The organism is Micromonospora sp. NPDC049662 (genome assembly GCF_040675055.1).
Lineage (GTDB): Bacteria > Actinomycetota > Actinomycetes > Mycobacteriales > Micromonosporaceae > Micromonospora.
The window spans coordinates 1-54,831 of the sequence record NZ_JBFAOC010000017.1 but is presented as its reverse complement, the minus strand read 5'-3'; the positions used below and the strand labels follow the sequence as shown (position 1 = coordinate 54,831).

Annotated in this window: 63 protein-coding genes (1 of these 63 only partly in view); 45 read left to right on the top strand and 18 right to left on the bottom strand. The window is 72.3% G+C overall.

Going from position 1 to position 54,831, the window contains the following annotated elements:
- From AB0J36_RS15710 to AB0J36_RS15695, 4 genes are all read right to left on the bottom strand, one after another.
- Nucleotides 1-673, bottom strand: partial view of a hypothetical protein gene (locus tag AB0J36_RS15710; RefSeq protein WP_363660797.1) — the 5' portion only. Its footprint begins 227 nt before the window's first position; the window shows 673 of its 900 coding nt (coding positions 1-673); it begins with the start codon at nucleotides 671-673; its stop codon lies off the left edge, out of view.
- Between the two features lie 167 nt (nucleotides 674-840).
- A complete protein-coding gene (locus tag AB0J36_RS15705; RefSeq protein WP_357393572.1) occupies nucleotides 841-2,901 on the bottom strand; it encodes a 3-hydroxyacyl-CoA dehydrogenase NAD-binding domain-containing protein in 2,061 nt (686 codons plus the stop codon).
- Nucleotides 2,898-4,094, bottom strand: a complete 1,197-nt coding sequence (locus AB0J36_RS15700) for a thiolase family protein (protein ID WP_357122774.1) — start codon at nucleotides 4,092-4,094, stop codon at nucleotides 2,898-2,900. Before AB0J36_RS15700 ends, AB0J36_RS15705 begins: the two co-directional genes overlap by 4 nt.
- A 246-nt stretch (nucleotides 4,095-4,340) precedes the next feature.
- Nucleotides 4,341-5,666 carry a ribonuclease D gene (locus AB0J36_RS15695; RefSeq protein WP_357122776.1) on the bottom strand — a complete coding sequence of 442 codons (1,326 nt, stop codon included), beginning with the start codon at nucleotides 5,664-5,666 and terminating at the stop codon, nucleotides 4,341-4,343.
- A gap of 211 nt (nucleotides 5,667-5,877) precedes the next feature.
- Here AB0J36_RS15695 and AB0J36_RS15690 point away from each other — a divergent pair, with 211 nt between their 5' ends.
- Both AB0J36_RS15690 and AB0J36_RS15685 read left to right on the top strand, forming a co-directional pair.
- Nucleotides 5,878-7,080: a S1C family serine protease gene (locus tag AB0J36_RS15690; protein ID WP_363660796.1), complete on the top strand. Its 1,203-nt coding sequence runs from the start codon at nucleotides 5,878-5,880 to the stop codon at nucleotides 7,078-7,080.
- Between the two features lie 145 nt (nucleotides 7,081-7,225).
- Nucleotides 7,226-8,071 (top strand): hypothetical protein, encoded by an 846-nt coding sequence (locus tag AB0J36_RS15685; protein WP_363660795.1) that lies wholly within the window; start codon nucleotides 7,226-7,228, stop codon nucleotides 8,069-8,071.
- 31 nt (nucleotides 8,072-8,102) lie between these two features.
- Here AB0J36_RS15685 and AB0J36_RS15680 read toward each other — a convergent pair whose 3' ends face one another.
- Nucleotides 8,103-8,675, bottom strand: a complete 573-nt coding sequence (locus AB0J36_RS15680) for a DUF3000 domain-containing protein (RefSeq protein WP_357122786.1) — start codon at nucleotides 8,673-8,675, stop codon at nucleotides 8,103-8,105.
- 136 nt (nucleotides 8,676-8,811) lie between these two features.
- Between AB0J36_RS15680 and hemE the strand changes: the two genes are divergently transcribed.
- From hemE to hemQ, 3 genes are read left to right on the top strand one after another with little or no spacing between them, the layout of a single operon-like run.
- Nucleotides 8,812-9,909 carry a uroporphyrinogen decarboxylase gene (hemE, locus tag AB0J36_RS15675; RefSeq protein ID WP_357122789.1) on the top strand — a complete coding sequence of 366 codons (1,098 nt, stop codon included), beginning with the start codon at nucleotides 8,812-8,814 and terminating at the stop codon, nucleotides 9,907-9,909.
- Nucleotides 9,910-9,916: 7 nt separating this feature from the next.
- Nucleotides 9,917-11,326, top strand: a complete 1,410-nt coding sequence (hemG, locus tag AB0J36_RS15670; RefSeq protein WP_357122792.1) for a protoporphyrinogen oxidase — start codon at nucleotides 9,917-9,919, stop codon at nucleotides 11,324-11,326.
- The gene (gene hemQ, locus AB0J36_RS15665; RefSeq protein WP_357393570.1) at nucleotides 11,323-12,024 is read left to right on the top strand and encodes a hydrogen peroxide-dependent heme synthase; all 702 of its coding nucleotides are present in this window, start codon (nucleotides 11,323-11,325) and stop codon (nucleotides 12,022-12,024) included. Before hemG ends, hemQ begins: the two co-directional genes overlap by 4 nt.
- 344 nt (nucleotides 12,025-12,368) lie before the next feature.
- On the opposite strand, the gene AB0J36_RS15660 is transcribed toward hemQ, so the two are convergent.
- From AB0J36_RS15660 to AB0J36_RS15640, 5 genes are all read right to left on the bottom strand, one after another.
- Complete coding sequence (locus tag AB0J36_RS15660) at nucleotides 12,369-12,875, bottom strand: GNAT family N-acetyltransferase (protein WP_363660794.1); 507 nt, start codon at nucleotides 12,873-12,875, stop codon at nucleotides 12,369-12,371.
- Between the two features lie 91 nt (nucleotides 12,876-12,966).
- Nucleotides 12,967-14,097: a lytic polysaccharide monooxygenase gene (locus AB0J36_RS15655; RefSeq protein ID WP_357122801.1), complete on the bottom strand. Its 1,131-nt coding sequence runs from the start codon at nucleotides 14,095-14,097 to the stop codon at nucleotides 12,967-12,969.
- Between the two features lie 118 nt (nucleotides 14,098-14,215).
- Nucleotides 14,216-14,683: a GNAT family N-acetyltransferase gene (locus tag AB0J36_RS15650; protein WP_357122804.1), complete on the bottom strand. Its 468-nt coding sequence runs from the start codon at nucleotides 14,681-14,683 to the stop codon at nucleotides 14,216-14,218.
- Nucleotides 14,684-14,707: 24 nt separating this feature from the next.
- Complete coding sequence (locus AB0J36_RS15645) at nucleotides 14,708-15,637, bottom strand: DMT family transporter (RefSeq protein WP_363660793.1); 930 nt, start codon at nucleotides 15,635-15,637, stop codon at nucleotides 14,708-14,710.
- A gap of 224 nt (nucleotides 15,638-15,861) precedes the next feature.
- Nucleotides 15,862-16,122: a Prokaryotic metallothionein gene (locus AB0J36_RS15640; protein WP_355051720.1), complete on the bottom strand. Its 261-nt coding sequence runs from the start codon at nucleotides 16,120-16,122 to the stop codon at nucleotides 15,862-15,864.
- Between the two features lie 156 nt (nucleotides 16,123-16,278).
- On the opposite strand from AB0J36_RS15640, the gene AB0J36_RS15635 reads away from it, so the two are divergent.
- The 3 genes from AB0J36_RS15635 to AB0J36_RS15625 all read left to right on the top strand — a co-directional run bounded on the left by AB0J36_RS15635 (nucleotide 16,279) and on the right by AB0J36_RS15625 (nucleotide 18,077).
- On the top strand, nucleotides 16,279-16,554 hold the full coding sequence (locus tag AB0J36_RS15635; protein WP_357122810.1) for an isoamylase early set domain-containing protein: 276 nt from the start codon (nucleotides 16,279-16,281) through the stop codon (nucleotides 16,552-16,554).
- 109 nt (nucleotides 16,555-16,663) lie between these two features.
- Nucleotides 16,664-17,410: a lytic polysaccharide monooxygenase gene (locus AB0J36_RS15630; protein ID WP_363660792.1), complete on the top strand. Its 747-nt coding sequence runs from the start codon at nucleotides 16,664-16,666 to the stop codon at nucleotides 17,408-17,410.
- A gap of 61 nt (nucleotides 17,411-17,471) precedes the next feature.
- Nucleotides 17,472-18,077, top strand: coding sequence for a DUF305 domain-containing protein (locus AB0J36_RS15625; RefSeq protein ID WP_363660791.1), 606 nt, complete (start codon nucleotides 17,472-17,474; stop codon nucleotides 18,075-18,077).
- On the opposite strand, the gene msrB is transcribed toward AB0J36_RS15625, so the two are convergent.
- Nucleotides 18,043-18,447 carry a peptide-methionine (R)-S-oxide reductase MsrB gene (gene msrB / locus AB0J36_RS15620; protein ID WP_355051724.1) on the bottom strand — a complete coding sequence of 135 codons (405 nt, stop codon included), beginning with the start codon at nucleotides 18,445-18,447 and terminating at the stop codon, nucleotides 18,043-18,045. The two genes, AB0J36_RS15625 and msrB, sit on opposite strands and share 35 nt — an antisense overlap.
- A gap of 47 nt (nucleotides 18,448-18,494) precedes the next feature.
- Here msrB and ligD point away from each other — a divergent pair, with 47 nt between their 5' ends.
- The 26 genes from ligD to AB0J36_RS15490 all read left to right on the top strand — a co-directional run bounded on the left by ligD (nucleotide 18,495) and on the right by AB0J36_RS15490 (nucleotide 39,047).
- Complete coding sequence (ligD, locus tag AB0J36_RS15615) at nucleotides 18,495-19,517, top strand: non-homologous end-joining DNA ligase (protein WP_363660790.1); 1,023 nt, start codon at nucleotides 18,495-18,497, stop codon at nucleotides 19,515-19,517.
- 64 nt (nucleotides 19,518-19,581) lie between these two features.
- A complete protein-coding gene (locus AB0J36_RS15610; RefSeq protein WP_363660789.1) occupies nucleotides 19,582-20,517 on the top strand; it encodes a tyrosine-type recombinase/integrase in 936 nt (311 codons plus the stop codon).
- A 684-nt stretch (nucleotides 20,518-21,201) separates the two neighbouring features.
- Complete coding sequence (locus AB0J36_RS15605; RefSeq protein ID WP_363660788.1) at nucleotides 21,202-21,531, top strand: hypothetical protein; 330 nt, start codon at nucleotides 21,202-21,204, stop codon at nucleotides 21,529-21,531.
- Nucleotides 21,528-21,893 carry a hypothetical protein gene (locus AB0J36_RS15600; protein WP_363660787.1) on the top strand — a complete coding sequence of 122 codons (366 nt, stop codon included), beginning with the start codon at nucleotides 21,528-21,530 and terminating at the stop codon, nucleotides 21,891-21,893. The genes AB0J36_RS15605 and AB0J36_RS15600 overlap by 4 nt, the downstream gene beginning before the upstream one ends.
- Nucleotides 21,890-22,117 carry a hypothetical protein gene (locus AB0J36_RS15595; protein ID WP_363660786.1) on the top strand — a complete coding sequence of 76 codons (228 nt, stop codon included), beginning with the start codon at nucleotides 21,890-21,892 and terminating at the stop codon, nucleotides 22,115-22,117. The genes AB0J36_RS15600 and AB0J36_RS15595 overlap by 4 nt, the downstream gene beginning before the upstream one ends.
- 113 nt (nucleotides 22,118-22,230) lie before the next feature.
- Entirely contained in the window at nucleotides 22,231-23,451 is a 1,221-nt protein-coding gene (locus AB0J36_RS15590; protein WP_363660785.1) for an AAA family ATPase, read from the top strand.
- On the top strand, nucleotides 23,448-23,618 hold the full coding sequence (locus tag AB0J36_RS15585; protein WP_363660784.1) for a hypothetical protein: 171 nt from the start codon (nucleotides 23,448-23,450) through the stop codon (nucleotides 23,616-23,618). The genes AB0J36_RS15590 and AB0J36_RS15585 overlap by 4 nt, the downstream gene beginning before the upstream one ends.
- The gene (locus tag AB0J36_RS15580; RefSeq protein ID WP_363660783.1) at nucleotides 23,615-24,025 is read left to right on the top strand and encodes a hypothetical protein; all 411 of its coding nucleotides are present in this window, start codon (nucleotides 23,615-23,617) and stop codon (nucleotides 24,023-24,025) included. The genes AB0J36_RS15585 and AB0J36_RS15580 overlap by 4 nt, the downstream gene beginning before the upstream one ends.
- Nucleotides 24,026-24,113: 88 nt before the next feature.
- Entirely contained in the window at nucleotides 24,114-24,272 is a 159-nt protein-coding gene (locus AB0J36_RS15575; protein ID WP_363660782.1) for a hypothetical protein, read from the top strand.
- A gap of 418 nt (nucleotides 24,273-24,690) precedes the next feature.
- Nucleotides 24,691-26,268, top strand: a complete 1,578-nt coding sequence (locus tag AB0J36_RS15570) for a terminase (protein WP_363660781.1) — start codon at nucleotides 24,691-24,693, stop codon at nucleotides 26,266-26,268.
- A gap of 35 nt (nucleotides 26,269-26,303) precedes the next feature.
- Nucleotides 26,304-29,390: an HK97 family phage prohead protease gene (locus tag AB0J36_RS15565; protein ID WP_363660780.1), complete on the top strand. Its 3,087-nt coding sequence runs from the start codon at nucleotides 26,304-26,306 to the stop codon at nucleotides 29,388-29,390.
- 38 nt (nucleotides 29,391-29,428) lie between these two features.
- Nucleotides 29,429-29,854 (top strand): hypothetical protein, encoded by a 426-nt coding sequence (locus tag AB0J36_RS15560; RefSeq protein ID WP_363660779.1) that lies wholly within the window; start codon nucleotides 29,429-29,431, stop codon nucleotides 29,852-29,854.
- A 12-nt stretch (nucleotides 29,855-29,866) separates the two neighbouring features.
- A complete protein-coding gene (locus AB0J36_RS15555; protein ID WP_363660778.1) occupies nucleotides 29,867-30,445 on the top strand; it encodes a hypothetical protein in 579 nt (192 codons plus the stop codon).
- Nucleotides 30,446-30,448: 3 nt separating this feature from the next.
- On the top strand, nucleotides 30,449-30,856 hold the full coding sequence (locus tag AB0J36_RS15550; RefSeq protein ID WP_363660777.1) for a hypothetical protein: 408 nt from the start codon (nucleotides 30,449-30,451) through the stop codon (nucleotides 30,854-30,856).
- A gap of 2 nt (nucleotides 30,857-30,858) precedes the next feature.
- Nucleotides 30,859-31,263: a hypothetical protein gene (locus tag AB0J36_RS15545; protein WP_363660776.1), complete on the top strand. Its 405-nt coding sequence runs from the start codon at nucleotides 30,859-30,861 to the stop codon at nucleotides 31,261-31,263.
- Nucleotides 31,264-31,274: 11 nt separating this feature from the next.
- Nucleotides 31,275-31,607, top strand: coding sequence for a hypothetical protein (locus AB0J36_RS15540; protein ID WP_363660775.1), 333 nt, complete (start codon nucleotides 31,275-31,277; stop codon nucleotides 31,605-31,607).
- A 153-nt stretch (nucleotides 31,608-31,760) separates the two neighbouring features.
- Nucleotides 31,761-32,171: an HK97 gp10 family phage protein gene (locus tag AB0J36_RS15535; protein ID WP_363660774.1), complete on the top strand. Its 411-nt coding sequence runs from the start codon at nucleotides 31,761-31,763 to the stop codon at nucleotides 32,169-32,171.
- On the top strand, nucleotides 32,171-33,160 hold the full coding sequence (locus AB0J36_RS15530) for a hypothetical protein (RefSeq protein WP_363660773.1): 990 nt from the start codon (nucleotides 32,171-32,173) through the stop codon (nucleotides 33,158-33,160). The genes AB0J36_RS15535 and AB0J36_RS15530 overlap by 1 nt, the downstream gene beginning before the upstream one ends.
- Nucleotides 33,157-35,286 carry a hypothetical protein gene (locus tag AB0J36_RS15525; RefSeq protein WP_363660772.1) on the top strand — a complete coding sequence of 710 codons (2,130 nt, stop codon included), beginning with the start codon at nucleotides 33,157-33,159 and terminating at the stop codon, nucleotides 35,284-35,286. Before AB0J36_RS15530 ends, AB0J36_RS15525 begins: the two co-directional genes overlap by 4 nt.
- A gap of 9 nt (nucleotides 35,287-35,295) precedes the next feature.
- The gene (locus AB0J36_RS15520; RefSeq protein WP_363660771.1) at nucleotides 35,296-35,760 is read left to right on the top strand and encodes a hypothetical protein; all 465 of its coding nucleotides are present in this window, start codon (nucleotides 35,296-35,298) and stop codon (nucleotides 35,758-35,760) included.
- Between the two features lie 9 nt (nucleotides 35,761-35,769).
- Complete coding sequence (locus AB0J36_RS15515; RefSeq protein ID WP_363660770.1) at nucleotides 35,770-36,534, top strand: hypothetical protein; 765 nt, start codon at nucleotides 35,770-35,772, stop codon at nucleotides 36,532-36,534.
- The gene (locus AB0J36_RS15510) at nucleotides 36,531-36,809 is read left to right on the top strand and encodes a hypothetical protein (protein WP_363660769.1); all 279 of its coding nucleotides are present in this window, start codon (nucleotides 36,531-36,533) and stop codon (nucleotides 36,807-36,809) included. Before AB0J36_RS15515 ends, AB0J36_RS15510 begins: the two co-directional genes overlap by 4 nt.
- Complete coding sequence (locus AB0J36_RS15505) at nucleotides 36,806-37,045, top strand: hypothetical protein (RefSeq protein ID WP_363660768.1); 240 nt, start codon at nucleotides 36,806-36,808, stop codon at nucleotides 37,043-37,045. The genes AB0J36_RS15510 and AB0J36_RS15505 overlap by 4 nt, the downstream gene beginning before the upstream one ends.
- 8 nt (nucleotides 37,046-37,053) lie before the next feature.
- Nucleotides 37,054-37,305: a hypothetical protein gene (locus AB0J36_RS15500; protein ID WP_363660767.1), complete on the top strand. Its 252-nt coding sequence runs from the start codon at nucleotides 37,054-37,056 to the stop codon at nucleotides 37,303-37,305.
- Nucleotides 37,306-37,531: 226 nt separating this feature from the next.
- Nucleotides 37,532-38,539, top strand: coding sequence for a helix-turn-helix transcriptional regulator (locus tag AB0J36_RS15495; protein WP_363660766.1), 1,008 nt, complete (start codon nucleotides 37,532-37,534; stop codon nucleotides 38,537-38,539).
- Between the two features lie 208 nt (nucleotides 38,540-38,747).
- Nucleotides 38,748-39,047: a flavin reductase gene (locus AB0J36_RS15490; protein WP_363660765.1), complete on the top strand. Its 300-nt coding sequence runs from the start codon at nucleotides 38,748-38,750 to the stop codon at nucleotides 39,045-39,047.
- Between the two features lie 156 nt (nucleotides 39,048-39,203).
- Here AB0J36_RS15490 and AB0J36_RS15485 read toward each other — a convergent pair whose 3' ends face one another.
- The 7 genes from AB0J36_RS15485 to AB0J36_RS15455 all read right to left on the bottom strand — a co-directional run bounded on the left by AB0J36_RS15485 (nucleotide 39,204) and on the right by AB0J36_RS15455 (nucleotide 42,342).
- A complete protein-coding gene (locus tag AB0J36_RS15485) occupies nucleotides 39,204-39,626 on the bottom strand; it encodes a hypothetical protein (RefSeq protein ID WP_363660764.1) in 423 nt (140 codons plus the stop codon).
- A gap of 2 nt (nucleotides 39,627-39,628) precedes the next feature.
- Nucleotides 39,629-40,411, bottom strand: a complete 783-nt coding sequence (locus tag AB0J36_RS15480; RefSeq protein ID WP_363660763.1) for a DUF2637 domain-containing protein — start codon at nucleotides 40,409-40,411, stop codon at nucleotides 39,629-39,631.
- Nucleotides 40,411-40,611, bottom strand: coding sequence for a hypothetical protein (locus AB0J36_RS15475; protein WP_363660762.1), 201 nt, complete (start codon nucleotides 40,609-40,611; stop codon nucleotides 40,411-40,413). Before AB0J36_RS15475 ends, AB0J36_RS15480 begins: the two co-directional genes overlap by 1 nt.
- A gap of 92 nt (nucleotides 40,612-40,703) precedes the next feature.
- Entirely contained in the window at nucleotides 40,704-41,309 is a 606-nt protein-coding gene (locus AB0J36_RS15470) for a hypothetical protein (protein ID WP_363660761.1), read from the bottom strand.
- The gene (locus tag AB0J36_RS15465) at nucleotides 41,306-41,569 is read right to left on the bottom strand and encodes a hypothetical protein (protein ID WP_363660760.1); all 264 of its coding nucleotides are present in this window, start codon (nucleotides 41,567-41,569) and stop codon (nucleotides 41,306-41,308) included. Before AB0J36_RS15465 ends, AB0J36_RS15470 begins: the two co-directional genes overlap by 4 nt.
- 73 nt (nucleotides 41,570-41,642) lie before the next feature.
- Entirely contained in the window at nucleotides 41,643-41,852 is a 210-nt protein-coding gene (locus AB0J36_RS15460; protein ID WP_363660759.1) for a hypothetical protein, read from the bottom strand.
- Nucleotides 41,853-42,045: 193 nt separating this feature from the next.
- Nucleotides 42,046-42,342, bottom strand: a complete 297-nt coding sequence (locus tag AB0J36_RS15455; RefSeq protein ID WP_363660758.1) for a hypothetical protein — start codon at nucleotides 42,340-42,342, stop codon at nucleotides 42,046-42,048.
- An 88-nt stretch (nucleotides 42,343-42,430) separates the two neighbouring features.
- Between AB0J36_RS15455 and AB0J36_RS15450 the strand changes: the two genes are divergently transcribed.
- The 11 genes from AB0J36_RS15450 to AB0J36_RS15400 all read left to right on the top strand — a co-directional run bounded on the left by AB0J36_RS15450 (nucleotide 42,431) and on the right by AB0J36_RS15400 (nucleotide 54,684).
- On the top strand, nucleotides 42,431-42,619 hold the full coding sequence (locus AB0J36_RS15450; RefSeq protein ID WP_357393560.1) for a hypothetical protein: 189 nt from the start codon (nucleotides 42,431-42,433) through the stop codon (nucleotides 42,617-42,619).
- Between the two features lie 68 nt (nucleotides 42,620-42,687).
- Nucleotides 42,688-43,938 (top strand): DUF222 domain-containing protein, encoded by a 1,251-nt coding sequence (locus AB0J36_RS15445; RefSeq protein ID WP_363660757.1) that lies wholly within the window; start codon nucleotides 42,688-42,690, stop codon nucleotides 43,936-43,938.
- Between the two features lie 82 nt (nucleotides 43,939-44,020).
- Nucleotides 44,021-45,247 (top strand): hypothetical protein, encoded by a 1,227-nt coding sequence (locus AB0J36_RS15440; protein WP_357171272.1) that lies wholly within the window; start codon nucleotides 44,021-44,023, stop codon nucleotides 45,245-45,247.
- A 59-nt stretch (nucleotides 45,248-45,306) separates the two neighbouring features.
- Nucleotides 45,307-46,044, top strand: coding sequence for a VOC family protein (locus tag AB0J36_RS15435; RefSeq protein ID WP_357122828.1), 738 nt, complete (start codon nucleotides 45,307-45,309; stop codon nucleotides 46,042-46,044).
- Between the two features lie 93 nt (nucleotides 46,045-46,137).
- Nucleotides 46,138-46,596, top strand: coding sequence for a DUF2975 domain-containing protein (locus tag AB0J36_RS15430; RefSeq protein WP_355051731.1), 459 nt, complete (start codon nucleotides 46,138-46,140; stop codon nucleotides 46,594-46,596).
- Nucleotides 46,596-46,811, top strand: coding sequence for a helix-turn-helix transcriptional regulator (locus tag AB0J36_RS15425; protein ID WP_355051732.1), 216 nt, complete (start codon nucleotides 46,596-46,598; stop codon nucleotides 46,809-46,811). The genes AB0J36_RS15430 and AB0J36_RS15425 overlap by 1 nt, the downstream gene beginning before the upstream one ends.
- On the top strand, nucleotides 46,808-46,963 hold the full coding sequence (locus AB0J36_RS15420; protein WP_357122834.1) for a hypothetical protein: 156 nt from the start codon (nucleotides 46,808-46,810) through the stop codon (nucleotides 46,961-46,963). Before AB0J36_RS15425 ends, AB0J36_RS15420 begins: the two co-directional genes overlap by 4 nt.
- A 108-nt stretch (nucleotides 46,964-47,071) precedes the next feature.
- A complete protein-coding gene (locus tag AB0J36_RS15415; protein WP_363660756.1) occupies nucleotides 47,072-50,257 on the top strand; it encodes an ABC transporter permease in 3,186 nt (1,061 codons plus the stop codon).
- On the top strand, nucleotides 50,254-52,950 hold the full coding sequence (locus tag AB0J36_RS15410; RefSeq protein ID WP_363660755.1) for an FtsX-like permease family protein: 2,697 nt from the start codon (nucleotides 50,254-50,256) through the stop codon (nucleotides 52,948-52,950). Before AB0J36_RS15415 ends, AB0J36_RS15410 begins: the two co-directional genes overlap by 4 nt.
- Before the next feature lies 1 nt (nucleotide 52,951).
- Nucleotides 52,952-53,947 carry an ABC transporter ATP-binding protein gene (locus tag AB0J36_RS15405; RefSeq protein WP_357171279.1) on the top strand — a complete coding sequence of 332 codons (996 nt, stop codon included), beginning with the start codon at nucleotides 52,952-52,954 and terminating at the stop codon, nucleotides 53,945-53,947.
- Nucleotides 53,948-53,958: 11 nt separating this feature from the next.
- Nucleotides 53,959-54,684 (top strand): ABC transporter ATP-binding protein, encoded by a 726-nt coding sequence (locus AB0J36_RS15400; protein WP_357171581.1) that lies wholly within the window; start codon nucleotides 53,959-53,961, stop codon nucleotides 54,682-54,684.
- Nucleotides 54,685-54,831 lie beyond the last annotated feature (147 nt).

Here is a 54,831-nt window from a genome sequence, read left to right as displayed (position 1 = left end):
TCACCGCCTCGTCCAGCTCCTTCTTCGGGTCGGCCATCACGCCGGACACCGCGGCGATCAGGACGAGGTCCTGCTTGGTCGGATCGCCGTAGAACGCGCCGACCGTGCTGGTCTCGTTCTGCACCTCGGTCTTCATCTGGGTGACCATCTGGTCGGCGACCGTCTGCAACTGCGGGTCGGTGTTCTTGGCCCGGCCGGCGAGGGCGGCCGGCGCGACGACCCGGGTCTTGGTGGCGTCGACGACGTCGCCCACCTCGTCCTTGACCGCGAACCAGGTGATCGCCGCGCCGCCGAGGCAGAGCACGAGCACGACGGCCAGCACGATCAGGAGGATCTTGCCGACGTTCGACTTCTTCGGCGGCGGGCCGGCCAGGTGCGGGCCCCCGTAGGGCTGCCCCGGCTGCGGGGGCGGGAAGCCCTGCTGCTGCGGCCAGCCACCGGGCTGCTGCGGGGGCGGGAAGCCCTGCTGCTGCGGCCAACCGGGCTGCGGCGGGCCGGGCTGCTGCGGCGCTGCCGGCTGGCCCGGCTGGTACGGCGCTGCCGGCTGGCCCGGTTGGTACGGCGCTGCCGGCTGGCCCGGTTGGTACGGCGCTGCCGGCTGGCCCGGCTGCTGCGGCGGGAGGGGGGAGTCGTGCGGCGGCGGCCCGAAGGGGTTGGCCGGTGGCTGGGACATCAGTCAGCTCCAGGATGGGGTGCGAAACGCGTGATCGTAACCCGGTCAGGGCACCCGTGCGGTACCGACCGGGTCCCGCGGGCCACCACGACCGCCCGCAAACGGTCGCGGTGACCGGCCCGGTCCACGAGGGACGGTCCGGCCACCGCGACGGAGGAGCTGATCGGTCAGGCGGGCAGGCTCGCCGCCCCGCGCGGCAGGAACCGCCGGCCGGTGACCCGCTCGGAGGTGCCGGTGCGGTCCAGGTACGGCGTGACACCGCCCAGGTGGAACGGCCAGCCGGCGCCCAGGATCATGCACAGGTCGATGTCCTGTGCCTCGGCGACCACACCCTCGTCCAGCATGAGCCGGATCTCCTGTGCGAGCGCGTCGAGCGCGTTCTGCCGTACCTGCTCGGCGGTCAGCGGCTCATCGCCCACCACCAGCAGCTTCGCGACCTCAGCGTTGATCTGGTCGTCGACGACGAGCGGCTGACCCGAGTCGGCGATCCGCTTCAGGTTCTCGCTGACGTCGTACCGGTCCGGGTACGCGGCGTGCAGGGTGCCGCCCACGTGGTACGCCACGGCCGGCCCGACGAGCTGGAGCAGGGCGAGCGGTCGCATCGGCAGGCCCAGCGGGTCCAGGGCGCTGTCCGCGACGTCCAGCGGGGTGCCGGCGTCCACGGCGGCGAAGACGGTACCCAGGAAGCGGGTGAGCAGCCGGTTCACCACGAACGCCGGGGCGTCCTTGACGAGCACGCTCGACTTCTTGAGCTGCTTGCCGACCGCGAACGCGGTGGCCAGGGTGGCGTCGTCGGTGCGCTCGCCCCGGACGATCTCCAGCAGCGGCAGCACCGCCACCGGGTTGAAGAAGTGGAAGCCGACCACCCGCTCCGGGTGCTCCAACTCCGCCGCCATCTCGGTGATCGACAGCGAGCTGGTGTTGGTGGCGAGCACCGCCTCCGGGGAGACGATCTTCTCCAGCTCGGCCCACACCTGCTTCTTGACGCCCAGGTCCTCGAAGACCGCCTCGATGACGAAGTCAGCATCGCTGAAGGCGCTCTTGTCGACCGTGCCGCTGACCAGGCCGTACAGCTTGGCGGCCGTGCCCTTGTCCATCCGGCCCTTGGTGACGGCCTTCTCGATCTGGGTGTGCACGTAGCCGACGCCCTTGTCCACCCGGGCCTGGTCGAGGTCGGTCATGACGACCGGCACCTGGAGGCGGCGGGCGAACAGCAGCGCCAACTGGCTGGCCATCAGGCCGGCCCCGACGATGCCGACCTTGGTGATCGTGCGAGCAAGGCCCTTGTCCGGTGCGCCGGCCGGGCGCTTGGCCCGCCGCTGCACCAGGTCGAAGGCGTACAGGCCGCTGCGCAGCTCCTCGGAGAAGACCAGGTCCGCGAGGGCCTCGTCCTCGGCGGCGGTGCCGGCGGCGAAGTCGCCGTCCTTCGCGATCTCCAGCAGGTCCAACGCCTTGTACGCGGCCGGTACCGCGCCGTGCAGCCGCTGGTTCAGCGTCTCCCGGGCGAAGTAGAGCACGCCCGCCCACATGTCCTTGTCGACCTCGGGCCGGGTCACCGTGACCTGGCCGCGCACCACACCGGCGGCCCACTCGAGCGAGCGCTCCAGGAAGTCGGCCGGTTCCAGCAGCACGTCCGCGATGCCCAGCTCGGCGGCCTGCTTCGGCTTGAGCATCTTGTTCTGCATGAGCGGGTTCTGGATGATCACCTGCGTGGCGGCGGGGATGCCGATCAGGTTCGGCAGCAGTTGCGTGCCGCCCCAGCCGGGCACCAGACCGAGGGAGACCTCGGGCAGGGCCAGCGCGGCAGCGCCGCCGGAGAGCGTCCGGTAGTGGCAGTGCAGCGCCAACTCCAGGCCGCCACCCATGGCCGCGCCGTTGACGAACGCGAACGTGGGCACGCTGCTGTCCTTGAGCCGGGCGAAGACCCGGTGACCGAGCCGACCGATCTCCAGCGCCTGCGCGCGGTCGGCGAGCTGCGGCAGGCCGACGATGTCCGCGCCCACGCAGAAGATGTACGGCTTGCCGGTGACCGCGATGAACGCCGGGTCGGCGGCGAGCGCGGCGCTGATCGCCTCGTCCAGGCTGGCCAGCCCACCAGGGCCGAACGTGTTCGGCTTGGTGTGGTCGAAGCCGTTGTCCAGCGTGATCAGGGCGGCCGGACGGTCCAGCCCCGGCACGCTCACCTGGCGCAGCAGCGCCCTGGTGACGACCTCGTTCGGTGCCTTCACTTGTCGCCACCTTCCCAGTTCGGGTTCTCCCAGATGACCGTGCCGCCCATGCCGATGCCGATGCACATCGCGGTCACGCCGTAGCGGACCTCGGGGTGCTCGGCGAACTGGCGGGCCAGCTGCGTCATCAGCCGTACGCCGGACGAGGCGAGCGGGTGGCCGATGGCGATCGCGCCGCCCCACGGGTTGACCCGCGGGTCGTCGTCGGCGATGCCGAAGTGGTCGAGGAAGGCGAGCACCTGTACGGCGAACGCCTCGTTCAGCTCGAACAGGCCGATGTCGTCGATGGTGAGCCCGGCCAGGCGCAGGGCCTTCTCGGTCGACGGGATCGGGCCGACGCCCATCACCTCCGGCTCCACCCCGACGAAGCCGAATGACACCAGCCGCATGGCGACCGGCAGGCCCAGCTCGCGGGCGGTCGCCTCGTCGGCGAGCAGGCTCGCGGTGGCGCCGTCGTTCAGGCCGGCCGCGTTGCCGGCGGTGACCTTGCCGTGCGGGCGGAACGGGGTCTTCAGGGTGGCGAGCTTCTCCATCGAGGTGTCCCGGGGAGCCTCGTCCACTCCGGCCAGACCCCAGCCGCCCTCGGCGTCGCGGATGGACATCGACACCAGGTCGTCCTGGAGCTTGCCGTTGGCGTACGCCTTCGCCGTCTTCTGCTGCGAGGCGAGCGCGAACGCGTCGGTGCGCTCCTTGGTGATGTGCGGCACCAGGTCGTGCAGGTTCTCCGCGGTGGCGCCCATGACCAGCGCCGACGGGTCCACCAGCTTCTCGGCGATGATGCGCGGGTTGGGATCGACGCCCTCACCCATCGGGTGGCGGCCCATGTGCTCGACGCCGCCGGCGATGGCGACGTCGTACGCGCCCATGGCGATGCCGCTGGCCACGGTGGTCACGGCGGTCATCGCGCCGGCGCACATCCGGTCAATGGCGAAGCCGGGAACGGTCTTGGGCAGGCCGGCCAGCAGCGCGGCCGTACGGCCGATGGTGAGGCCCTGGTCGCCGATCTGGGTGGTGGCAGCGATGGCGACCTCCTCGACCCGCTCCGGCGGGAGCTGCGGGTTGCGGCGCAGCAGTTCCCGGATGCAGCGGATCACCAGGTCGTCGGCGCGGGTGTTGGCGTACATGCCACCCGCCTTGCCGAATGGGGTACGGACGCCGTCGACGAAGACGACATCCCGAACTTCACGGGGCACTTGAGCCTCCTAATCGACCACAATTCGGCCTCCGCACCGCTGGGCGGCGCTCCGGACCGAACGAGCGTCGGCCGGGCGGGGCACGTCACCCGGAATGCTACTCGCCAGTAACCAACCCCGTCCCCACGCCCCACTGTGGCCCACCCCACACCCCCCGTCCCACCTCGCTGCTCATGAAGTTGTTGTCACGACACGCCGATGGCGATGGCGATAACTTCATGATCAACGGCGGGGGGAGGGGGTGGGTTAGGGGATGGGGTTGGGGGCCAGGGCCTCGGTCAGGTGTGCGTTGAGCAGGCCAATCTGCCACTCGCGGGCGTTGAAGCCGCGGAGCGCCTCTGCCACCGTGGCCTCGGTGATCTCCTCCGGAGGAGTCCAGGCCAGCCGACGTACCGAATCCGGGGTGATCAGATTTTCCGGGGGCAGGTTGTGCTCGCCCGCGAGACGGACCACCACCTCCCGGCAGCGGGCCAGGCGACCGGCCGCCACCGGGTCCCGCTCGGCCCAGCGGTGCGGTGGGGGTGGCCCCTCCACCGTCGGGGTGACCGGCAGGGCGTCGTCCGGCAGCTCCCGGGCGTCGTCGAGCGCGGCCAGCCAGGTACGGGCCAGCCGGCGGACCGATCGGCCGCCGAAACCGGGCAGTGTCAGCAGCGTCTTCTCGTCCTTCGGGTCCAGCTCGGCCGCCGCGACGATGGCCGAGTCGGGCAGCACCCGACCGGGCGCGGCGTCCCGTCGGGCGGCGATCTGGTCCCGGGCGTACCACAGGGAGCGGACCCGGGCCTGAGCCCGCGCCCCTCGCACGCGGTGGATGCCGGACGTGCGCCGCCAGGGCTCGGCACGCACCCGGGGCGGGCGTGCGCCGGTACGGACCAGGGCGGCGAACTCCTCGGCGGCCCAGGCCGACTTGCCCTGCCGTGCCAGTTCGGCGTCGAGCGCGTCGCGCAGATCGGTGAGCATCTCCACGTCGAGCGCGGCGTAGGTCAGCCACGACTCGGGCAGCGGGCGATTTGACCAGTCGGCCGCCGAGTGGTGCTTCTCCAGGGTGTAGCCGAGTAGCTGCTCGGTCAGCGCGGCCAGGCCGACCCGCTCGAACCCGGCCAGCCGTGCGGCCAGTTCCGTGTCGAACAGCCGGCGTGGGCGCAGCCCCACCTCGGCCAGACACGGCAGATCCTGGCTGGCCGCGTGGAGCACCCACTCGGCGTCGCCGATCGCCGCGTCCAGCGTGCTGAGGTCGGGCAGCGGCAGCGGGTCGATCAGCGCCGTGCCGGCGCCCGCGCGGCGTAGCTGCACGAGGTACGCGCGTTGGCTGTAGCGGTAGCCCGAGGCGCGTTCGGCATCGAGGGCAACCGGGCCGGTGCCCGCCGCGAAACGGGCCACGACCTCGGCGAGTTCGGCCGGGGTGGCCACCGGTTCGGGGGTGCCGTCACGCGGTGCGGTCAGCGGAACGGGCCCACCGTCGGTCGGGTCGGGCCCCTCGCCCGCCGGCTGCGGCTGGGCCGACGGCGGGTGCTGGGGTGCGTGTCCCGGAGGTTCTGCGGTGGGCCGACGGCGCAGGGGTGGTTCGTCGGTCACCTGCCAACCCTAGTGCGCGCACCGATCCCGCGTGCGCAGCCGGTCCGGCGTGTGTCGACCAGGTGTCCGCAAGGCGTCCTTTCGGATGCCGGACATCGGGGGAGACAAAGCCCGTTCGCGCAGGTACGGTCCATCGAGCCGTCGGCCCCGATCGGGTGGACATCCGGGATGACGGCCGCACGGGGAGATCACGGGGAAGGGCAAGACGATCATGACGGCTGGTTTCGGTGCGGGCGACGGGCGACCGATGGGCGCCGACCCGGACGGCATGAGCGGTTCAGCCGCCGAACGGCCCGGTCCGCTGCCCCCGCGCATCGAACCGCATCCACCGCTCGGCGCCACCTGGTCCGGCACGCCGGGCGGCACCGAGCAACCCATGGCCGTCCCGACGCCCCGCACCGGTTGGTCGGCGCCGCCCAACAGCGGGCAGTGGGGTCAGGGTCCGGTTCCGGCCGGCCCGCCCGCCGCGCCGCCGGGACAGGCGCCCTACCCGGCGGGGCCCGCGCCGTACGCCCCGGTCGCTCCCGCGTCGTACGGCGGTGGTTACCCGCCCGCCGGAGACCTGGCCAGCGCGCCGCCGTACCCCGCCGGCCAGCCCGGTTGGCCGGGTGTCACCCCGCCGCCGGTGCGACCCACCCGACGCCGCTGGCCGGTCGTGCTGGCCACGGTGCTCGTCGTCGCGTTGGCCGCCGTGGTCGGTGTGCAGGCGTACCAGCTCGACCGCCTCGGTGACCGGCTCGCCGCCACCGACGGCCGGCTGGCGCAGGCCCAGGACGGCGACGGCGCCCGCCTCGACGGCCTTGAGAAGCGCGCCGACGCCCTGGAGAAGCAGGCCGGCGCCGCGTTCAACCCGGAGGCGGTGGCCAGCGCCGTACTGCCCAGCGTGTTCCGGGTACGCGCCGGCCAGTTCACCGGCAGCGCGTTCGCGGTGGGCAAGCCGGCGGCCGGCGGCGGCACCAACCTGTTCACCAACTTCCACGTGGTCGAGTCGGTGTGGGAGGGCGGCGGACGCGAGGTCTTCCTGGAGCGCACGGACCAGCGCTTCCCGGCGACCATCGTCAAGGTCGACAAGACCAACGATGTGGCGCACCTGCGTACCACCGGCAAGTTCACCGGCCTGGTCACCGCGCCCACCGCCGTGAAGTCCGGCCAGCAGATCGTCGTCGTCGGCGCTCCGCTCGGCCTGGAAGACAGTGTCACCACCGGTGTGGTGAGCGCGTTGCGCGCCGCCCAGGGTGGCTCCGGCCCGGCCATCCAGTTCGACGCGCCGATCAACCCCGGCAACTCCGGCGGCCCGGTGATCAACGGCAGCAAGCAGGTGGTCGGCATCGCCACCGCCAAGGCTCGCGACGCCGAGGGCATCGGGCTGGCCGTACCGATCAAGGTCGCCTGCGACGGTTTCAAGATCTGCTGACCCGCGGCCTCGGCCGCTCGCGCCACCCCACGGCCCTCCGGGCCGTCCCCAACCCCGTCCGGGTCCTCGGCCCCGGACGATCCCGACGCTGCATCCGGTCCGTCGCGCCCACCGGCGGAGGACCCGCTCACCTGGAGGAAGAAACATGTCCCAGCCACCGACCGGCCCGGAGGGCACCCCGCCCGCCGCGCCGACGCCGCCGGCCGCCACCCCGCCGGCCGGTGCGCCCGACGCCGACGCGACGGTGCCGCACGCGGCGGTGCCCCAGCCGACCGGCACCGAACCGACCGCGCAGTACCCGACCGGTCAGCCCGCCCCGCAGCAGTACGCCCCGGGCCAGGCGATGCCGCCGCAGCAGTACGCGCCGGGCCAGGCCGCCCCGCAGTACGGCGCCGGCCAGACGACCGCCTACCCGGCCAGCGCCCCGCCGTACGCCGGGCAGCCCATGTCGGCCCCGCCGGTCTCCGGCCCGGCGTACGGGCAGCCCATGTCGGGCCCGCCGGTCTCCGGTCCCGCGTACGGGCAGCCCATGTCGGGCCCGCCCGGTACGGCGCCGTACGGCGCTGCGCCGGCCCCGCGGCGCAGCCGCGCCGTGCTGGTGCTGGCTCTGGTGGCCACGCTGCTCTTCCTCGTAAGCGGGGTGATGACCGGGCTGTTCGTGACCAAGAACAACGAGCTGAACCGGACCGAGAAGCGCCTCAACGTCCAGGTCAGCCAGCGCGACGGCACCATCGCGGCCAACACCACCGAGATCGGTCGGCTCAAGACCGAACTGCAGGTCATGCAGGACAAGCTCGACAACACCGAGCAGGATCTGACCGGTACCCGGAACGACCGTGACGAGCAGACCCGGCAGAAGAAGGTCATCGCCAGTTGCCTGGACAAGCTGACCACGGCGCTGGGCGCGGCGGCCGCCGGCAACAAGAGCAAGTACGACGCGGCGATGAAGGGCCTCGACAAGGTCTGCGACGAGGCGGAGAACTACCTCTGATCCGCCGCGCCGCCCGCCGCCACCCCCGCCCTCAGGCGGTGGCGGCCGGGCGGCGGTCGGCGAGCGCGGTGACCCCGGGCGGGGGCAGACCGGCCGTAGAGGCGAGCAGGGTGCACCACCCGAGCAGGTGGGGGGCCAGGTTGTCGTCGACGGGTGTCCAGGAGGCGCGGATCTCGATGTCGCCGGCCGTCGGTGGGCCGGCCAGGTCACCGAACCGGGTCGACATGGTCTGGGTGACCGTTCCGCCGATCGCGCGGTGACGGGCGTCCTGCGTGTCGAGGGCGTCGGTCAGCCACGTCCAGCCGACCCCGGGTAGCAGCGGGTCGGCGGCGAGGTCGACCTCCAACTCGGCCGTCACATAGGTGACCAACCGCAGGGTGCCCTGCCACGCCTCGTGCCCGGCGGGATCGTGCAGCAGGATCAGCCGCCCGGTGGCCACCTCGTCGCCGTCGCGCAGCACCGTCGCGGAGAGCGCGAACGTGTACGGCGCGAGTCGTTGGGGCGCGCCGACCTCCTCCAGGGTGATCTCCGGCCGGGGCGCCGGCGACCGGAGCCCGGCGACCGCGCGGGCGAAGGTCTCCGGGAGCGCGATCGGGGGGGCCATGTCGGCAGCCTATGCCGCCGTGTGGTCGCCCGCTTCGACGGCGCGCCGACACTCGCGAGAGGCGTCCGGGTGTGGAACGTGCCCTTCCTCTCACCCCCACCCGGTCCGAGGTGGGCGGCGTGGCACGATTGCGGCGATGACCACGGATACCACGGGCACTGCCGCCCGAGACGGACACCCGCGCCCCGGCGGCCCGGCCGACTCGCCCTTCGTCCGGGCGTGCCGGCGTCGGCCCGGCCCGCACACCCCGGTCTGGTTCATGCGCCAGGCGGGACGCTCCCTTCCGGAGTACCGGGAGATCCGGGCCAACGTGCCGATGCTGGAGTCGTGCCGCCGCCCGGAGCTGGTCACCGAGATCACCCTCCAGCCGGTGCGCCGGCACGGGGTGGACGCGGCCATCCTGTTCAGCGACATCGTGGTGCCCGTCGCCGCGGCCGGGATCGACCTGGACATCGTGCCGGGCACCGGCCCGGTGGTCGCCGAGCCGATCCGTACCGCCGGCGACGTCGAGCGGATCCGCCCGATCAGCCGCGACGACGTCCCGTACGTGGACGAGGCCGTCCGGCAGCTCGTGGTCGAGCTGGGCGACACCCCGCTGATCGGCTTCGCCGGGGCACCGTTCACGCTGGCCAGCTACCTCGTCGAGGGTGGCCCGTCGCGGACCCACGCCAAGACCAAGGCCCTGATGTACGGCGACCCCGAGCTGTGGCACGCGCTCTGCGCCCGGCTGGCCGAGGTGACCCTGGCCTTCCTGCGGGTGCAGATCGAGGCCGGGGTGTCCGCCGTACAGCTCTTCGACTCGTGGGCCGGCGCGCTCTCCGAGGCCGACTACCGCCGTTACGTGCTGCCGCACTCGACGGAGGTGCTCAGCGGGTTGGCGGACGCCGGTGTGCCGCGCATCCACTTCGGGGTGGGCACCGCCGAGCTGCTGGGCGCGATGGGTGAGGCCGGCGCGGACGTGGTCGGCGTCGACTGGCGTACGCCACTGGATGTGGCCACCGGCCGGATCGGGCCGGACCGGGCGGTGCAGGGCAACCTGGACCCGGCCGTGCTGCTCGCGCCGTGGCCGGTGGTCGAGGCCGAGGTACGCCGCATCGTCGAGCAGGGCCGGGCCGCCCCCGGGCACGTGTTCAACCTCGGCCACGGTGTGCTGCCGGAGGTCGACCCGGACGTGTTGACCCGGGTGGTCGCGCTGGTGCACGAGGTGTCCAGCCGCCGGGCCGACCAGGGCTGAGAAGGCGATGCGGCAGCCCTGGCGGGTGGCGGTGGTCGGCGGCGGGATCGCCGGGTTGGCCGCCGCGGTCCGCTTGCGCGACCGCGCGCCGGAGGGCGCCGAGATCACCGTGTACGAGCAGTCCGGCGCGCTCGGTGGCAAGCTGCGCACCGGCACGCTGGCCGGTGGACCGGTGGAGTTCGGCGCCGAGTCGTTCCTGATGCGCGACCCCACCGGGGCCGAGAGCGCGGCGGTGGCGCTGGCCCGCCGGCTCGGGCTTGCCGAGAAGATCGTGCACCCCACCGTCGGGCAGGCCGCGTTGGTGGTCGACGGGGGGCTGCGCCCCATCCCGGGCGGGACGCTGGTGGGCGTACCCGGGGATCTGGATCGGGTGGCGGCGGTCGCCCGGCCGGCGGCGGACGCCGACCTCGACGGCGGTCGGCCGCTGGTCGGGCCCGACGCGGACGTCTCGGTGGGCGCGCTGGTCCGCTCCCGCTTCGGTGACGAGGTGGTCGACCGGCTGGTCGACCCGATGCTCGGCGGCGTGTACGCGGGCCGCGCCGACGACCTGTCCCTGGTCACCACGATGCCGGCGCTGGCCCGCGCGGCGCGGGTGGAGCACACCCTGGTCGGCGCGGTCCGGGCCGCGCAGGCCGCCGCCCCGCGCGCACCCGGCGCCCCGGTCTTCGGCACCCTGGCCGGCGGGCTGGGCACCCTCATCGAGGCGGCGGTGACGGCCAGCGGCGCGACGATCCGACGGGACGCCGCCGTGCGCGAGGTGACCCGGACCGACAGTGGCTGGCGGCTCACCGTCGGCCCGACCCGCGATCCGCAGAGCGTCGACGTGGACGCCGTGGTGCTGGCGGTGCCGGCCCGGCCGGCGGCCCGCCTGCTCGCCGGCCCGGCCCCGCAGGCCGCGTCGGTCGTCGGCGAGCTGGACTACGCGAGCGTCGCGCTGGTCACCCTGGCGCTGCCGCAGCCGCCGCTGCCCGAGCTGTCCGGCTTCCTGGTGCCGAGCACCGAGGGGCTGCTGATCAAGGCGGCGACGTTCTTCACCACGAAGTGGGGGCACCTGCGGCGGCCGGACGGGCTGGCGCTGGTGCGCGCCTCGGTGGGCCGCTACGGCGAGGAGGCGCAGCTCCAGCGCCCGGACGCCGACCTGGCCGCGACGGTGCACCGGGAGCTGTCGGCCGTGCTCGACACCCCGCTGCCCGCCCCGGTCGACGGGCACGTGCAGCGGTGGGGCGGCGCGCTGCCGCAGTACACCCCGGGGCACGCCGACCGGGTTGCCGCCGCGCGGACGGCGCTGCGGGCCGCGCACCCCACCCTGGTCCTCGCCGGCGCCGGCTACGACGGTGTCGGCATACCGGTCTGCGTCCGCTCCGGCGAGACGGCGGCCGACGAGATCATCACAGCACTGGGAGGATCGGCGAGATGAGCGAGCAGACCAACGCGGCCCGGCTACGCGAGCTGAACGACAGCATCCGCTACACGATGTGGTCGGTGTTCCGGGCCAGCGGACCGCTGCCGTCGCTGCGGGACAACGTCACCGGTGAGGTCGAGTCCCTCTTCGACGAGCTGGCCGGCAAGGACGTGGTGATCCGGGGCGTGTACGACGTGGCCGGCCTGCGCGCCGACGCGGACGTGATGATCTGGTGGCACTCGGCGTCGAGCGACGCCCTCCAGGACGCGTACCTGCGGTTCCGGCGCACGACGCTGGGCCGGGCGCTGACCCCGGTGTGGTCGCAGATGGCGCTGCACCGGCCGGCCGAGTTCAACAAGAGCCACATCCCGGCGTTCCTGGCCGGCGAGGAGGCCCGCCCCTACCTGTGCGTCTACCCGTTCGTGCGCTCGTACGAGTGGTACCTGCTGCCCGACGCCGAGCGGCGTGAGCTGCTGGCCGAGCACGGGAAGATGGCACGCGGCTACCCGGACGTACGCGCCAACACGGTCGCCTCGTTCGCGCTGGGCGACTACGAGTGGATGCTCGCGTTCGAGGCCGACGAGCTGCACCGGATCGTCGACCTGATGCGGGACCTGCGCGCCTCTGGGGCCCGCCGGCACGTCCGCGAGGAGGTCCCGTTCTACACGGGCCGCCGCCGCTCGGTCGCCGAGATCGTCAACTGCCTGGTCTGACCCTCGCCGCCCGCAGCTCTCACCCCCGCCCGGGCGCGCGCCCAGCCCAGCCCCCGCCCTCCGCCCTCGCGATCTTGCCCCTTCTGCCCTGCCCCGCCCGGCCTTCCCTGCCCCGCCCACGCCCTGCCCCGCGATCTTGCACTTTCTGTCGCGACGAAAGGGGCATAGGCCGCGATCTGGCAACCGAAAGTGCAAGATCGCCGCACCGGCTGCCCGATCTCGTCGATCATGGGGTCGTGGTGCCTGGTTTGCCCGCCCGTGGGTGCTTTGTCGACCACCACAACTCCATGATCGACGCGGCGGGACGGGGGGTGACCGCGGCGCGGGGTGGCGGGGGGTGTTGGTTAGTGCGAGGGGGTGGGGCGGAGGGGGCGGAGCATGATCTGTTCTCGGCGTATGCCGTCGGGCATGAGGTCACCCGGCTCGTCGGTCAAGCGGAAGCCGGCGCGGTGGTAGAGGGACTTGGCGCGCGCGTTGTCCACCCTGACGCAGAGCCGTAGCCGCTCCGCGCCGCGCTTCTGGGCCCAGTGCGCCACCTCGTTCACCAGGCGGTCGCCGACACCGCTGCCGCGAGCGTCGGGATGCACCCACATCGAGATCAGGTCCAGCGTCAGCGGGTCCGACGTGGGTACGCCGCTCGACATCCCGACCGGACGCCCGGCCAGGGCGGCCACCAGGTTGAGTGAGCCGGGGATGCTCAACCGGTCGCGCCAGCGCTGCTCGCGATCGCCGTCACCCTGCCAGTCGGCGAGCCGTGAGCCGAACGCGTCCGGCGCCTCGGCGAGGGCGGCCAGCCGTAGCTCCCGCCAGGTGGGCCAGTCGTCGGGGGTGAGCACCAAGATGTCGATCATGCGGAGATGGTGCCCGGACGGATCGCCGGGCACCATCGCATTCCCGCCGTCCGGCGCCGCGCCCCCGCCCGGGTGCGGCACCGGACGGGGATCAACTGGTCGCCGTGCAGGAGACCAGCGGAACCGGGTTGCTGCCGTTCCACGAGCCGAGCAGACCGAATGTCGTACTCGCTCCGGCAGCCAGCGTGCCGTTGTAGTTGACGTTGCGCGCGGTGACCAGCGTGCCGTTCGTGGTGACGGTGGCGCTCCACGACGAGGCGACCTGCTGGCCGTTGTTGTAGTTCCAGCTCACCGACCAGCCCTTGGTGGGTGAGCCACCGGCGGTGACCTTCACCTCGGCCTGGAAGCCGCCGGACCACTGCCCGGTGATCTGGTACGTCGCCGTGCAGGCCCCGGCCGGCGGCGGGGTGCTCGGCGGGGGAGTCGTCGGCGGGGGAGTGGTGGGCGGCGGCGTCGTCGGCGGGGGCGTGGTGGGCGGCGGAGTCGTCGGCGGGGGCGTGGTGGGCGGCGGGGTGCTGGTGCCGCCACCGAAGTCCACGTCACTGCACAGGTAGTACGACTGGTCCAGGTGGCTCGCCTGCCAGATGGTGTAGACGATGTGCCGCCCGGTCCGTCCCGGTGCGCTCACCGGGATCTGGATGGAGACGCCGCCGGTGTCCTTGTCCCACTGCGACGCCGGGGTGTTGCCGATCTGGCCGGCCAACTCCAGGTCGTTCCAGCCCAGCGGCTGGGTGGCCGAGTTGAAGCCCTGCTTCGTCACGTACACCCGGATGTAGTCGGCGCCGTGGCTGGCCTGATCGAAGAAGCGCAGCCGGAAGTTGTTCGCCACCGAGGTGGTCTTCCAGGCGCCGACCGTGTCCATGGCGTTGTAGCGGCCGTTCTGGGTCCGTCCGCCGCTGCACAGTTGGCCGTTCGGGATCGCGCCCTGGTGGTTGCCGGCCACACCCTCCCGGAACAGGCCGTTCCAGTTCCACATGGCCTGCGGGTCGGCCTGCCAGGCCTGCCAGCACATCGGGTCCTCGGTGGCCATGCGCGGGTTCTGGAAGTCACCACCCCAGCGCTGCCAGCAGCTGTAGTTACGCGAGGGTGGGTCGACGACCGAGCCGTGCGCGGAGGCGGATGGGACCAGCGAGACGCTCAGCGCCGTGGTCAGCAGGAGCGTGGCGGCTGCCGCGATGGCGAGCGGCCGGAGCACGCGTGGTGTTCGGGCGATTGTGGACATGGAGCCCCCGGGGGGATGAGGTCGGACGACGACACCCGGACTGCCGGGAGTTGCCCGCTCCCGTGCCTACTCGCTGGCTCCCGCGATGGCTCTATCCGGCACGATGCCAGGTTGATCGTCAGACGTCAATGGCTGCCGGTCGCGCGTCTCGGCGCATCGGGGTGTGCGGGATGCCGTCCTCGACGTACTCCGGGCCGCTGACCGTGAAGCCGTGTCGGGCGTAGAACGCGACCAGGTGCGACTGGGCCTCCAGCACGCATGGCTGGTCGCCGACCAGGTCGAGCGCCGCCGCCATCAGCCGGCCGGCGTGCCCGCCACCACGGGCCGCCGGGGCCACCACCACCCGGCCGATCCGGGCGACGCCGTCCGGGTCGGCCAGGATCCGCAGGTACGCCATCAGAGCGTCGCCGTCGGTCAGCCAGACGTGTCGGGTGCCCGGCTCGACGTCACGCCCGTCGAGTTCCGGGTACGGGCAGTTCTGCTCCACCACGAACACATCGATGCGCAGCTTGAGCAGGTCGTGAAGGGTGCGGGCGTCCAGGTCGGCGAAGAGCGCGGTTCGGATCTCGGTGGTCTGCTGGGGCATCCACCGATGGTAGGTCGGGCTGGTTCACCCGATGTTCGCGCGCTCGGGTGCGAGGTAGGTGGCGGCCACGGCGGTGAGCAGCAGAACACCGCCGACGATCACCGGCCGGGGGAGCGGTTCGTGCAGCAGCGCCACCGACAGGGCGGCGGCGGTGAGCGGTTCGAGCAGGGTCAGCACGGCCGCGACGCTGCCCGGCGTGGTGCGCAGCCCGGCGTAGAACAACGCGTACGCAACCGCGGTGGTGACCACGCCGAGGTGCAGCAGCAGTGCCACGGTGTCGAGGCGTACCGGCACGCTGACCCCGGCGGCCAGGGCGAACGGCGCCAGGGTCAGCGCACCGACCACGGTGGAGATGGTGGTGAGTGTCATCGGCGCGGTGCGCTGCGACACCTGGCGGCTGATCAGGGTGGTCACCGCGTACCCGAGGCCGGAGCCGGCCGCCGCGAGCAGGCCGAGCAGCGGGGCGGGCGCCGCCGTGCCGGGCTGCTCGGTGGCGGCGGTGATCAGGACGAGGCCGGCCACCGCCGCGACGAGCGTGCCGAGTCGCAGCGGCCCGGGGAGCCGACGGGCGCGCGCCGACTCCCAGGCCGCGGCGAGCACCGGGACCAGGCCCAGACTGACGATGGTGGCCACGCTGACTCCGGCCAGCGCCACGGCGGCGAAGTAGAGCGCCTGGTAGACGCCGAGGCCGACGCCGGTGAGCAGCAGCGGTACGGGTGCGGCGCGCAGGGTGGCCGCGATCGTGCGGAGCCGGCCGGCGGCGCACGCCAGCAGCACCAACGCGGCGATGGCGAGGCGGTGGAAGCCGATGCTCACCGGGCTGAGCCCGGTGCCCTCGCGCAGGAGTTGCACCGCCACGCCGGTGGTGCCCCACAGCACGCCGGTGACGGTGATCTGGATCAGGCCGCTGCGGGCGGCCGAGGCGGCCGGCAACGGAGTACGGGTGGTGGACACGGGAGCGCTCCGAAGGGTGAGCCGTTGACGGGACGACGTCGACGGAGCGCATACGACAGAGTGGCCGAGCGGGGTCAGGTCACCCGGTCGGCGAGAGGCGCGGCGCTCCGCTCAGGAGCGCGGCGGGGGCAGGACGCCCAGGAATGGCCGCATGGCGACGACCGTACCCCAGCTTGGCGGTCCGGTTGGCCCACGGCCGGGCCGACCCGATCAGGCCGACCCGGTCAGGCCGGGCGCGCGCCGACGGCGTCGCGGATCTCGGCGCCCTCGGCGCCCTCGACCGCTCGGGCGCAGTGCCCGCAGCAGAAGAATCGCCCGTTGACCTCGACGCCGTGTCCGACGATCTTGACCTGGCAGTGTTCGCAGATGGGCGCCATGCGGTGGATCGCGCACTCGAAGGAGTCGAAGGTGTGCACGTCACCGCTGACGGTGTGCACCTCGAACGCCATCCAGTAGTCGTTGCCGCAGACCTCGCACGTTGCCACAGGAACCCCCCCGTATCAGGACATGTGTTACCACACTGCCTCAGGGTGGGGCGGCGACGGGCGAATTACCGCCAGCCGGCCTCGCCGGACGGCGTGTCGGCGTCGGCGTGTCCTGCGTTAGGCCAGGTGAACCGCCGTGACCCCCGGAGGATCACCATGATCAAGCGCAACAAGCTCTTCGGCAGCCAGACCCGGGTGACCTTCTGCCTCCCGCGAGACGCGCCACCCGGTCCGGTGAGCGTCGTGGGCTCGTTCAACGGCTGGGAGCCCGGTCGGCACGAGCTGGTGGCCCGGCGCGACGGCACCCGCACGGTGACCGTGAAGCTCGGTCCGGGGGAGTACCGCTTCCGCTACCTCGCCACCGGCGGCGTCTGGCTCGACGACGAGAGCGCCGACGGCGTCGACGACAACGGCAGCCTGCTGCGACTGTGAGAGGTCAACTCGTCACCATCGATGTATTTATCGATGATGCTCTTTACTGTTAATAAAGTTTAAATTACCTTGGGGGCACCTCACCGCACCTGCCGAAGGAGCTGCCCCCATGCGCCGAAGAATCACCGTCCCGCTGGTGGCGGCGGGCGCTGTCGCCGCCACCCTCACCGTCGCCGCGCCCGCCCAGGCGCACGGCTACGTCTCCGCCCCGCCCAGCCGGCAGGCGCTCTGCGCGCAGGGCAAGGTGCCCGACTGCGGGCAGATCAAGTACGAGCCGCAGAGCGTCGAAGGGCCCAAGGGCCTCAAGAGCTGCAACGCCGGCATCACCCAGTTCGCCGTCCTCAACGACGACAGCCGGGGCTGGCCGGCCACGTCGGTCGGTAACTCGCTGACCTTCACCTGGTTCAACACGGCCCGGCACGCCACCAGCAACTGGGAGTACTGGATCGGCAACACCCGCGTCGGCGTGGTCAACGGCAACGGGCAGCAGCCCGGCGCGACGGTCTCGCACACCGTCAACCTGGGCGGTTTCTCCGGGCGGCAGAAGATCCTCGCCGTGTGGAACATCTCCGACACCGCGAACGCCTTCTACTCCTGCATCGACGTGCAGATCGGTGGCGGCGGGTCGACCCCCACCCCGACGCCGACCACCTCACCCACGCCGCGACCGACGACCAGCCCCACCGCCGCGCCGACGACCCCGCCCCCGGCGGGCGGCAGTTGGACGGCCGGCCGGGCTTACCAGGTCGGCGACCAGGTCACCTACGGCGGCCGGACGTACCGCTGCCGGCAGGCGCACACCGCGATCGCCGGCTGGGAGCCGCCGAACGTACCGGCGCTCTGGCAACAGGTCTGACCGCGCGGGTGCGGTCCCGGCCGCACCCGCGTCGCCACCCCCACCCGATCGGAGCCCCGGCATGCCCCGCGCAACCCACCTGGCGTGGTTGGTCGCCGCGTCGCTGCTCGCCGGCTGTGCCGGGCCGTCCCCGCGCCCGCCGGCTCCCGCGTCCCCGGTGGTGGCCGACTCCGCGCCGGCCGCCGCCGAGCTGAGCGGCATCGACGTGGTGTTCCTGAGCACGATGGCCGGGCACAGCGAGCGCACCCTCCAGATCGTCCGGCTCGCCCGGGACCGGCTACGCGACGACGCGCTGAAGACACTGGCCGCCGCCATCGAGGTGACCGAGGCCGACGAGCTGTCGACCATGCGCGGCTGGCTGCCGACAACCGGACCGGGCGTCAGCGCCGCCGCCGGGCACGACCACGCCGGGCACGGCGACGACGCGGCGCTCGACCGGCTGCGGGCCGCGTCGGACGCCGACGTCGACCGGGTGCTGCGCGAGGTCCTCGCCGACCACCAGCGAGCCGCCGCCGACCTGGCCCGGGCCCAGGTCGGCGTCGGCCGCGACGAGCGGGTCCGCGACCTGGCCCGGCGGATCGAACAGTCCCGGTCCGCCGAGGTCCAGCTGCTCAGCGGGTACGACGATCAGGTCAGCGGGGTTCCAGGCGCACCGAGATCGAGTTGACGCAGTGCCGGGTGTCCTTCGGCGTGAAACCCTCGCCGTGGAACACGTGCCCGAGGTGACTGTCGCAGCGGGCGCAGCGGATCTCCGTACGGGCCATGCCGAGGCTGCGATCCTCGATCTCCTTGACCCGGCCCGGGATGGCGTCGTCGAAGCTCGGCCACCCGCAGTGCGAGTCGAACTTCGTGTCACTGGAGAAGAGTTCCAGACCGCAGGCCCGGCAGTGGTAGACGCCCGACGTCTTGGTGTCCACGTACTCGCCGGTCCACGGACGTTCCGTTCCGTGCTCCCGCAGGACGTGGAACTCCTCCGGGGTCAGGCGGACGCGCCACTCGTCCTCGGTCTTGGGCAGGTTGTTGTCGTCAAGACTCACCCGTCAACGGTACGTCGAACGTCGGGGGCGTGGCATAAGGTCGCGGGATGGGTGGCACCAAGGCAGTCGCCGAGGTCGAGGTGGCCGGGCACACCGTACGACTCAGCAGCCCCGACCGGGTGATCTTCCCCCAGCGGGGCTTCACCAAGGCGGACGTCTTCCACTACTACCTCGCCGTCGGCGACGGGATCATGCGCGCCCTGCGGGACCGGCCCACCACGCTGCAACGCTTCCCCGAGGGCGTCGAGGGTGAGGCGTTCTTCCAGAAGCGGGTGCCCACCCGGGGCGTGCCGCCCTGGATCACCACCGCCGACATCACCTTTCCGAGCGGTCGCGGCGCGGCCGAGCTGTGCCCGGCCGACCTGGCCCACGTGGCCTGGGCGGCGCAGATGGGCACGATCGTGTTCCACCCGTGGCCGGTGCGCGCCGCCGACACCGACCGCCCCGACGAACTGCGCATCGACCTCGACCCGCAGCCCGGCACCGACTTCGCCGACGCCGGCCGGGCCGCCGCCGAGGTGCGCGCTGTCCTCGACGAGCTGGGCGCGATCGGCTGGCCGAAGACCTCCGGCGGGCGCGGCGTTCACGTCTACCTGCGCATCCAACCCCGCTGGACGTTCACCGAGGTCCGTCGCGCCACCATCGCCCTGGCCCGTGAGGTCGAACGCCGCAACCCCGACCTGGTGACCACCGCCTGGTGGAAGGAGGAGCGCGGCAGTCGGGTCTTCGTCGACTACAACCAGATGGCCCGGGACCGGACGATCGCCTGCGCGTACTCGCTGCGCGCCAACGCCCGGGCCACCGTCTCCACTCCGGTCACCTGGGACGAGCTGCCCGACGTCGACCCGGACGACTTCGACCTGCGGACCGTGCCGGCCCGGCTCGCCGAGCGCGGCGACCCGCACGCCGGCATCGACGACGCCCCGTGGGACATCACGCCCCTGCTGGAGTGGGCCGACCGCGACGCCGCCGCCGGCCAGGGCGACCTGCCGTACCCGCCGGACCACCCGAAGATGCCCGGCGAACCCAAGCGGGTGCAGCCCAGCCGAGCGAGGCGGTCTACCAGCTAGAACGTCCATCTGTCGAGCGTGGACCGGGGTAGCATAACGTTGACTCGCCGGATAATCTACCCCCGTGACGTCATCCCCCGAGATCGCCGACCTGGCCGCGTCCTTCCGCCGGTCGCTGCGCGCCGCCGGCAAGGCCGAGCGGACGCAGATCCTCTACGGGCAGTCGATCCGGTTCTTCTGTGACTGGCTGGCCGCGCAGGGTCGACCGGCCACACTCGACCAGTTGAACCGACACGCCCTGTCCGCCTGGCTGGCGGAACTCGCCGACCGCGTCGACATCGAGACGGTCCGCACCCGGCTGCGCGGCATGCGCCGGTTCTGCCGCTGGCTGGTCGTCGAGGGCGAGCTGGAGAAGGCCCCGACCGAAGGGGTGGAGATGCCGGCCCGCACGGAGAAGCCGGTGCGCGTGCTCACCGACGACGAGCTGGCCCGGCTGATCAAGACGTGCCAGGTGCCCCGCGGTCGCGCCGGCACGTTCGACCGGCGCATCTTCGACGGACGCCGCGACGAGGTGCTGGTGCGGCTGCTCGCCGACTGCGGGCTGCGCGTCTCCGAACTGATCGGCCTGGAGCACCCCGAGCACGTCGACCTCCAGCAGGAAATGGTCTACGTCGTCGGCAAGGGCAACCGCCCCCGGGTGGTCCCGTTCGGCGCCCGCACCGGCCAGGCCATCGATCGGTACCTGCGCATCCGGTCGGCCCACCCGTACGCCAAGCGCACCCAGCGGCTGCTGCTCGGCGAGCGTGGGGCGCTGTCCGCCGACGGGGCGAGGTGGCGCCTGGAGGTTCTGGGCAAGGCCGCCGACGTCCCGGACCTGCACCCGCACGCGTTCCGGCACACGTTCGCGCACCGCTGGCTGGCCGAGGGCGGGCAGGAGCGCGACCTGATGCAGCTCGCCGGGTGGCGCTCCGACGCGATGCTCTCCGTCTACGCCAGGTCAACTGCGGTCGAGCGGGCGCGAGGGGCGCACCGTCGCATGGGGCTGGGGGATCGTCTGTGACGGCGGTCGCTGGGGGCATATCTTGTGCCGGCACCGCCAACACGGCACAACATCGTGTGCGTAACCGGGACCGCACAAGGCTTAGGCTTCTCCCGTAAGCGCGACACGCCGTCGTGCGCGTCCATGCAATCTGTGGCGCAAGTCACACAAGTTATCGAGGGTGGCGTGTGCAGTCCAGTGCAGTCCAGTGCAGTCAAGCTCAGTCAGGCTCAGTCAGACCCAGAGAGGCCCAGCAGTGGCTCGCGTCGACGCGCTAACGCTGTAGCTCTCGGGAATGTGACGGGGATCACATGGCTCCGGGGAGGCCGAAATGCCTTTGACCTGCGAAAACGCAGGTCAGGCTGGATCGCCAGTGGAATGCAGCTGACGTGCGTTGCTCCCCGTTGCTCACCATTGCCCACCCGTAAACGCTGTGCCCCTCGGTGGGCGCGTCGCGGATATGCGAAAGCCCCGCAGCTCAACGTTATAGTTCTCGTCGAAGCCGCAGGGCTTTCACTCCTGTAGTTCCACTCCCGCCAAGGTTGCGAGCCAAGGCGACAAGCGAGATGCACAGCGTTGCGAGCGTTGTGCATCCGTGCAACACGGTACAACGCATTTCGCAGAAGAACACCTGCGGGGGCCAAGACCGTCTGCAGCGAGTCGCACCCAACTCCACCGGGGCGGGCCAACCCCGGAGGTTGACCCGTGCCAGCGCACGACCCCACCGAGCGGGCACTACTCGCCCGCGTCGCCGCCCACACACGTTGGGCGAAGACCCCCGACCGCGCGGCCAGCACCGCCGCCGCCCGCCAGGCATTCCGCGACCGCTTCGAGCGGGAGGTGGACCCCGAGGGGGTGCTGCCTCCGCAGGAACGAGCCCGCCGCGCCGAGTCTGCAAGGAGCGCGTTCTACTCCCGGCTGGCCCTCAAGTCCGCCCGCGCTCGCCGGCTCCGGCGAGAGGCCGACGAGCTGGAGAAGGAGGCCGACGCCGGCTTCATCGACGCCGACCTCATCGCCGAGGGCGGCGCGGCATGAACATCTCTTCGGCGGACCGCACTTCACCAACACCGGATGTTCCCCGATCCACGGACGAGCAGCCGGCGACCCTCGCCGAGCGGTTCGAGACGTACGACGAGGCGCACCCCGAGGTGTACGCCACCCTGAAGGCCCTCGCGTTCGAGTGGAAGCGGCGCACCGGCCGGCACCGGCTCGGCATCGCCGCGCTGTTCGAGCGGGCGCGCTGGGAGCTGTCCCTCCAGACCGGCGAGACGCCGTCGCTGAACAACGACTACCGCAGCTTCTACGCCCGCAAGCTCATGCGCGACGAGCCCGCCCTGGAGGGCATGTTCGAGCTGCGCCGCAGCGCCGCCGACGCGTGGATGGGCGACGCCGCGTGAGCGCCGACAACCCGCTCGCCCGGGCCCGCGCTGCCGCATCCGCGCGGCCGGCCGCGCAGACACACGCCACCCAGGGCGCGCAGCCGCGCTGGAACGGCCACGCGGCCAACCAGCGGCGCACCGAGGCCGCTCGCCGGCTCCCGCCGATGCCCTGTGGGTGCCGCGACCCGTTCACCATGAAGCACCGCGAGGGGCGCTGCCGCTACCGGGGTGGCCGCTCGTGACCCTCACCGACTCGCAGATCGCCGACCGCGCTATCGCCAACGGATTCGTCGACCCGGTCGCCGAGGTAGCCGGTCACGAGAGTTACGACGACCGTCCCCCACCGCCCAGCCGGGTGGTCAAGCTGCGATCGGCATCCGCGATCAAGCCCAAGCGGGTCCGCTGGCTGTGGGACAGCCGCGTACCCGTCGGCGAGATCACGCTCGTCGCGGGCCGCGAAGGCGCGGGCAAGTCGACGTTCCTCGCGTGGATGGCGCGCGCCATCACCCGCGGGGAACTGCCCGGGGAGTTCGCCGGGGAGCCCCGCGCCGTGCTCTACGCCGCCGCCGAAGACTCCTGGGCGTACACCGTCGTCCCCCGACTCATCGCCTCCGGCGCCAACCTCGACCTGGTGTACCGCGTCGACGTCGAAGACCTGGAGCACGGCCACGCCAAGATGACCCTGCCGCAGGACACCAGCGAGGTCCTGGCGGCCGGCGCGGAGGTTGGCGCAACGGTGCTGATGCTCGACCCGGGCCTGTCGTTCCTGGACGACCGGATCGACACGTACCGCACCCCGGAGGTGCGGCCGGCGCTGGAGGCCCTGCGGCGGCACGCCGAGCGGTACGGGCTCTCCGTCGTGATGCTGTGCCACTTCAACAAGGGACAGGGAACCGACGTCCTGACGAAGATCGCCGGATCGCGGGCCTTCGCGGAGGTGGCCCGCGCCGCCCTCGCCGTGGCGGTGGACGACCCAGAGGACGAGGACGACCAGGCCGCCGAGCGGACCGTGATCCTCAGCCAGGCCAAGAACAACCTGGGCCGCTCCGACCACCCCAACCTGACGTACGCGATCCGCGACACCATCGTCGAGACCGAGGACGGGGATGCCCACGTTGGGCGGCTCCACTGGACCGGCGAGAGCCAGCGCACCGCCGAGCAGGCCCTGAACGGGATCAAGGCCAAGAAGCGTCCACTCGGCGACACCGGGCAGGCCATCGTCAACTTCCTCCAGGCGAAGTACCGCCCCGTGGCGCTCGCGGAGATCATTCGGTCGCTGCCTGACGTGCAGGATGCCACTTTGCGCAAGGAGCTGCGCCGCATGGTGTCTCGCGGGGAGCTTGATCAGCCCAGTCGTGGCATGTACTCCCTTGCGCCTGCCACTTCTGCCACTTCTGCCACTTCCCCTGGTCACACACATGCATATATTGATGATGATGGAGAGAGAGGTGCCACTAGTGCCACATCGGAAAGTGGCGAAGTGGCGAAAGTGGCGGTAGTGGCAGGGTGGACGGACGCCACTGCCACTACCGATGACCTCTGGTCAGTTCCCCTCGACGAACCGGCCTCCCGATGACGGAGCAGGAGCGGGCCGAGTGGGAGCAGCGGCTCCGTGACGCCGTGAGCGAGACGGTGCGCAGACGCACCCGCCGCCGGCAGCAACGTCAAGACCTCAACACCGCCCGAACCATCGGGCTGCAACGCCGACACCAGGCCAAGACCAACCGGAAGGACCGACCGTGAACCTCGACCGAGGCAGCATCCTCAACTTCGCCCCCGCCGACCCTGACCTCTGGGAGGTCGAATTCGTCGACCGCGAAGACGACCGGTGGACCCTTCCCGTCATCGGACACGCCGTCGTCGTCACCCACGCCGCCAAAGACGCAGGAGACCTGGCAGACACCGGCGTCTACCCCGTCGTAGAGGACGACGGCACCCACAGCTCCATCATCGAGTACCTCAACAACTGGGAGCTGAAGGACCGCCCGCGCTGGCGCATCCTGCGCAAGCCCCGCACCCGGCAGGCTGCCTGCCCGGCCTGCGGCCTGGAGGCCACCTACGCCGCCGACCCGGACCGGTACTTCCACAACGACGGCAGCGACAACCGGCCTTGCTGGCTGCGCCTTGTCCGAGGCGAGGCCACGGCGTGAACGTCACCATCGAGCTGGGCAACAACCTCTCGTTCGTGCTGCTGTTCCTCGGGGCCATGGCCCTCGTCTACGGCGGGGTGAGGCGGCGATGACCGCCCGCCTGGTGCGCTGCCGCTACCGGCGCCGCAACGACGAGATGTGTACGGGCGAGGTCGTCGACCCGGACGGCGAGGTGCTGCTCTGCGGCAAGCACCTGGCCCGTGCGCTCCAGCTCGTCCAGATCCACATGGCCAGCGCGCGGCGATGACCAGGTCGTGGCAGGGCGGCAGCACCAGGGCGTGGAGACGCCTACGTGCTGCCGTCCTCTACCGCGACGGCTACCGGTGCAGGGCCCACGCTGACGGGTGGTGTGCACGCGTACCAGGCGTGCATGCATGCATGCAGCGCGCACCACTCAGCGGGCCAGACGCGGGCCACGCGCACCACACACTGGGCAAGGCCGTCACGGGGGACGACCCCCGGTACATCGTGGCCGCCTGCCCCGCCTGCAACCTGCACATCGGCGACCCGAGCAGGCACGCCGACCCACCGAACAAGGCGGTCACTCGATGGTGAGCGCGACCGCTCGACGCGCGTGGTTTTTTCCGGAACGGCCACCTGCTGGACACCCCGCCCTGTCCTTTTTCTCTCTCCCCGGGGCTCGCCCCGACCGATCGGAGCCGACCGTGACCGTTGCCGTCCTCGACCCCCCGATCGTGGGCCGCACCGAGCCGCGGCTGTTCACGCCCCCGCTCGTGACCGGCGAACCGGGCCCCTGTGGCTGCGGCTGTGCGCTCACCCCGGCCACGTCGTACGGGTTCGACGTCGACGAGTTCGCCCGGGACGTCCTGCGGCACCCGCTCGACCCCTGGCAGCGGTGGCTGGCCATCCACGGCGGGGAGCTGCTACCCGACGGGTCGCCTCGGTTCTCGACGATCCTGGTTCTGGTCAGCCGGCAGAACGGCAAGACGGAGCTGCTGGTCGTGCTGACGCTGTACTGGCTGTTTCGTGGGCGGATGCCGATGGTGCTGGGCACCTCGACGAAGCTGGACTACGCCCGGGAGTCGTGGCTGAAGGCGGTGAAGCTGGCCCGCCGCATCCCGGAGCTGCGCGCGGGCATCCCCGACAAGGGCGGGGTCCGCAAGGCCAACGGCGAGCAGGAGTTGGTGTACGCGCCGTCGGGCGACGTCGACGACATGGACGCCTGCCGCTACAAGATCGCGGCCAGCAATGACGAGGGCGGCCGGTCGCTGTCGGTGGACCGGCTGATCCTCGACGAGCTGCGCCAGCACCACACGTACGAGGCGTACGAGGCAGCCGAGCCGACGACGTCCGCCCGCCCGGGCTCGCAGATCTGGGCGCTGTCCAACGCCGGCAGCGACAAGTCCGTCGTGCTCAACGACCTGCGCGACTCGGCGCTGGAGTTCATCGAAACGGGCGAGGGTGACGACGACCTGATGCTGGCCGAGTGGTCGGCGCCGGAGGACGCGGACCCGCTGGACATCGAGGCGCTGGCCCAGGCCAACCCGAACCTGGGGCACCGCAAGAACGCGGCGAAGCTGCTCGCCCAGGCCCGCCGGGCGGTGGCCCGGGGCGGCCGGGCGCTGAACGGCTTCAAGACGGAGCACATGTGTATCCGGGTGCAGTTGCTGGACCCGGCGATCGACCCCACCGCGTGGAAGGACTGCAAGGACGCCGCCGCGCTGGACGGGGAGCGGGGCCGCCTGGCGGCGTGCATGGATCTGTCGCTGGACGGCACGCACGCCACGCTGGCCGTGGCGGCGGTGCTCACCGACGGGCGGGTGCGGGTGGAGACGGTCGCCGAGTGGTCCGGGCTGGACGCGGAGTCACAGTTGGAGCGCGACCTGCCCGGCTGGGTGGAGCGGCTGAAGCCGAAGGTCGTGGGCTGGTTCCCGGCCGGGCCGGCGGCGGCGGTCGCGGCGAAGGTGGCGGACCGGCGTAGCGACGGCGTGCACGGGTGGCCGCCGCGGGGTGTGAAGGTCGAGGACATCAGGGGCGAGACCACGGCGGTGTGCATGGGCCTGGTGAAGGAGGTCAAGGCGCACACGCTGGCGCACTCCGGTCAGGACATGTTGGACGCCCAGGTCGGCGGCGCGGAGAAGCTGAAGCGCGGTGACGGCTGGGTGTTCACCCGGGCCGACGACCGGCCGACTGACGCGGTGTACGCGGTCGCCGGTGCGGTGCATCTGGCGCGGACTCTGCCGGTGCTGCGCAAGGTGTCCCGCAAGGTGCACGGCGGCTAACACCGGAACTGCGATTCGCGTATTACACTTCCGGCATGGGGTGGATGGCGGCCGTCGCCGCACAGGTGCGCGGGGTGCTCGCGCCGGCCGCCGCCGCTCAGTTCGACTCCGCTCCCCGGCCGATTGATCGCCTGTTCGCGGAGATGAGCGCGGCGGCGCCGGGCCGGGTGTCCCGGTCGGAGGCGCTGTCGGTGGCGGCAGTGCAGCGTGGCCGCAACGCTCTGTGCTCGATCGCCACGCTGCCGCTGGTGCAGTACAAGGGCCTGGACATCGTTCGGTCGCCGTTCCTGGAGCAGATCGACCCGGACGTCGCCAACGTCGTCACGTTGTCGCAGACGATCGAGGATCTGGCGTTCGAGGGCATCTCGTGGTGGCTGATCACCGCGCAGGACTTCGCCGGGTTCCCGGTCGCCGCCCGACACCTGGACGTCGGCACGGTGAGCCTGAACCCGCCAAAGGGTCAGCCGAACCCGTTCCCGTCCGGCCGCGACGCCCGGGGCGTGACGATCGTGTGGGTGGCGGGGAAGGCGACGCCGTCCGACGCCCTGATCCGGTTCGACAGCCCGAACCCGGGTCTGCTGTCGGCGAACGCGCGGGCGATCCGTCGGGCTCTGCTGCTGGACCGCCTGGCGTCCACGTACGCGGACAACCCGCGCCCCTTGGACCTGTTCACCGACTCGGACGACCCGTCGGTCGAGCCGATGGCCGAAGACGAGATCGACCCCTTCCTGGCCGAGTGGCGGGCGCAGCGCAAGCGGGGCAGCACCGCGTGGGTGCCGAGCAACGTCAAGCGCCTGGACGTCAACGCTCCCTCGCCCGCCGAGATCCAGCTCGTGCAGCTCCAGCAGCAGGTGACGCTGGAGATCGCCAACGGCCTCGGTGTGGACCCCGAAGACCTGGGCGTCAGCACCACCAGCCGCACGTACTTCAACGCCGCCGACCGGCGCATGACGAAGATCAATGAGACGTACGCGCCGTACATGACCGCGATCACCCAGCGGCTCTCGATGGGCGACGTCACCCGCCGCGGGCACGCCGTGCGGTTCGACCTGACGGACTACCTCAAGCCGGACCCGGCTGGGCAGGTCGCCTACTGGAGGGGCCTCTACGACATGAACGCGATCGACTCCGACGAGGTCCGGGCGCTCGCCCAACTGTCCGGCCCGGCGCCGAAGCCCAAGCCCGCCCCGCCGCCCGTCGAGGACGGCGGCGAGCAGGCGGCCGAGCCGGAGCAGGTCGACGCCTCGGCGGCTCCGGCCGGCCGGACGTTCGACGCGCAGTCGGGGGTGACGTTCGACGCCGAGGTGATCGGCTTCACCGTCGACACCCAGCGCCGCACGATCGAGGGCCTGGCCCTGCCGTACGGCAAGACGGCCACCAAGTACGGCGTCAAGTTCCTGTTCGAGCCCGGCTCGCTGAAGTGGTCCGACCCGGGCCGCGTGAAGCTGCTGCGCGATCACGACTACCGGCAGCCGCTCGGCAAGGCCGTGGAGCTGACCGACACCCCGCGCGGCCTGAAGGTCAAGTTCAGCGTCGCTCCCGGTCCGGCCGGTGACGAGGCGCTGGCGCTGGCCGAACACGGCACCCTCGACGGGCTCTCCGTCGGCGTGGACTTCGACATGGCGGCCGACACGGTGCCGGACGAGAAGAACCAGGGCACGGTGCGGGTGCGCCGGGCTGACCTGCGGGAGACCAGCATCACGGCGGTCCCCGCGTTCGACGACGCCCGCGTCGCCAAGGTGCGGGCGCAACGAGATGGAGGATCCGGGATGCCGGAGAAGGACGAGTCGAACACGACTCAGACCACGCCGCCGGCAGCCGGTGGCCTCAACCTCAGCCAGGACCAACTGACCGCGCTGCTGGGTCGGCCGGGCGCGATCCAGGCGCTGGTGCAGGCACAGCAGCCGGCCCAGGCGAAGGGTGCCCCGGAGGGCGGCCTGGTGCTGTCCGCCGAGCAGGTCGACGGGCTGATCCGCAGCGGCAAGTTCACCACCCTGCTCGGCCTGCCGCAGGTGGCCCCCGCCCCGGCCGCCGAGCCGGAGCGCCGCGCCACCGTCGACGCGACCCGGCGGACGGTCGCCGCGTCGCAGGTGAACGAGGAGCAGCCGTACCGGTTCGACCGCAGCGGCAACCTGACCCGGGGCACGCACGACTTCTCCACCGACCTCATCTCGGGGCAGAAGGGCGACGGCGAGGCGAAGGCTCGGGCCGAGCGGTTCATGCGCGAGCAGTTCGACGTGGCGATGCGCAGCGCGCAGTTCGACGTCGACCGGGCGGACGTGACGAGCCTCAACCCGAACCGGCAGCGCCCCGACTTGTACGTCGACCAGCGCGAGTTCCGCTCGCCGATCTGGGACACCATCAGCAAGGGCACGCTCAACGACTCGACGCCGTTCGTGCTGCCGAAGTTCGCCACCGCCTCGGGCCTGGTCGCCAACCACACCGAGGGCGTCGAGCCGACCCCGGGTGCGCTCACCGCGACGTCACAGACCATCACTCCGACCCCGGTGGCCGGCAAGGTGGAGATCACCCGCCCGGCCTGGGACCAGGGCGGCAACCCGCAGTTGTCCAGCATCATCTGGCGGCAGATGCAGCGCGCCTGGTACGAGGCGCTGGAGGCCGAGGCCGTGGCGGTGCTCGACGCCGCGTCGCCCACCCAGATCACCATCACTGCCGGCGCGGTCGACAGTGCCCTGGACCAGGCGCTCACCGCGGCGCTCGCCGCCCTCCAGTTCGTGCGCGGTGGCTTCTCGATGACCGACGGCTTCGCTCAGGTGGACCTCTACAAGGCGCTGGTCGCCGCGAAGGACGCCGACGGTCGCCGGCTGTACCCGGCGCTGGGCCCGTCGAACGCGTCGGGCACGTCCCGCACCCGCTGGGCGGCGCTCGACATCAACGGCATCACCATGCTGCCGGCGTGGGCGCTCGCCGCGTCGGGCTCCGTGCCCGCGAGTTCGTACATCTTCGACCGGGAGTCGGTGCACGGCTGGGCTTCCGCCCCGGAGCGGCTGGAGTTCCAGTACCGGGTCGCGTACGTCGACCTGGCGATCTGGGGCTACAAGGCCGCCGCGATCACCGACCTGACCGGCGTGCGCGAGATCGTCTACGACCCGATCCCGTGACCCGGACCGGACTGACCGAATCGAAGAGGGAGACGCCGATGGCGCAGACAGGATCGCGGGCGGCCGGGGCGCAGAGCACCCCGGCGCCGCAGACGCAGAGCACCCCGAAGACCGACGCCGACCGGGTGCGCGAGCTGGAGGCCGAGGTCGCCAAGCTGCGCGAGCAGTCGGCAGACGCGGACGCGCTCGCTCGTGAGCGGGACCGCTACGCCGCCGAGGTCGCCAAGCTGCGCGAGCAGGTGACCGCGACCGGTGAGCCGGCGACGTCGACCATGACGGTCTCGCCGCCGACCGAGCCGAAGTTCACCTTCAGCGAGGGCCAGCGCGACGAGCTGGAGCGCGACGGGCGCACCGTCAGCCCCTTCACGGGCAAGCGGTACGTCGGGACCAGCGTCGACGACGCGCGCGAGGCCACGGCGGACGAGTTCGCCAACGCCAAGGCCCCCAAGCCGGCCGAGAAGTGACGGAGCGCCGCCGTGCCCTGGAAGCCTGACTACCTCACCGCGGCGTCCGCCGCGGAGTTCGTGCGCGCCCCTGGCGTGGACGAGGAGGAGCTGGCCACCTGGTGCACGGCGGCGTCCCGCGCGATCGACAAGCGGTGCAACCGGCAGTTCGGCAAGGCTGACGCCCCGACCGTCCGTACGTACCGCCGTCCGGCCGCGTACGACGCGGTGTCGGGGCTGTGGCTGCTGGAGGTCGACGACGTCCAGGACGTCACCGGCCTGACCGTCGGCGGGGTGGTGCTCGCGTCGAGCGGCACCACGCTGCTACCGGACAACGCGGCGGCCGATGGCAAGCCGTACGAGCGGCTGGGCTTCACCGACAGCCCCGATAGCCCGGTGGCCATCTCGGCGCTCTGGGGCTGGTCTGCGGTGCCCGCCGGGGTGATCGGGGCGTGCAAGCTCCAGGTCTCAAGGTGGGCCGCGCGGCGAGATTCGCCGTACGGGGTGGCGGGGTCGCCGTCGGACGGGTCGGAGATGCGGTTGCTGGCCCGTCTCGACCCCGACGTGCACACCGCGCTGGCTGGTCTGTCTCGTCGCCGCAGGGTGGGCTGACCGGTGAACCTGGAAGACGTCAGCGGGGAGCTGGCCACCGCGCTCGGCACGATCGAGGGCCTGAACGTGCCGGAGTGGGGCGTGCAGCGCGTGCAGTCTCCGGCGGTCGTGGTCACCCTGCCGGAGCGCATCGACTACGACGCGACGTACGGGCGCGGCAGCGACCACTACCCAGATCTGACCGTGATCGTGCTCGTCGCCAACCCGACCCAGCCGACCGCCCGGCAGGCCATCGCCGCGTACGCCGACGGGTCAGGCGATCGGTCGGTGAAGGCCGCGATCGAGGCGCACGAGTACACGAGCTGCGACAGCGTCCGGGTGGCGTGGGCCGAGTTCGACACCGCCAAGTACGCCGGCACGGACTACTTGGCGGCGATCTTCCATCTCGACATCACCGGAAAGGGCGCGTAGCCATGGCGTACGTGCACGGCCAGTTCACCGTCATCACGGTGGCCACGAAGGACATCAGCCCGTACTGCAAGACGTCGAGCTACGAGGGCTCGGCCGAGGTGCACCAGACCACCGGGTACGGCAAGACGGCCCACACGAAGCAGGGCGGGTTGCTCGACGGGAAGTTCTCGTGCGGCGGCACGTACGACAACACCGCCTCGACCGGGCCGCGTAACGCGCTCAAGCCGCTGCTGGGCACCACCGTGGCGGTCGTGCGCAAGCCGGAGGGCACCGGCACCGGCAAGCCGCAGGACGCGTTCTCGGCGGTGCTGTCGAAGTACGTGGAGACGAACCCGGTCGACGACATGGTCACCTGGTCGGCCGAGTTCGAGATCTCCGACGTCGTCACCACCACCACCCAGGCGTAAGGGGCCCCGGCATGTCGCACCTGACCCGCGAGCAGATCCTCGCCCGCAAAACTGGCAAGGGCACCGCCACGCTGCCGGACGGCTCCACCGTGGCCATCCGCGCGCTGACCCGCGACGAGGTGCTGGAGGCCCAGGAGGGCGGCCGGTCGACCGCCGAGCGGGACAACTTCATCGTCTCCACGGGGATGACCAACCCGCAGTTGTCCGTCGAGGACGTGGCGGCGTGGGCGGCGGCCGGTGGTGCCGGTGACCTGGTCGCCGTGTCCGACGCCATCGCCGAGCTGTCCGGGCTGAAGCCCTCTTCCGCCAAGGAGGCGACCAAAAGCACTTCTCGACGACGCTGATCTGCACTTCGAGTTCTTCCTGGCGCAGAAGCTCGGCATGACCGTGGCGCGGCTGCGGGCCGAGATGAGCCAGGCCGAATTCCTGTACTGGACCCGGTACTACGCGCTGAAGGCGCAGAACGAAGAGCTGGCGCGACTGAAGGCGGGGGTGTGATGGCCGACAAGATCCGGGTGACCGGGCTGCGCGAGTTCCAGGCGCAACTGCGCGCCATGGATGCTGGCCTGCCCAAGCAGCTCCGGCTGGCGCTCAACGAGGCCGCCGACGAGATCATCGACTACGCCGGGCCGCGCTTCCCCCGCCGCTCGGGCGCCGCCGCCGCGTCGCTGAAGGCCCGATCGAGTCAGCGGGTGGCCCGCATCGCCCTGGGCGGCCGGCGCGCGCCGTACGCGCCGTGGCTGGACTTCGGCGGCCGGGTCGGGCCGGGCCGGTCGGTGGTGCGCCCGTACATCCGAGGTGGCCGGTACGTCTACAAGGGCCTGGAGGTCCGCCGTGACCGGGTCACCGAGATCATGTCGGCCGCGCTGACCGCGCTCGCCCGTGACGCCGGGCTGGAGGTCACCTGATGGCCAACCAGGTCACGCTCACCTTCGCTGGCGAGGACAAGCAGCTCCACGACTCGTTCAACCGGGTCGGCGGCGCGGCCCGCGACATGGGCCGGGAGGTCGATGCGGCTGGCGGGAGCTTCGACCGGGCCGGCGAGGCGGCCGACAACCTCGACACGAAGTCGATGGGCTTCCGGGACACCCTGACTGGCGTCGAGGACGGCATGAAGGGCATCAAGATGGCCACCCAGGATGGCCTCGGCTTCGAGTCCCTGCTGCTGCTCGGCACCGGTGTCGGCGACCTGGCGTCCGGCTTCTACAACTTCCTGATCCCGTCGATGAAGTCCGCGGTGACGTGGTTCCGGGCTACGACCGTCGGGCAGTACGCCGCCGCCGCGGCGACGAAGGTGTGGACAGCCGCGCAGTGGCTGTTCTCGGCCGCGCTGTGGGCGTCGCCCATCACCTGGATCGTGGTCGGGATCATCGCGCTGGTCGCCGTCATCGTGCTGATCGCGACGAAGACGGACTGGTTCCAGCGGGCCTGGCGCGCGTCGTGGACGTGGATCAAGAATGCGGCGTCGAACGCCTGGGACTTCATCAAGAAGATCCCCGGGTGGACCGGCGACGCGTTCGGCAAGGTCGCCGGGTTCATCACCCGCCCGTACCGGGCTGCGTTCAACGCCGTGGCTCGCGCGTGGAACGGCACGGTGGGGCGGCTGTCGTGGACGGTGCCCGGGTGGGTGCCGGGCATCGGCGGCAACTCGATCAGCGTGCCGAACCTGCCCACCTTCCACGCGGGCGGCCGGGTGCCGGGCGCTCCGGGGCAGAACGTGCTGGCGATGCTCCAGGCCGGCGAGACAGTCACGTCGGCGGCCGGCACCGGCGGTGGGGCGGCCCTGACGATCGACTCGGCCGGGTCGCAGCTCGACAACCTGCTGCTGGAGGTGCTGCGCCGGGCCATCTCCAACCGCGGCGGCAACGTCCAGGTCGTGCTGGGCGGCGCGAAGTGACCGCCCCGGCCGCCCGCGCCCGCTTCCAGGTCAAGGTCGAGCTGTACCTGGGTCCGATCCTCAGTTGGGTGGACATCACCGCCGACCTGCGCGGACCGGTGACCATCACCCGGGGCCGCACGTCCGAGGGCACCCGGGCCGACCCCGGCCAGTGCGGTTTCCGGCTCGACAACCTGTCGGGGGACTACTCGCCGCGCAACCCGCTCGGCCAGTGGTACGGCTACCTGGGCCGCAACACCCCGGTGCGTGTGTCCGCCGGCCCGGTCGGCGGGGCGCTGGTGGGCCGCTTCTACGGCGAGATCGCGTCGTGGCCGCCCGGCTGGAACATCAACGGCTCGGTCCGGTACGTCGACGTCGACGCCGCCGGGATCCTGCGCCGGCTCGGGCAGGGCGAGCAACCGAAGTGGTCGCCGATCCGCCGCACCGCCCAGGCGGGCACGCCGCTGCTGGCGTACTGGCCGCTGGAGGACGAAGCCGACGCCACGGAAGCCGCCTCGGCGGTCAACGGGGTGGCGCCGATGCGCCGCGCGGGCACCGTGGCATTCGCCGCCGGCGACGTCAACGTGTCCACCGCCGGCACGATCCGCTGGGGCACGCTGCCGCTTCCGTCGCTGACGGCCGCCGGCAGCCTCACCGGGCGGGTGCCCCTGGGCGTGTCCACGCCGGTGGCGTGGTCGGTGCACGTGTTCTGGCAGTCCGTCGGCGGCAGCGACGACAACCTGGCGCTCATGGGCTGGGACGCCGCCCCGGGCGGCACATACGCGCGGTGGGAGCTCGTCCAGGACCGCGGCGGCGTGGACGGCACGTACCTGGTGGGCTACTCGGGCACGGGCGCGGCGACGGTGGTGTGGAGCACCGTGTTTACGTTCGGCGGCCCCGCAGACCTGGTGATCTCCGCCGCGCAGTCCGGCGGGAACATCAGCATCACCGTCAAGTTCGGCACCTTGACCACCAGCGCGTCGGTGGCCGGCACGCTGACCCGGATCACCACAGTCGCCCTGAACCCCAACCTGGCGACCTTCGCCGTCGCTGACGAGTTCATCGTGGGGCACCTGCGGATCTGGGACACCGCCACGGTGTCGCCGATGACGTTCAGCGACCTTCAGTCGTACCGGGGCGAGACGGCTACCGCCCGCCTGGCCCGGGTGTGCACAGAGGCGGGCATCCCGCTGACCGGCACCGCGACGGCGTCGAAGACCGTCCTGGGCCCACAGCCCGTCGCCACGTTGCAGGACCTGCTCGACGAACCCGCGGAGGCCGACGGGGGGATGCTCTTCGAGCAGCGTGGCGCCCTCGGGCTGGCCTACCGGACCCGGGCGAGTCTCTACAACCAGACACCCGTCGACCTGCCGTACACGCGGCTGATCCCGCCGTTCGCGCCCGTCGACGACGCCAGCCGGGTCCGTAACGACGTGACGGTCAAACGCGCCGGCGGCAGTTCGGCGCGGTCGGTGCAGACCACCGGCCCACTGGCCGCCGTACCGCCACCGGCCGGCGTGGGCGTATATCGAACCGAGGTCGAGCTGAACCTGTTCGCGGACGGACCCCTGCAGGACCACGCGGCGTGGATCCGCCACCTGGGCACCGTCGACCAGCCGCGCTACCCGTCCGTATCCGTGCAGCTCGCGTCACCGGACTGGCAGGCGGACCTGTCGGGGATCGCCGCGCTGCTCGCCGTGGACAGCGGCGACGCCCTGCGGGTGACATCGCTGCCGTCCTGGGCGGCCGGTGACGCACGTCTGCTGGTGACCGGGTACACGGAGACGCTCGACGAGTGGCTCTGGCAGATCACCTACACCGGGGTGCCCGCCTCACCGTGGGACGTCGCCCGCGTCAACGGACCCCAGCGCGTCGCGGTGCAGGGGGCGACGCTGGCCGCCGGCATCACCAGCACCGCCACGTCACTGTCCCTGGCCACCCCGACCGGGCACCTGTTCACCGTCAAGGCGGGCTCATTCCCGCTGGACCTGCTGGTCGGTGGGGAGCAGGTGCGGTTGTCGGCGATCTCCGGGTCGAGCAGCCCGCAGACCGCGACCGTGTCCGCCAGGTCCGTCAACGGCGTCGTCCGGGCGTGGCCGTCCGGGACTCCCGTCACCGTGTACTCGCCTGCCGTCGTGGCCCTGTGAGGAGAGACCATGTCTGTTGCTGCTGGCGATGACCTCACCGCCCCGCGGCTCAACCCGATTAGCTTCCAGCTCCAACTGGGCGCGCAGTACACCCTGACGGCGACGGCCACCGACCTGACGCTCACCAACGTCACCGCCGGCTACGCCTCGGGCACCACGTCGGTCGTGGTGCCCGAGGGCGGCATGACCGGCCTGGCCGTGTGGCAGGGCGACTTCCAACTCACGACGGCCGGCACCATCACCGCGGCGACCCTGGACCTCGTCATCGACGGCGCGGTCCCGACCAACGCGCCGTCGGCGATTTGGGACCCCGGCAACGTCTCGGATGGCCGGGCCACGATCCCCGGCCACTGGCCGTTCGCGCTGGCCGCCGGGTCGCACTCGTTCGGCTTGCGCGCCGCCGTGGCGCTGTCCAGTGGCCAGGTGAAGCTCAACCCCAAGCACACCTGCCTGTCCATCTACCTGCACCCGTAGGAGGCCCTGATGCGCGCCGCGAACATGCAGGCCCTGACTGCCGACGTCAAGCGCCGGTGGCCGGGCGTGGTCGTCTACGGCGTCGGGGACGCCGCGCACCAGGAGCGGGCGTCGGACCACAACGAGGATGACACCGCCGGCAGCAAGGCCGCTCAGTCCGACCCGGACGGACGGCCCGAGCACCGGGCGATCGACGTCATGCTCGGGCCGTCCTTCAGCAAGGCCGACGCGGACGCGCTGGTGACGCGGGTGCTGGCCGACCCGGAGGCGCGTAGCCGCCTGTACGGGGTGATCTGGCACGGCTCGCAGTGGTGGCGGTCGAACGGCTGGGCCAGGCAGGCGCGCACCACCGACCCGCACACCGACCACATCCACTTCAGCGGCCTCGCATCCGATGACGAGAACACCGCGAGCTGGCCCGCTGTGGCCGGAGAGGACGACGACATGTCGGAGCGAGCTAGCCGGGTCATCGAGGCCTGGGCGGTGGGCCTGCAAGCCACCAAGGCCAACGAGACGGTGGAGCCCGTGAAATGGCGGGTCCGCGACGAGGCGTGGCAGAAGAAGACCGACGCGACCCTCGCAGCGGTCCTCGCCGCCGCGAAGGGCCTCAACACCGAGCAGATCCTCGCCCGCATCAACCAGGTCGCCGCCGCCGAGTCGGAGCGCGACGCCGCCCTGGCCGAGCTGGTTCGGGCGGCGCAGTCGGGCGAACTGGCCGCCGACCAGTTCGTCGACGAGGTGGCGCGGCGACTCTCGGGCCAGGCAAGTGAGTGACCGCCGAGCGCATCCGGCAGACGGTACGGGACTGGTGCTGCGTGCTGCTTGGCCTGGCGATAGTTGGGCACCAGGCGTTCATCGTCCCGCCGGGCAAGGCGTCGGAGATGTTGGTGCTGGCCGGGATCACGCTGCTGACCGGTCCGGCGGTGGGTGGAGCTATCGGCCTGCGCCGGGAGGCCAACGCCAACGGATCTGGCTCTCCGTCGTCGCCCTCGTCATCGGCGTCGGGACCATCGTCGTCTCCGGCGCCGTCCGGGGTGGGTGAGCCGTGACGTTCAACGGATGGCGGGTGCTCGTCGCGGTGCTGCTCGCCGCGTTCGCGTCGTCCGCCGTGTCGATCATCTACAGCAACGAGGCCGCCCGGCAGTCCGAACGGCGGTGGTGCGGCGTGGTGAGCACCCTCGACGACGCGTACCGGCAGACGCCCCCACAGACCCCCGCCGGGCTCAAGATCGCCCGGGACATCCGGCAGCTCCGAGCCGACTTCGGCTGCCCCAACGACCAGTAGGAGAGACCATGTCGATCCCGTCCGTCAACCCCGACTCCGACTCCACCGAGCCCTTGGTGACCGTCGGCACCATCACCGCGGCGGTCACCGCCGTGCTCGGCCTGCTCGTCGCGTTCGGCCTACCGATCGACGACGACCAGCAGGCGAGGATCCTGGGCGTCATCGCCGTGGCCGCCCCATTCGTGGTGGCGTTCTGGGGCCGCCGTCAGGTCTACGCCCCGGCGACCGTCGCCCGGCTGCTGCGCGGCCGGCACGGGTGACCCGACCGCCCAGGCCGTCCGCACCGCCGGCGCCCAAGCCGACGCGGACGACACGACCAGCAGGCCCTGCAGGGCCACGGCCACCGGCACCACCCCGGGGCCGTTGACGAAACGTTGGCCTCCGGGCAACGGTTGTGACGAAACTCCGAGGTAGCGTCGGAGGTGGTGGCCCCGCCGGTGTAGAGGCCGGCAGGGCTGCCGCCCCCGTCCTCTACCGGGAGCGCCCATGCCCGCCCGCATCAACACCGTGGTCGACCCACGATTCCCCGCCGAACTCGCACGGCTCCGCGCTGCCCGCGGCCTGTCCCTGCGCGACCTGGCCGCCCTCGCTCACTGCGGGAAGTCCTACCTGGGCGACCTGGAGAGCGGGCGGACCCGACCCACCTGCGAGGCCGCCGCCCACCTCGACGAACTGTTGGGGGCGGGCGGTGTACTCGCCGCGATGGTCGCGGACGCCCCACCGGTGACCACTCCCGACGACGACCAGCGGATCGCCCACGTCATCGCCCATCCCACGCGCCTGGACGCCGAGAGCGTGCGCCTGCTCGCCGACGTCCTCGCCGCGCAACGGCGACTCGACGACGCGCTGCCCGCCCCGATGATGCTGCCGTGTTCGGTGCCGCAGTGGCGCACCGCGCACGACCTCGCCGTCAACGCCCGAGGCCCGCACGCGGACGCCCTGCGCGAAGTAGCCGCCGAGTGGACCCAGTTCGTGGGCTGGTTGCACGCCGAGGCCCGCAACGACACGGACGCGGTTCGGGTGCTGGGTGAGGCCACCGACCAGGCGGACGCGCTCGGCTCCGGTCCGCTGGCGGCGCAGGCGCTGAACTTCCGTGGCTACCTGGAGCGTCAGCGCGGCAACCCGCGCGGCATCGTCCGCTACTTCCTGGCCGCCTTCCACACGCCGGGCGCGTCGCCGTTGCAGCGGGTGGGGGACGCGATCCAGGCCGCCCACGGGTACGCGCTGCTGGGCGACCGGACCACGGCGGCGCGGCTGCTCGGCGAGGCGAGTGATCTCACCACGTCCGCCGAGGCCGCGCCACCGCCGGCTACGGCGTACTGGCTGTCGCCGACGTTCAGCCGAATGGGCCTCGGGTTGGCGTACCTGGCGCTCGGCGACCGGACCGCCGCCGCCGACAACCTGCGGGTCGGTCTGGCCGGGCTGCCGGCGGACCAGCGGGACGCGGAGTGGACACACGAGTACCGGCACGCCCTGGTGTCCGCCACCGACTGATCCTGTCCGCCACCTGTTCCCGGACAGCGTCACCGTTCCGACCTGCACTAACGCTCCGTAGCGTCCTGTTCACGGGACGGCGGTGGCGAACATCCGAACCCGACGCGATGTGTGCGACCGTCGCCGCCGTTCCGCCGAGAGGCGGTGGGCGTCCGCGCCGACGATGACCGGACGCCCACTAGCCACCCAACGCCAGGGGGCGGCAGTGATGGGTGAGATACCGACAACCGTGCGGGCGGCCCGGGCGCTACAAGCCGAGCGATCCGTGGCCGCGCTCGACGGGCGGATGGCCGGCGAGCACCTTCCCCGCCGGCCGCAGTGGGACTGTCTCGCGTGCGAACAGGACTGGCCGTGCGACCCGGCGCGGGTACGCCTCGCCGAGGCGTACGGGGACAACCGAATCAACCTCGCCATGTACGTCGGGTCGCTGCTGTTCGTGGCGACCGCCGAACTGCCGGACGCCGACCCCGCCGACCTGCATGAGCGGTTCGTCGCCTGGACCCGGTGATCCAACAGCGGGACCTGCACTGTCGTAACGACAGTGCAGGTCCCATACTGTCGGTCATGAGTGCTGGTGGATGGAGACTCAACCCGCCGGAGGACTACCGCCGGGCCGGATGGCGGGACCGCTTGCGCCTCGTCTGGGCGCGGCTGCTGCGCCGGGTCACCGCGAGGTCGTGAGCTTGCACTGAACCTGGCCGGCGGCGCGCTCCCGGACCACCTTCTTCCCGTCGGTGATCTCACAGCGGAACAGATCGGTACGGTGCCCCGTCGCGGTGATCGTGACGTCGATCTTCAGCCCCGACGTGTAGTCGAGCGTCTGCCGGTAGGGCCCGCTGGCGATCTTCTCCCGCGTGTGGTCGCCCCGAGCGTCGCCGACCTTCGACGCGCGCACCCACACGTCGTACGGTCCGCTGGCCTCCGTGATCTGGATGACGACGGTCCGCTTGGCCTTCGGGTCGGCCTGGCGGTCGTCCGCCGGCCGGTCGCTCTTGGTGCCCTCGCCCTCGCAGGCGAGCACGGCGGCGAGCGCGGCCACGACCGCCGCGACCTTCACGGCGCGGCGCTTGCGGTTGATCTGGAGCATGGTCAGACCTCCTGTGTTGGGTGGTTGCGTCGGGCTGAGGCGATCCGGCCGCCCAGCTCGACGAGGCAGATCGAGGCGACGACCACCAGGCCGTCGACCGACAGGGGAAGCAGGTACTGGGCACCGCCGGTCTCCCCGTACCGGGAGGCGACCGCCGCCATGTGCCAGTAGCTGACCCACGCGGCGATGCCGGCGATGACCGCCGTGGCGATCCACCGGGCCACGGCAAGGTGCCGTCGATACACCGGCACCCGGGAGATGAGTTCGACGGTCAGCAGCAGGGCCAGCGGCGACCACGCCGAGATGACCTGCGAGATCAGCTCGTCCCGGGCGTGCAGCACGTTGCCGGCGATCGACGCCGCCACCCCGAGAGCGAGCACCGCCCGGACCGCCCAGCGGACCCGCAGAAGCTGCTTGCGGTCCGCCGGGGTACCCGGGTGTCCGACCGGCGCGACCTGCGGCGACGGCTCGGCAGATACCGCCGTTACGGCAGGGCCCGAACCCGTCCCCGAGTTCGGGGACGCCCCGGCGGGCGCGACGAACACCGGCCGCAGGTCCGGTCCAGGCTCGGCAGGTAGCCCCGCGTCCGGCCCGGTGTCCCGCAACCCCCCGTCGAGCAGGCGAGCCCGCAACTCCTGCGCCTTCGGGGCGCCGATACGGAACCGGCGCATCAGCTCGTTGCGGGCCGGCACCTCGCCCAGATCTTCGGCGATCTCGCGCGCCGCCGGCAGCAGCTCGTCGACGGGCTGCGGGTAGCGGGTGCCGTTGATGGCGGGCGCGGTCATCAGTTGCCACCCCCGATTCGCTCAAGAGCGTCAGCCACCGTGTTCACGAGCAGACCGGCCCGCTCGATGGTGAGGGTGATGAGTTCGCGGGGCTCGGCGCCGGCCGAGGGCACGTCGCCCGGGTTCCACGCGGCGAGGTGGATCGTCGGACGGCCGACCCACTCCGGCTTGATGATCTGCACAGTCAGCAGCTCGTCCACGTGGAAGAACCGCGAGCCGTGCGACCCGCTCCCCGTGGCGGTCGCGCTGCACTCCGACGGGTGGCACCAGCGCGGGTGGACCCTCGCCCGCCTCACTTCGCGTCCCCGTTCTCGGGCCACTCGCCGTGCTCGCGGAAGTTCTCGATCCACCGGCCGCGCTCGCGCAACCAGGCCTCAAGGTCGACCACCGTGGAGTCGGCGGCCGGCGGCGTCTCGGACCACCACCGGGCCTCTTCCGCCGCCCGGCCCGGAGTGACCCCGGCGGACTCGGCGACGTCGAGCAGGTCGTCGGTGGCCGGCGGGACGGAGTCCCACAGCGCCCGATCCTCGTCGCCGTCGAGGAGCTGCTCGGCGAGACGGCGCACGCCCTCCGGGTCCGCCTCGGCCGCCGCCGCGACCATCAGGAAGTCGTCGAGCTGCCGCTGCATCGCCTGGCCGCCGATGTGCGCGGCCAGGTCGAGGATGTCGTCAGGGGACGCGTCGGGTCGCTCCAGGAAGTCACACGCCAGGGCGTCGTACAGATCCCGCTCGCCGTCGCGGTGACCCCACAGGCGGCCAGCCTGAAGCGAGGTGTCGGCGACCGCGTCCAGGTCGGAGCCCGTGAACCGCTGGCGGCGCGAGCGGCTGTTCAGCGCCACCCGGGCCGGCCGGCGGTTCCACTGGTCCCACCGCTTGAGGCGGGCGCGGCGGGCGCTCACTGGTCGCCGCCGAAGTTGCCGGTGCGGTAGACGTAGAACTCGCCGCACGTCCGCTCGACGCCGGGCGCGATCTCGATCGGGTACGCGGTCAGGTCGACCGTCGACGCCGCCTCGATGACGCCGCCGGCGTGGGAGCCGCAGGCGTAGACCGACGCGTCGAGCGAGCCGAAGGCGTCACCGGCGGGGTCGGGGCTGTAGATCTCGATGCGCCCGGTGGCCGGCTGGTCGCACGCGGGCACGGTGAACGGTAGGTTGCTCATGGGTCGCCTCCACGGGGCGATCAAGGGCCGGGAGCACAGGAGCGCCAACTCCTGCCCGGCCCGCCTTATGGGGTCAGTTCCGCCGGTGTCGAGCGGCAGTGATCAGGGTCTGCGGGATCCAAACTGCGGCGATGGCGACGATCACGGACCCACGGGGATCCCAGGTGAGGCCGAGCATCGCGGCCATGCCGAGGACGAACGCGACCCCGGCGACCAGCGCCACGGCGAGCGCGACGAAGACCTGGGCGACGGGGCGGGGAACGCGGGTACGCTGGGTGGACACGAACGCCTCCTGGAGAGCGTGAAACTCGCCGGATAATCTCCGCGTCTACGCTCGTCGTCGGGTTGCGTCCTACCTGGTCAAGTGCCCCGAGCGCATAAGGCTAGAGGCTCGGCTCCCCGAAGATGCCCGGCGAACCCAAGCGGGTGCAGCCCAGCCGCGCCAAGCGCACCCCCGAGGACGGCTAGGTCCGTCGTCACGAGGGCGGCCGAGCCGTCCACGCCACAAACCTGTCGAACAGCTCCCGAGGGTCGGGTACCGCGTCCGGGTTCAGCTTGAGCAGGTCGGCCGTCGCCTCGAACAACTGGCTCGCCAGGTAGACCGACAACCCCACCCGATCCCGCCGGTACTGCATCGTCAGCAGCAGTCGGGCCGGCGGGCACGGCCAGGCGGCCGCGCAGACGCGGCACAACCACAGCGGGCGCATCGGCGTGTGCGGGCGGATCGCTCTCCGCTGGACGTACGGGACCGGCGGCTCGTTCGGCGAAGGCATCACCCCATCGTGGGTGATGCTGTTGCCGGTGTCAACAGCCTGCGTAGTTGTCGGAGTGGGCGGACAGCGCCGCTGTCATCGTCAACGTGTGGACTTGGTTGGCGTAGCGGAGATCCGGGTGATGCTCGGGAACGTGTCGCGGCAGCGCGCGTCGGTCATCGCCAACCAGCGCAACTTCCCGGAGCCGGTCGCCGTGCTGGCGATGGGCAAGGTCTGGCGGAGGTCGGACGTCGAGGCGTGGATCAGGAAGTACCGTCCGGAGTCCACGACCAGTTGACCGATCGGCGGCGCACGTCGCGAACGCGGCGGCGCGTTCTTGTCGTACACCTGTTCTAGAATTTGCCTGTGCTCGATGAGCTGGCGCGGGCGGACCGGGCGGTGGCGGCGTGTGCCGACACCGCCGTCTGGGCCCTCGCTGACCACGATCTGATCGCGGCGCTCGACGCCAGCCACCGGCTGACGCAGCGGCTGGCGGCGGTGCAGTTGGCGGCGATCCGTGAGTTGGACGGTCGGGGCACGGCTGTCGCGCAGGGGGCGTCCTCGACGGCGGTGTGGCTGCGTGAGCGGCTGCGAGTCGACATCGCCGCCGCGCGCCGGCTGGTCGCCCTCGCGGCCTCGGTCGACGTCGCGCCGCCAGGTGTGCGCCAGGCGCTGACGGACGGCACGGTCAGCGTGGAGCAGGCCCGGGTCATCGCCGACACGGCCGCCACGGTGTCAGCCGTGGCGGGTGCGGAGGTGGCCGACAAGGCGGTCGGGGTGCTCGTCGAGTGGGCGGGGCAGTTCGATCCGACGCTGCTGCGGCGGATGGGCACCCGCATCCTCGATCACGTCGCTCCCGGTCTAGCCGACGCCGCCGACGCGGCAGCCCTGGCCGCCGAGGACGCCCGGGCGGCCCGCGACCGGCACGTCACCGTCTCCGAGCAGACCGGTGGGCGGCTCCGGCTCAGCGGCATCCTCGACGCCGAGGCCGCCGCGCTGCTCCGCGCCGCCATCGACCCGCTGAGCGCGCCCGCCGGGCCGGACGACAACCGCTGCGCTGGTCAGCGTCGCCACGATGCCCTCGCGGACGTGTGCCGACTGGCGCTGCGCACCGGCGAGCTGCCCGAGACCGGCGGCGACCCCGCGCAGCTCGTCGTCACCACCAGCTTCGACGGGCTGACCCGGCAGTTGGGCGCGGGCACGCTCGACGTCGGCCTGCGGCTCACCCCCGACACGGTGCGGCGGCTGGCCTGCGACGCCGCCATCCTGCCGGCCGTACTCGGCGGTGGCGGTCAGGTCCTCGATGTCGGCCGGCAACGACGACTCGTCACCGGGCCGCTGCGCCGGGCACTGGTGCTGCGCGACGGGGGCTGCGCGTTCCCGAGCTGCGACCGGCCGCCGCGCTGGTGCGCCGCCCACCACATCCGCCACTGGGCCGACGGCGGACCGACCAGCCTCGACAACGCCGTCCTGCTCTGCGGCCACCACCACCGGCACGCCCACCAGACCGACTGGGTGGTGCGACTCGGCGACGACGGCCACCCGGAGTTCGTGCCGCCGGCCTGGCTCGATCCCGACCAGCTCCCGCGCCGCAACGAATTCCACCGCCGCACATAGTCCGCAGGGTGGCATCCGCACCGGCCGAGCCAGTTGACATTGTCGATACCCTGCAAGGCGCTGGTCGGGGGAGAGGTGGCTGATGCTCACGGATGTCACGTCGGTACGGGTGCTCGCCTACTTCCCGTGTCAGCTCTCCGCGCCGGCCCCGGCCGAGGGTGACGTGCCCACGGGGTGGAGCGTCACCGACGGCCTCGACGACCTGGCGTTGCAGCCCTACGGTCAACGGCTCCTCGACGACCTGCTCGGCAGCATGCCCCGGCCCACGATGGAGATCAGCGGTGGCGCGGAGGTCCTGCGGACCGCCGGGCAGGAGATCGATCCCGCGCTGTCGCCCACCACGGAATCCGGCGCGTGGCAGGTGGTCTCGGCCCGGATCAGCCTCTGGAACGTCGACTGTGGCCTGGTCTGCGTCACCTACCAACTGCCGGACGGCATCGTCAGCGGCGTCGGCGACGTGGTTGCCGAGGTCGCCCCGCCGGTGCAGCGGATGCTGCCCGCGGTGACGCGGCTCCTGCGTGCCGTCCTGCCGGCGCCGGCCGGTACCGACGAGGTGTTCGTCCTTTGGGCCAACACCACCTTCGCCGTCCGGGTCGATCCGGACTGCGATCCGGCACGCCGACGGGCCATCGCCGAGCGGTTCAGCCCGGACGGCGTGGACTGCACGCCCGACGGCATCTCCGATGGCGTGTTGCGGGTCGGCTCGCACACCACGGCCGTGGTCAGTGACTTCGGGTCGCGCCCGGCCCTGCTGTTGGCCCGGCTGACCGGGGTGCATCACGTCTGCTGGGCGGCGGCCCTGCGCTACGACGCGGTGCTCTCGGCGGAGCTGTCCCAGATTGACCCCGGGCGTGGCGGCCTGTCCATGAGCGCTCTGGAAGACCAGGCCAAGCGCATTCTCGGCGGCTACCACCGCATCCGCCTGTTCCGGCTCGGCTATTCGTCGGTGGAGGCGCACCTCGACGCGGCCGGCGGCACCGTGTGGAACGCGCTGGAGCAGCAGTGGAAGTTCCGGCTCGTCCTCACCACGCTGGACGAGCGGCTCGACTTCGTCCGGACGCTGCACCAGCAACTGGTCGGCCGCCTCCAGGACCGCCGGTCCCGCCTCCTCAACGAACTGGTGCTGGCCTTCACCTTCCTGAACATCTTCGCCATCGTGCTCGCCGCCCTGACTTTCGTCGCGCTGCCGAGCCTCGACGTCGGGCTCCTGGCCTCGGCGATCGGAGTGGTGATGCTGCTGGCGAACCTGACCGCGTACCTCGCGTTCCGTCGCCAGATGAACGACCCGGGTCGGGCCTCCGGCGCGTGACCGGCGGTCGACCTGAATAGGGCTGCATAGGGCGCGCGAGCATCGATAGCATCGCCGCCATGGCGACGCGGCTTGTGCAGATCAACATGAAGGCTCGGGACGAGGTGGCGCTCGGCGAGTTCTGGGCCGAGGTGCTCGGCTGGGAGATGTCCAGCGAGGGGCCCGGTGTGACCAACCTCGAACCGAAGGGCATCGGCTATCCCGATCCCGTCGCCGTCTTTATCGACATCGTCGTCTCCGACGAGCCCAAGACGGGAAAGAACCGCGTACACGTGGACCTGGCGACGACCTCGACGGCGCACCAGGCCGAGGTCGTCGCGCGCCTGAAGGATCTCGGCGCGACGCCCGTCGACGTGGGTCAGGGGGACGTGTCGTGGATCGTCCTGGCCGACCCGGAGGGCAACGAGTTCTGCGTGCTGGACTGGCACGACCCGGACCAGGACACCGGCCCGATCGCCTCCGTGGTGGTCGACTGCGCGGACCCGAGAGCCATGGCCCGTTTCTGGGGCGAGGCGACGGACTGGACCGTGCACAAGGTGACCGACGACAGCGCGGTCCTGCGCTCGTCCCGAGGCGTGGGTCCGTACCTGCAGTTTCTGCGGACGCCCGACGTGAAAACGGGGTGGAACCGTGTCCACCTCGACGTGCGCCCGTACCCGAACGACGAGATGGAGGCCGAGGCGGCGCGACTGCTGGCTCTCGGCGCGACCCCGATCGACCTGGGCGACAGCACCATCCCGTGGAAGGTCTTCGCCGATCCGGAGGGCAACGAGTTCTGTCTCCTCACCCCGATGTGATCCGCGTGGCACCGCCGCACGTCAATCGTCGTACCGATTGACTTTCGATAGGTTACGAGCGAAACTCGATGCATGCTTGTTGAACGTCGAGCGGTGTCCGCTCTCCGAGTGTTCCTCCTGGTGCTGTTCGGGGTCCTGGTCCTCTTCCAGACCCTCTCGCTGCCGGGGCAGTTCGCGCACATGGCGCAGGAGTCGCCACAGGACGCGTACCTCCGGTGGCCGGCGACGATCGTGACGGTCTTCTGGGTGCTCTGCGTCCAGGTGGTGATCGTCGCGACGTGGCAGCTGCTCAGCCTGGTCAAGAACGACCGCATCTTCACCGAGGCGTCGCTGAAGTGGGTGGACGCCATCGTCTGGGCCATCGCCGCCGCGTGGCTGGTGCTGGTGGGCGTCTTCCTCTACGTCGGGTTCAACGCCGACGACCCCGGACTGCCGCTCCTGCTGTTCCTGCTGACCGTGGGCGTCACCGTGCTGGGCCTCCTCATGGTGGTCATGCGCGCCCTGCTGCGGCAGGCCACCACGCTACGGACCGACATGGAAGCGGTGATCTGATGCCCATCGTCGTCCGGATCGACGTCGAGTTGGCCAAGCGCAAGATGAGCGTCGGCGAGTTCGCCGAGCGCGTCGGGCTCACCCCGGCGAACGTGGCGGTGCTCAAGAACGGCCGCGCCAAGGCCGTCCGCTTCAGCACCCTCGAAGCGATGTGCCGGGTGCTCGAATGCCAGCCCGGAGACCTCCTCGAATGGGTCGAGGAGGAGACCGCGTGAGGTACGTCGTCGCCATCGCGGCCGTCGCCCTCGGCGTCACCGCCGTCGTGTACGGAGGGGCCGACGACTCGCCGGGCCTCCAGCTCATCGGCGCATTGCTCGTCGTGGGCGCGATCGCCTTCGCCGTACGGGCGGCCCGACGCGGCGCGTGACCGCGCCGGCCGTTCTCGTAATAACGATCATGTAACGGGCGCGAACCTTTCCCCGTAGGTGACCTGTCTTGAAGGTCGTCGGCCCACCAGGGCCAGGGGAGGCGTCGGATGAAGCTGGTGTGGAGGCGGGCCCGCGAGGCGCGGGGACTGCTGTTTGCCGCGGTGCTCGCCGCCTTGGTCGCCGTAGCGTTGGTCACCGGCCTGTCGGACTACAACCGACGCGCGGTGGACGCCGGACAACGCGCGTTGGTCGCGGCGTCGCCGGTCGAGGAACGCGGCCTGTTGGTCAGTGGGTCCGGCGGCCGCGACGCCGCCGAGTTCGCCAAGCGTGACGGGGCGGCGCGGGCACAGTTCGCCGACGGGCTCGCCGGAGTGCCGGTCGCCGTCTCCGCCGCGCGGTACGGCACCGGCCGGGAACTGACCGGCGATCTCGGCTCGGTGCCGCGCAAGGGCACCGATCCCATCTTCGCGAACCTGGCCACTCTCGAGGGCCTGACCGCGCACGCCGAGCTGACCAACGGGGCCTGGCCCCGCGCCGGAGCGAAGCCGGCCCAGGTGAGCCTGCCGGAGCGGGTCGCCACGACACTCGGCCTGACCGTCGGCGCGCGGATTCCGCTGCGGGACCGCGCCACCGAGAAGGCCAGCGCGGTGGTGCTCGCCGGCACCTGGCGGCCCCGCGACCCGACCGAGGCGTACTGGCTGCTGGCCCCCGGTGTGGGTACGGGCAGCGTCGGGTCCGGTACCTCGTACGGGCCGTTCGCGCTGGACCCGGCCGACTTCACCACCCTCTTTCCGGGCTCGGTGACGGCGTCCTGGCTGGCCGAACCGGACCTCGGCGGTGTCGACGCCGCCGACCTGCCCGCCGTACGGACCGCCGTCAGCGCGGCCGCGGTCACGGTGCCCGAGGCCGCCGAACTGGGCAGCTCGGGGCAGGTCACCACGAAGATCGACCAACTGCTGGACCGGATCGCCCGAGCCGACCTGGTGGGCCGCTCCGCGTTGGCTACCCCGCTGCTGCTCATCCTGGTGCTCGGCGGCTACGCGCTGGTGCTGGTCGCCGCGCTCCTGCACGAGGACCGTCGTCCGCAGACCGCGCTGCTGCGCGCCCGTGGCGCCGCCCGCCGCCAACTGGCCGGCCTGGCCGCCCGCGAGGCGACCCTGGTCGTGGCCCCGGCCGCCCTGCTCGGGCCGGTGATCGCCGGAGAGGCGCTGCGGTTCGTCCGGCCCGGCGGCGCGGCGGAACTCTCCACCGCCGGCGGTAACACCACCCTGATCTGGGCCGCGGCCGCCGCGACGGCCGCCGGCTGCCTGGTCGCCATGGTCGCGCCGACGCTGCGAGGCTCCGGCACGTACGTGGCCGACATGGCCGCCCGATCCCGCCCGAACCGGTCGGCGAGCATCCAGCGCGCGAGCGTCGACCTGGTGCTCGTGGCACTCGCCGTGCTCGCCTGGGTGCAGCTCCGCCGGTACGCCTCGCCGCTCGCCGGCTCGAACGGCCGGCTCGGACTGGACCCGCTGCTGGTCGCCGCCCCGACCCTGGGCGTGCTGGCCGGGGCGGTGCTGGCACTGCGGGTGCTCCCGCCGCTCACCCGGTTCGCCGAACGGTTCGTCGACCGGCGACCGTGGACCGCCACCATGCTGGGCATGTGGCAGGCCGGCCGGCGTCCCCACGCCGGGCCGGTGCTGCTGCTCGCCCTCGCCGTCGGCGGCAGCACGCTCGCCTGGTCCCTGGTCAGCACCGGGGAACGGTCCCAGGTCGAGCAGGCCGGCCACACGGTCGGCGCGGACCTACGGGTGACCGAGCGCGGCGGCGCCGCCCCGGTGACCCGGGCCGGTGAACTCGCCGCGCTGCCGGGCGTGCGCCGGGCGCTGCCGGTGTGGCGCGACGAGATGCGCGTCGGTCGCGGCGACCTGCCCGTCACCGTGATCGGCTTCGACGCGGCCGGCGCGGGGGGCGTCGTCCGGCTCGCCGACCGGCTGAGCGCCGATCCGGCGTCGACGCAGTACCAGCGGATGATCGCGGCCCGGGGCGCTCCCGGCGGCCCCGAACTGCCCGCCGGCACCCGAGCGATCACCGGTACGGCTCGCACGCCCGTCAACGGGCTCTCCCGCCCGCTGAAGGTCACCGTGTCGCTGCTGGTCACCAGCAGCGACGGGTCGGCCTACCGGCTGCCGGCCGTCGACGCCACCAGCGACGGACGGGAGACGCCGTTCACCGTGCGGCTACCCGACGTGGGAGACGCGCGACTGCGACTGGCCGGATTCGAGGCCGACGGCGGAGCGGACGCCGGAAACTCGTACCGGCTCCAGGTGGACGGGTTGACGTTGGTCGGCGCGGACGGCGCCAAGCGGCCCGCCGAGCTGACCGGGGCCTGGAACACCACCGCCGGCGGTAACCCGCCCATCCCGGCCCGGTCCAGCGCGCGGGGCGTCGTCGCCGACTATCCGGTGGACTCGATTCCCGATGGACAGTACGCATTCCATCCGCCCACCCGTTTCGCCATCGTGCCCGCCGGGCAGATCGCGCCCGTTCCGGTCCTCATGACGCCCGCTGTGCGCGACGCGATGAGCCTGCACACCGGCGACACCTTCACCCTGGCCCTTGCCGGCGCGTCCGTGCCGGCCCGGCTGATCGGTGAGCTGAGCTCCGTGCCGACCACCTCGGGGGAGGGCGTACTGCTCGACCTGCCCGCAGCGGTCGAGGCGCTGGTCCGCGGTGGTGGAACCGTCCGGAACACACCCGAGTGGTGGATCGGCGCCGACGACCCGGCGGCCGCCACCCGCGCCGCCGGTGAACTGGCCGGCGTCACCGTCCTCGACCGGCGCGCCGAGATCGCGGCCGCCGCCGACGACCCGTACTGGCGGGGCTCACGCACCGGGATGCTCGCCGCCGCGCTCGGCGCGGTACTGCTCGCCCTGGTGGGCCTCATGGTCGACGTGTGGGCCACCGCACGGCGTCGGCTGAGCGAGTTCGCCGTGCTGACCACCCTCGGCGCGACGCCCCGGCTGCTGGCCCGGGCGCTGCTGGCCGAGCAGACCTTCCTGGCCGGTATCGGCGTCGGCGTCGGGCTGCTGCTCGGCGCCGTGGTCGGGGCCACCATGGCTCCGCTGGTCATCCTCACTCCGGCCGCCGGCCGGCCGGTGCCCCCGGCGGCGTTCGCGCTGCCCTGGGTGCCCATCGGCCTGACCGCGGTCGGCCTGCTGCTGGCGGCGCTCGCCTTCAGCGCGTTCATCGCCACCGGCATCCGACAGCGGGTGGCGGCGGTGCAGCTGCGAATCGGGGGAGAACGATGAGCGTCGGCGCGGCCGCCCGCCGGGTCCGGGCGTACGGCGGGCAGTTCCTGCTTCTGGCGGTGCTGACCCTGGTGGTCACGCTGCTGGTCAGCGGGGTGCCCCGACTGGTCAACCGGCTCGCCGAAGAGGGCCTGCGGGCGCAGCTCAACAGCGAGTCGGCTGACCGCCGGGATCTCAACTACGCCACCGGGGAGGTCGACACCGCTGCGGCACCGGTCATGCCCGGAGCCCGCAAGCAGTTCGACAGCCTGGTCGAGGAGATGCCACCGCAGCTACGGTCCGCCGTCACCGAGCGCTGGTTCAGCGTGGACACCACGCCGAACCTGGTGGTCGGTCCCGACCTGAAGGCCCGCAACCTGCTGGTCCACCTCGGTCTGCGCGCCATGCCCGGCATCCAGCAGGAGAGCACCCTCGTCGAGGGCGCCTGGCCGAACGAGACCTACGTCGCCGGCCGACCCATCGAGCTGGCTCTCGACGCGGACGTGGCGCGCAAGCTCAACCTGCGCGTCGGTAGCCGACTCGACCTGGGTCAGCCCGACGACGGCGGCAAACCGACACCCATGGTGGTGGCCGGGCTGTTCCGACCGGTCGACCGCGCGAGTGGCGCCTGGGGCGGTCTGCCGCAGGTGCTCCAGGTCGTCGAACCGGAGGGCGACGGCCAGCCCTTCATCGGCGTCGGCGTGGTCGCCCCGGTGGTCCTCGACAAGGGGGCCGCGGCCGGCTGGCCGGTGCGTTCGCAGTGGCGTTACCGGCTCGGCGTGGATCGGATCAGCGCGCGCCAGCTCGACCAGATGATCGAGGGCCTGCAACAGTTGCAGCGACACGTTCCGCCCGGTCTCACGTTGACGCAGGCGGTCGACATCCCGCTGCGCGCGTTCGCCGCCCAGGTGAACTCCGCCCGGACCCTGCTCGCGGTGGTCGGTGCGGGCGTCCTGGCCACCCTGGCCGGGCTGATCCTGCTCGCGGCGACCCTGTCCACCCGCCGACGCCGCTCGGAGTTCGCCCTCATCCGGGCCCGTGGCGGCGCGGCCACCGCCGGCGCGCGCCGCAGCCTCGCCGAGTCACTGCTGGTGGTGCCGGTCGCCGCGGCGGTCGGCTGGTGGTTGGGCACCCTCTTCCCCGGTACGCCCGACCCGACCGCGCCGTACGCCGCCGTGGTGACCCTGCTGGTCACCCTGGCCCTGCCGTTGGCGACGCTGACGGTGCAGGGCGTCGGCGCGGCCCGCCGGGACCTGGTCCGGATGCGTCCGTCGACTCGCCGGCTGACCGTCGAGGTCTTCCTGCTGGTGCTGGCCGGGCTCGCCGCCGTGCTGCTGCGCCGGCGCGGGCTCACCCTCGGCGAGGTCGACCCGCTGCTCGTGTCGGTGCCGGTGCTGCTCGCGGTCGCCGCGGCGGTGCTCGCGCTGCGTGCGTACCCGTGGCCGTTGTTGCTGGTCAGTCGGCTCGCCGCGCGTACCCGCGGCAGCGTGACCTTCCTCGGCACCGCACGGGCCGGCCGGTCGGCGGTCGCCGCGCCGCTGGTCGTCGTGGTCCTGGCGATCGGCACGGCGGCCTTCTGCGCGGTCGTCGCCGGCGGCGTCGACGCGAGCCGGGGCCGGGCCGCCGAACAGGTCGTTCCCGCCGACGCGCTGATCCGGGGGGAACGCTTCGCCCCGGACACGGTCGACGCGCTGAACGGTCTGCCCGGCGTCCAGGCCGCCACACCGGTGCTCATCGAGCCGGACCAGCGGCTGGCGGCCGACGAGGTCGGCACCGACGCGCGGATCGGCCAGACCACCGTGCTGCTCGTCGACGGTCCCGGTCTGGCCACGGTGACCGGTGAGTCCGGGGTGGACGTCCGGGTGCCGGAGCCGTTGCGCACCGCCCACGCCGAAGCGGGGGCGCTGCCCGCGATCGTGTCACCGGCCGTCGCCGCCGACCTGGCGCGGACGGGTCTGCGGGACTCGGTGTTCGTCTCGGTGCAGGGCCAGCGGTACGAGTTCCGGGTGGCCGGCGCGCAGGACGGTTTCCCCCTGCTGCCGGCGAGCACCAGCCGGTTCGTGATCCTGCCCTGGCAGGCGCTGCCGCAGCGGGCCACCCAACCGGCGCCGACCAGCCTGCTCGTCGCCGGCGACCGGCTCGACGCGGAGGCGCTGCGGCAGGCCGGTGACGAGGGTCAGTTGCGCTTCCAGCAGCAGGGGGCGGTCACCGGTCGGGCACGGCCACTGGGAGTCACCGTCGACACCCGGGCGGGCGTACGACACCAGCTCGCGGACGGTGGCGCGAACGGCGTCCTGGCCTTCGGGTTCGTGGGCGGCGCCGCCGGCGGGACGGTCCTCGGCCTGCTGGCCATCGCGTTCACCGTGCTGGCCGGGGCGCGGGCCCGGGGGCAGGTGCTGTCCCGGCTGCGCACCCTCGGGCTGTCCCGCCGGCAGTGGCGGGGGCTGCTGCTGGTCGAGCTGACCCCGCTGGTCGGGGTGTCGGTGCTGACCGGAGCGCTGGTCGGCGCGGTGCTCCCCCTGGTGCTCAATCCGGTGCTCGGCCTGTCCGCGTTCACCGGCGGAGTGCCGGTCCGGGTGGCGTTCGAACCCGGGCTGGTCGTCGCGGTGGTCGCGCTCGGCGCGATCGCCCTTGGCTTCGCGGTCGCCGTCGAGGCCCTGAACAACCGCCGGTTGCGCCTCGGCGAGGTGCTCCGGCTCGGAGAGGAGAGCTGAGATGACCGTTACCGCCCAGAGTGCCCTGGTGCCCGATTTGGCTTCCCTGCAGCAGCGGGCCGCGCAACGCGCCGCCGAGCGGGCCGGCGGGCAGGACCGCCTGCGTGGCCACATCGTCTGCGACGGTCTGGTGCGCATCTTCAAGACCGAGGGGGTGGAGGTGGTCGCCCTACAGGGGCTCGACCTGGTCATCGACCGGGGTGAGCTGGTGGCGATCGTCGGCGCGTCCGGCTCGGGCAAGTCGACCCTGCTCAACATCCTCTCCGGCCTCGACACGCCGACCGCCGGCATCGCCCGGGTGGCCGACTACGACCTGCTCTCGCTCTCCGCGAAGCGTCGGTTGAGCTACCGACGGCAGTTGGTCGGGTTCGTCTGGCAGCAGACCGGCCGCAACCTGCTGCCGTACCTCACCGCGCAGGAGAACGTCGAACTGCCGATGCAGTTGGCGGGCAAGCGTTCGGCGCGGGCCCGCCGGGAACGGGCCCGGGAACTGCTCGACCTGGTCGGCGTGGGCTACGGCGCGCAGCGGCGGCCCGGTCAGCTCAGCGGCGGCGAGCAGCAGCGGGTGGCGGTGGCGGTGGCCGTGGCCAACGACCCCGAGGTGCTCTTCGCCGACGAGCCGACCGGTGAGCTGGACGAGGCCACCGGCGCGGAGGTCTTCGGGGCGCTGCGCACGATCAACGCCGAGCTGGGCGTGACCATCGTGGTCGTCACCCACGACCACGCCGTCGCCACCCAGGTCCGCCGGACCGTCGCGATCCGCGACGGTCGAACCGCTTCCGAGGTACGCCGGACCGCGCGCGTCGACGCGGACGGCAACACCGAACTGGTCAGCGAGGAGTACGCGGTGCTGGACCGCAACGGCCGGATGCAACTGCCGGCCGCGTTCGTCGACGCGCTGTCGCTGAAGGAGCGGGTCCGGCTCGATCTGGAGCCCGACCATGTGCAGGTACGGCCCGGTGACCGGGTCTCGGAGGAGCGGGAGGCACGGGCGTGAACTATCAGGACATGGCGGTCGCGGGAGCGGCCTCGACTGCTGGCGGGCCGGGTGTGCCGCCCGCCGAGGTGGTCCGGGTCAGCGGGGTGAGCCGCACCTTCGGCCGTGGTGAGCACGCCGTGCACGCGGTGCGGGACGTCTCGTTCACCGCCAACCGCGGCGAGCTGATCGCCATCCGCGGTCGCTCGGGTGCCGGCAAGACCACGTTGCTGAACCTCATCGGCGGGCTGGACCGGCCGGACAGCGGCCAGGTGGTGGTGGCCGGGCACGAGGTGACCTCGGCCGGGGAGGCCGAGTTGTTGCGGCTGCGCCGGGGCACGGTCGGGTTCGTCTTCCAGACCTTCGGGCTGGTGCCGATCCTCTCCGCCGCCGAGAACGTCGGCGTGCCGTTGCGGCTGGCGCAGGTGCCGGCCGCCGAGCGCGAAGAGCGCGTCGCGGTGCTGCTCGAACTGGTGGGCCTGGGTGGGCACGCCGCCCAGCGCCCGTACGAGCTCTCCGGCGGCCAGCAGCAGCGGGTCGCCCTCGCCCGTGCGCTCGCCAACGAACCGGACCTGCTCATCGCCGACGAGCCCACCGGTCAGCTCGACTCGGAGACGGGACGGTCCATCATGGACCTGCTTCGCGCGGTGGTGCACGCGCGAGGCATGACAGCCCTGGTCGCCACGCACGACCCGGCCCTGATCGACCTCGCCGACCGGGTCCTCGTCCTGCGCGACGGCCGGCTAGTCGACGGCTGACCAACGCCCGCCGCCCGCAACGGCCTGCTGAGCGGCGGTCTGAGCCGGCCGCCCGCCCCCCGCCGCCCGCCGCCCGCCCCCCGCCGCCCGGCCCCCGGGGGCGGGGGGCCGGGGGCCGCGGCGGGGGGGCGCGGCGGGGGGGCGCGC

Coding starts and splice junctions, on each gene's coding strand:
- AB0J36_RS15690 (WP_363660796.1), top strand. CDS start 5,878: ATGACGGCTGGTTTCGGTGCGGGCGACGGGCGACCGATGGGCGCCGAC.
- AB0J36_RS15685 (WP_363660795.1), top strand. CDS start 7,226: ATGTCCCAGCCACCGACCGGCCCGGAGGGCACCCCGCCCGCCGCGCCG.
- AB0J36_RS15680 (WP_357122786.1), bottom strand. CDS start 8,675: ATGGCCCCCCCGATCGCGCTCCCGGAGACCTTCGCCCGCGCGGTCGCC.
- hemE (WP_357122789.1), top strand. CDS start 8,812: ATGACCACGGATACCACGGGCACTGCCGCCCGAGACGGACACCCGCGC.
- hemG (WP_357122792.1), top strand. CDS start 9,917: ATGCGGCAGCCCTGGCGGGTGGCGGTGGTCGGCGGCGGGATCGCCGGG.
- hemQ (WP_357393570.1), top strand. CDS start 11,323: ATGAGCGAGCAGACCAACGCGGCCCGGCTACGCGAGCTGAACGACAGC.
- AB0J36_RS15660 (WP_363660794.1), bottom strand. CDS start 12,875: ATGATCGACATCTTGGTGCTCACCCCCGACGACTGGCCCACCTGGCGG.
- AB0J36_RS15655 (WP_357122801.1), bottom strand. CDS start 14,097: ATGTCCACAATCGCCCGAACACCACGCGTGCTCCGGCCGCTCGCCATC.
- AB0J36_RS15650 (WP_357122804.1), bottom strand. CDS start 14,683: ATGCCCCAGCAGACCACCGAGATCCGAACCGCGCTCTTCGCCGACCTG.
- AB0J36_RS15635 (WP_357122810.1), top strand. CDS start 16,279: ATGATCAAGCGCAACAAGCTCTTCGGCAGCCAGACCCGGGTGACCTTC.
- AB0J36_RS15630 (WP_363660792.1), top strand. CDS start 16,664: ATGCGCCGAAGAATCACCGTCCCGCTGGTGGCGGCGGGCGCTGTCGCC.
- AB0J36_RS15625 (WP_363660791.1), top strand. CDS start 17,472: ATGCCCCGCGCAACCCACCTGGCGTGGTTGGTCGCCGCGTCGCTGCTC.
- ligD (WP_363660790.1), top strand. CDS start 18,495: ATGGGTGGCACCAAGGCAGTCGCCGAGGTCGAGGTGGCCGGGCACACC.
- AB0J36_RS15600 (WP_363660787.1), top strand. CDS start 21,528: ATGAACATCTCTTCGGCGGACCGCACTTCACCAACACCGGATGTTCCC.
- AB0J36_RS15585 (WP_363660784.1), top strand. CDS start 23,448: ATGACGGAGCAGGAGCGGGCCGAGTGGGAGCAGCGGCTCCGTGACGCC.
- AB0J36_RS15575 (WP_363660782.1), top strand. CDS start 24,114: ATGACCGCCCGCCTGGTGCGCTGCCGCTACCGGCGCCGCAACGACGAG.
- AB0J36_RS15565 (WP_363660780.1), top strand. CDS start 26,304: ATGGGGTGGATGGCGGCCGTCGCCGCACAGGTGCGCGGGGTGCTCGCG.
- AB0J36_RS15560 (WP_363660779.1), top strand. CDS start 29,429: ATGGCGCAGACAGGATCGCGGGCGGCCGGGGCGCAGAGCACCCCGGCG.
- AB0J36_RS15545 (WP_363660776.1), top strand. CDS start 30,859: ATGGCGTACGTGCACGGCCAGTTCACCGTCATCACGGTGGCCACGAAG.
- AB0J36_RS15540 (WP_363660775.1), top strand. CDS start 31,275: ATGTCGCACCTGACCCGCGAGCAGATCCTCGCCCGCAAAACTGGCAAG.
- AB0J36_RS15535 (WP_363660774.1), top strand. CDS start 31,761: ATGGCCGACAAGATCCGGGTGACCGGGCTGCGCGAGTTCCAGGCGCAA.
- AB0J36_RS15530 (WP_363660773.1), top strand. CDS start 32,171: ATGGCCAACCAGGTCACGCTCACCTTCGCTGGCGAGGACAAGCAGCTC.
- AB0J36_RS15520 (WP_363660771.1), top strand. CDS start 35,296: ATGTCTGTTGCTGCTGGCGATGACCTCACCGCCCCGCGGCTCAACCCG.
- AB0J36_RS15515 (WP_363660770.1), top strand. CDS start 35,770: ATGCGCGCCGCGAACATGCAGGCCCTGACTGCCGACGTCAAGCGCCGG.
- AB0J36_RS15500 (WP_363660767.1), top strand. CDS start 37,054: ATGTCGATCCCGTCCGTCAACCCCGACTCCGACTCCACCGAGCCCTTG.
- AB0J36_RS15495 (WP_363660766.1), top strand. CDS start 37,532: ATGCCCGCCCGCATCAACACCGTGGTCGACCCACGATTCCCCGCCGAA.
- AB0J36_RS15490 (WP_363660765.1), top strand. CDS start 38,748: ATGGGTGAGATACCGACAACCGTGCGGGCGGCCCGGGCGCTACAAGCC.
- AB0J36_RS15485 (WP_363660764.1), bottom strand. CDS start 39,626: ATGCTCCAGATCAACCGCAAGCGCCGCGCCGTGAAGGTCGCGGCGGTC.
- AB0J36_RS15480 (WP_363660763.1), bottom strand. CDS start 40,411: ATGACCGCGCCCGCCATCAACGGCACCCGCTACCCGCAGCCCGTCGAC.
- AB0J36_RS15465 (WP_363660760.1), bottom strand. CDS start 41,569: ATGAGCAACCTACCGTTCACCGTGCCCGCGTGCGACCAGCCGGCCACC.
- AB0J36_RS15455 (WP_363660758.1), bottom strand. CDS start 42,342: ATGCCTTCGCCGAACGAGCCGCCGGTCCCGTACGTCCAGCGGAGAGCG.
- AB0J36_RS15440 (WP_357171272.1), top strand. CDS start 44,021: ATGCTCACGGATGTCACGTCGGTACGGGTGCTCGCCTACTTCCCGTGT.
- AB0J36_RS15435 (WP_357122828.1), top strand. CDS start 45,307: ATGGCGACGCGGCTTGTGCAGATCAACATGAAGGCTCGGGACGAGGTG.
- AB0J36_RS15425 (WP_355051732.1), top strand. CDS start 46,596: ATGCCCATCGTCGTCCGGATCGACGTCGAGTTGGCCAAGCGCAAGATG.
- AB0J36_RS15415 (WP_363660756.1), top strand. CDS start 47,072: ATGAAGCTGGTGTGGAGGCGGGCCCGCGAGGCGCGGGGACTGCTGTTT.
- AB0J36_RS15410 (WP_363660755.1), top strand. CDS start 50,254: ATGAGCGTCGGCGCGGCCGCCCGCCGGGTCCGGGCGTACGGCGGGCAG.
- AB0J36_RS15405 (WP_357171279.1), top strand. CDS start 52,952: ATGACCGTTACCGCCCAGAGTGCCCTGGTGCCCGATTTGGCTTCCCTG.
- AB0J36_RS15400 (WP_357171581.1), top strand. CDS start 53,959: ATGGCGGTCGCGGGAGCGGCCTCGACTGCTGGCGGGCCGGGTGTGCCG.